This is a genomic window from Blastocatellia bacterium, from assembly GCA_016713405.1.
Classification (GTDB): Bacteria; Acidobacteriota; Blastocatellia; order Chloracidobacteriales; family JADJPF01; genus JADJPF01.
The window spans coordinates 57,672-115,342 of record JADJPF010000027.1; the positions used below are offsets into that span (position 1 = coordinate 57,672).

General features: G+C 34.6%; 58 protein-coding genes (2 of these 58 cut by a window edge). 18 read left to right on the forward strand and 40 right to left on the reverse strand.

Going from position 1 to position 57,671, the window contains the following annotated elements; translation table 11 throughout:
• The 6 genes from IPK14_25945 to IPK14_25970 all read right to left on the reverse strand — a co-directional run.
• Positions 1-205, reverse strand: the 5' portion of a protein-coding gene (locus IPK14_25945) for a tetratricopeptide repeat protein (GenBank protein ID MBK7996685.1). It extends 1,292 nt beyond the left edge of the window; the window shows 205 of its 1,497 coding nt (coding positions 1-205); the start codon lies at positions 203-205; the stop codon falls past the left edge of the window.
• A gap of 15 nt (positions 206-220) precedes the next feature.
• Positions 221-1,999, reverse strand: coding sequence for a hypothetical protein (locus IPK14_25950; protein MBK7996686.1), 1,779 nt, complete (start codon positions 1,997-1,999; stop codon positions 221-223).
• 60 nt (positions 2,000-2,059) lie between these two features.
• Entirely contained in the window at positions 2,060-3,214 is a 1,155-nt protein-coding gene (locus IPK14_25955) for a prepilin-type N-terminal cleavage/methylation domain-containing protein (protein MBK7996687.1), read from the reverse strand.
• 12 nt (positions 3,215-3,226) lie between these two features.
• Positions 3,227-3,805 carry a hypothetical protein gene (locus tag IPK14_25960; GenBank protein ID MBK7996688.1) on the reverse strand — a complete coding sequence of 193 codons (579 nt, stop codon included), beginning with the start codon at positions 3,803-3,805 and terminating at the stop codon, positions 3,227-3,229.
• Between the two features lie 20 nt (positions 3,806-3,825).
• Complete coding sequence (locus tag IPK14_25965) at positions 3,826-4,551, reverse strand: hypothetical protein (GenBank protein ID MBK7996689.1); 726 nt, start codon at positions 4,549-4,551, stop codon at positions 3,826-3,828.
• A gap of 380 nt (positions 4,552-4,931) precedes the next feature.
• On the reverse strand, positions 4,932-5,411 hold the full coding sequence (locus IPK14_25970; GenBank protein ID MBK7996690.1) for a TlpA family protein disulfide reductase: 480 nt from the start codon (positions 5,409-5,411) through the stop codon (positions 4,932-4,934).
• Between the two features lie 274 nt (positions 5,412-5,685).
• On the opposite strand from IPK14_25970, the gene rfbB reads away from it, so the two are divergent.
• Positions 5,686-6,723 carry a dTDP-glucose 4,6-dehydratase gene (rfbB, locus tag IPK14_25975; GenBank protein MBK7996691.1) on the forward strand — a complete coding sequence of 346 codons (1,038 nt, stop codon included), beginning with the start codon at positions 5,686-5,688 and terminating at the stop codon, positions 6,721-6,723.
• A 12-nt stretch (positions 6,724-6,735) separates the two neighbouring features.
• Here rfbB and IPK14_25980 read toward each other — a convergent pair whose 3' ends face one another.
• Positions 6,736-8,346, reverse strand: a complete 1,611-nt coding sequence (locus IPK14_25980; protein ID MBK7996692.1) for a response regulator — start codon at positions 8,344-8,346, stop codon at positions 6,736-6,738.
• A 222-nt stretch (positions 8,347-8,568) separates the two neighbouring features.
• Between IPK14_25980 and IPK14_25985 the strand changes: the two genes are divergently transcribed.
• The 6 genes from IPK14_25985 (at position 8,569) to IPK14_26010 (ending at position 13,636) form a co-directional block, all read left to right on the forward strand.
• Positions 8,569-9,123 carry a hypothetical protein gene (locus IPK14_25985; GenBank protein MBK7996693.1) on the forward strand — a complete coding sequence of 185 codons (555 nt, stop codon included), beginning with the start codon at positions 8,569-8,571 and terminating at the stop codon, positions 9,121-9,123.
• A gap of 86 nt (positions 9,124-9,209) precedes the next feature.
• A complete protein-coding gene (gene yaiO / locus IPK14_25990; GenBank protein MBK7996694.1) occupies positions 9,210-9,797 on the forward strand; it encodes a YaiO family outer membrane beta-barrel protein in 588 nt (195 codons plus the stop codon).
• A 140-nt stretch (positions 9,798-9,937) separates the two neighbouring features.
• Positions 9,938-10,255 (forward strand): hypothetical protein, encoded by a 318-nt coding sequence (locus IPK14_25995; protein ID MBK7996695.1) that lies wholly within the window; start codon positions 9,938-9,940, stop codon positions 10,253-10,255.
• Positions 10,256-10,308: 53 nt separating this feature from the next.
• Entirely contained in the window at positions 10,309-10,908 is a 600-nt protein-coding gene (locus IPK14_26000; protein MBK7996696.1) for a HEAT repeat domain-containing protein, read from the forward strand.
• 6 nt (positions 10,909-10,914) lie between these two features.
• A complete protein-coding gene (locus IPK14_26005) occupies positions 10,915-12,321 on the forward strand; it encodes a glycosyltransferase family 2 protein (GenBank protein ID MBK7996697.1) in 1,407 nt (468 codons plus the stop codon).
• A 40-nt stretch (positions 12,322-12,361) separates the two neighbouring features.
• On the forward strand, positions 12,362-13,636 hold the full coding sequence (locus IPK14_26010; GenBank protein MBK7996698.1) for a hypothetical protein: 1,275 nt from the start codon (positions 12,362-12,364) through the stop codon (positions 13,634-13,636).
• A 2-nt stretch (positions 13,637-13,638) separates the two neighbouring features.
• Here the strand turns inward: IPK14_26010 and IPK14_26015 are convergent, their stop codons facing one another.
• The 4 genes from IPK14_26015 to IPK14_26030 all read right to left on the reverse strand — a co-directional run bounded on the left by IPK14_26015 (position 13,639) and on the right by IPK14_26030 (position 19,954).
• Positions 13,639-16,725 (reverse strand): efflux RND transporter permease subunit, encoded by a 3,087-nt coding sequence (locus IPK14_26015; GenBank protein MBK7996699.1) that lies wholly within the window; start codon positions 16,723-16,725, stop codon positions 13,639-13,641.
• A complete protein-coding gene (locus IPK14_26020; protein MBK7996700.1) occupies positions 16,725-18,164 on the reverse strand; it encodes an efflux RND transporter periplasmic adaptor subunit in 1,440 nt (479 codons plus the stop codon). The genes IPK14_26015 and IPK14_26020 overlap by 1 nt, the downstream gene beginning before the upstream one ends.
• Complete coding sequence (locus IPK14_26025) at positions 18,161-19,465, reverse strand: TolC family protein (protein MBK7996701.1); 1,305 nt, start codon at positions 19,463-19,465, stop codon at positions 18,161-18,163. The genes IPK14_26020 and IPK14_26025 overlap by 4 nt, the downstream gene beginning before the upstream one ends.
• Positions 19,466-19,528: 63 nt before the next feature.
• On the reverse strand, positions 19,529-19,954 hold the full coding sequence (locus IPK14_26030; protein MBK7996702.1) for a hypothetical protein: 426 nt from the start codon (positions 19,952-19,954) through the stop codon (positions 19,529-19,531).
• A 190-nt stretch (positions 19,955-20,144) separates the two neighbouring features.
• Here IPK14_26030 and IPK14_26035 point away from each other — a divergent pair, with 190 nt between their 5' ends.
• Positions 20,145-22,007 carry a phosphoenolpyruvate carboxykinase (GTP) gene (locus IPK14_26035; protein ID MBK7996703.1) on the forward strand — a complete coding sequence of 621 codons (1,863 nt, stop codon included), beginning with the start codon at positions 20,145-20,147 and terminating at the stop codon, positions 22,005-22,007.
• A 65-nt stretch (positions 22,008-22,072) separates the two neighbouring features.
• Here the strand turns inward: IPK14_26035 and IPK14_26040 are convergent, their stop codons facing one another.
• Together IPK14_26040 and IPK14_26045 are read right to left on the reverse strand one after the other, a co-directional pair.
• Positions 22,073-23,029, reverse strand: coding sequence for a formylglycine-generating enzyme family protein (locus IPK14_26040; protein MBK7996704.1), 957 nt, complete (start codon positions 23,027-23,029; stop codon positions 22,073-22,075).
• A 46-nt stretch (positions 23,030-23,075) separates the two neighbouring features.
• Positions 23,076-23,414 (reverse strand): AhpC/TSA family protein, encoded by a 339-nt coding sequence (locus IPK14_26045; GenBank protein MBK7996705.1) that lies wholly within the window; start codon positions 23,412-23,414, stop codon positions 23,076-23,078.
• Between the two features lie 305 nt (positions 23,415-23,719).
• On the opposite strand from IPK14_26045, the gene IPK14_26050 reads away from it, so the two are divergent.
• The 3 genes from IPK14_26050 (at position 23,720) to IPK14_26060 (ending at position 25,983) form a co-directional block, all read left to right on the forward strand.
• Positions 23,720-24,337, forward strand: coding sequence for a DUF4870 domain-containing protein (locus tag IPK14_26050; GenBank protein MBK7996706.1), 618 nt, complete (start codon positions 23,720-23,722; stop codon positions 24,335-24,337).
• A gap of 86 nt (positions 24,338-24,423) precedes the next feature.
• Positions 24,424-25,242, forward strand: a complete 819-nt coding sequence (mazG, locus tag IPK14_26055; protein ID MBK7996707.1) for a nucleoside triphosphate pyrophosphohydrolase — start codon at positions 24,424-24,426, stop codon at positions 25,240-25,242.
• A gap of 12 nt (positions 25,243-25,254) precedes the next feature.
• The gene (locus IPK14_26060; GenBank protein ID MBK7996708.1) at positions 25,255-25,983 is read left to right on the forward strand and encodes a TIGR00266 family protein; all 729 of its coding nucleotides are present in this window, start codon (positions 25,255-25,257) and stop codon (positions 25,981-25,983) included.
• A gap of 49 nt (positions 25,984-26,032) precedes the next feature.
• Here IPK14_26060 and IPK14_26065 read toward each other — a convergent pair whose 3' ends face one another.
• Both IPK14_26065 and IPK14_26070 read right to left on the reverse strand, forming a co-directional pair.
• Entirely contained in the window at positions 26,033-28,762 is a 2,730-nt protein-coding gene (locus tag IPK14_26065) for a patatin-like phospholipase family protein (GenBank protein MBK7996709.1), read from the reverse strand.
• Positions 28,763-29,034: 272 nt separating this feature from the next.
• Positions 29,035-29,430, reverse strand: coding sequence for a hypothetical protein (locus IPK14_26070; protein ID MBK7996710.1), 396 nt, complete (start codon positions 29,428-29,430; stop codon positions 29,035-29,037).
• Between the two features lie 189 nt (positions 29,431-29,619).
• Between IPK14_26070 and IPK14_26075 the strand changes: the two genes are divergently transcribed.
• Positions 29,620-30,948, forward strand: coding sequence for a methyltransferase (locus tag IPK14_26075; protein ID MBK7996711.1), 1,329 nt, complete (start codon positions 29,620-29,622; stop codon positions 30,946-30,948).
• Between the two features lie 109 nt (positions 30,949-31,057).
• Here IPK14_26075 and IPK14_26080 read toward each other — a convergent pair whose 3' ends face one another.
• The 22 genes from IPK14_26080 to rpoD all read right to left on the reverse strand — a co-directional run bounded on the left by IPK14_26080 (position 31,058) and on the right by rpoD (position 50,357).
• The gene (locus IPK14_26080; GenBank protein ID MBK7996712.1) at positions 31,058-31,630 is read right to left on the reverse strand and encodes a hypothetical protein; all 573 of its coding nucleotides are present in this window, start codon (positions 31,628-31,630) and stop codon (positions 31,058-31,060) included.
• 173 nt (positions 31,631-31,803) lie between these two features.
• Positions 31,804-32,259: a hypothetical protein gene (locus IPK14_26085; GenBank protein ID MBK7996713.1), complete on the reverse strand. Its 456-nt coding sequence runs from the start codon at positions 32,257-32,259 to the stop codon at positions 31,804-31,806.
• Positions 32,260-32,275: 16 nt separating this feature from the next.
• Positions 32,276-32,785 carry a hypothetical protein gene (locus IPK14_26090; protein MBK7996714.1) on the reverse strand — a complete coding sequence of 170 codons (510 nt, stop codon included), beginning with the start codon at positions 32,783-32,785 and terminating at the stop codon, positions 32,276-32,278.
• Positions 32,786-32,815: 30 nt separating this feature from the next.
• Positions 32,816-33,901 carry a type III secretion system export apparatus subunit SctU gene (sctU, locus tag IPK14_26095; GenBank protein MBK7996715.1) on the reverse strand — a complete coding sequence of 362 codons (1,086 nt, stop codon included), beginning with the start codon at positions 33,899-33,901 and terminating at the stop codon, positions 32,816-32,818.
• A gap of 40 nt (positions 33,902-33,941) precedes the next feature.
• Entirely contained in the window at positions 33,942-34,811 is an 870-nt protein-coding gene (locus IPK14_26100; protein MBK7996716.1) for a flagellar biosynthetic protein FliR, read from the reverse strand.
• Positions 34,812-34,849: 38 nt separating this feature from the next.
• A complete protein-coding gene (fliQ, locus tag IPK14_26105; protein ID MBK7996717.1) occupies positions 34,850-35,113 on the reverse strand; it encodes a flagellar biosynthesis protein FliQ in 264 nt (87 codons plus the stop codon).
• Between the two features lie 35 nt (positions 35,114-35,148).
• Positions 35,149-35,850, reverse strand: a complete 702-nt coding sequence (gene fliP / locus IPK14_26110) for a flagellar type III secretion system pore protein FliP (protein ID MBK7996718.1) — start codon at positions 35,848-35,850, stop codon at positions 35,149-35,151.
• A gap of 79 nt (positions 35,851-35,929) precedes the next feature.
• Positions 35,930-36,367 carry a flagellar biosynthetic protein FliO gene (fliO, locus tag IPK14_26115; protein ID MBK7996719.1) on the reverse strand — a complete coding sequence of 146 codons (438 nt, stop codon included), beginning with the start codon at positions 36,365-36,367 and terminating at the stop codon, positions 35,930-35,932.
• 120 nt (positions 36,368-36,487) lie between these two features.
• A complete protein-coding gene (sctQ, locus tag IPK14_26120; GenBank protein MBK7996720.1) occupies positions 36,488-38,077 on the reverse strand; it encodes a type III secretion system cytoplasmic ring protein SctQ in 1,590 nt (529 codons plus the stop codon).
• 49 nt (positions 38,078-38,126) lie between these two features.
• Positions 38,127-39,041, reverse strand: a complete 915-nt coding sequence (locus tag IPK14_26125; GenBank protein MBK7996721.1) for a flagellar hook-length control protein FliK — start codon at positions 39,039-39,041, stop codon at positions 38,127-38,129.
• A gap of 51 nt (positions 39,042-39,092) precedes the next feature.
• Positions 39,093-39,353, reverse strand: coding sequence for a flagellar FliJ family protein (locus tag IPK14_26130; GenBank protein MBK7996722.1), 261 nt, complete (start codon positions 39,351-39,353; stop codon positions 39,093-39,095).
• A 42-nt stretch (positions 39,354-39,395) separates the two neighbouring features.
• Positions 39,396-39,605: a hypothetical protein gene (locus IPK14_26135; protein ID MBK7996723.1), complete on the reverse strand. Its 210-nt coding sequence runs from the start codon at positions 39,603-39,605 to the stop codon at positions 39,396-39,398.
• Between the two features lie 22 nt (positions 39,606-39,627).
• Positions 39,628-40,968, reverse strand: coding sequence for a flagellar protein export ATPase FliI (fliI, locus tag IPK14_26140; protein MBK7996724.1), 1,341 nt, complete (start codon positions 40,966-40,968; stop codon positions 39,628-39,630).
• A 25-nt stretch (positions 40,969-40,993) separates the two neighbouring features.
• Positions 40,994-41,737, reverse strand: coding sequence for a hypothetical protein (locus tag IPK14_26145; protein ID MBK7996725.1), 744 nt, complete (start codon positions 41,735-41,737; stop codon positions 40,994-40,996).
• An 18-nt stretch (positions 41,738-41,755) separates the two neighbouring features.
• Positions 41,756-42,730 carry a hypothetical protein gene (locus tag IPK14_26150; GenBank protein ID MBK7996726.1) on the reverse strand — a complete coding sequence of 325 codons (975 nt, stop codon included), beginning with the start codon at positions 42,728-42,730 and terminating at the stop codon, positions 41,756-41,758.
• 3 nt (positions 42,731-42,733) lie between these two features.
• Positions 42,734-43,558 (reverse strand): hypothetical protein, encoded by an 825-nt coding sequence (locus IPK14_26155; GenBank protein ID MBK7996727.1) that lies wholly within the window; start codon positions 43,556-43,558, stop codon positions 42,734-42,736.
• A 67-nt stretch (positions 43,559-43,625) separates the two neighbouring features.
• Entirely contained in the window at positions 43,626-44,171 is a 546-nt protein-coding gene (locus tag IPK14_26160) for a hypothetical protein (GenBank protein ID MBK7996728.1), read from the reverse strand.
• 135 nt (positions 44,172-44,306) lie between these two features.
• A complete protein-coding gene (locus IPK14_26165) occupies positions 44,307-45,014 on the reverse strand; it encodes a sigma-70 family RNA polymerase sigma factor (protein MBK7996729.1) in 708 nt (235 codons plus the stop codon).
• Between the two features lie 202 nt (positions 45,015-45,216).
• A complete protein-coding gene (locus IPK14_26170) occupies positions 45,217-46,683 on the reverse strand; it encodes a DUF948 domain-containing protein (protein MBK7996730.1) in 1,467 nt (488 codons plus the stop codon).
• Positions 46,684-46,941: 258 nt separating this feature from the next.
• A complete protein-coding gene (locus IPK14_26175; GenBank protein MBK7996731.1) occupies positions 46,942-47,658 on the reverse strand; it encodes an adenylate/guanylate cyclase domain-containing protein in 717 nt (238 codons plus the stop codon).
• A gap of 25 nt (positions 47,659-47,683) precedes the next feature.
• Positions 47,684-48,532 carry an FHA domain-containing protein gene (locus IPK14_26180; GenBank protein MBK7996732.1) on the reverse strand — a complete coding sequence of 283 codons (849 nt, stop codon included), beginning with the start codon at positions 48,530-48,532 and terminating at the stop codon, positions 47,684-47,686.
• 136 nt (positions 48,533-48,668) lie between these two features.
• Positions 48,669-50,357 carry an RNA polymerase sigma factor RpoD gene (gene rpoD / locus IPK14_26185; protein MBK7996733.1) on the reverse strand — a complete coding sequence of 563 codons (1,689 nt, stop codon included), beginning with the start codon at positions 50,355-50,357 and terminating at the stop codon, positions 48,669-48,671.
• A 300-nt stretch (positions 50,358-50,657) separates the two neighbouring features.
• Here rpoD and IPK14_26190 point away from each other — a divergent pair, with 300 nt between their 5' ends.
• Both IPK14_26190 and IPK14_26195 read left to right on the forward strand, forming a co-directional pair.
• The gene (locus IPK14_26190) at positions 50,658-51,254 is read left to right on the forward strand and encodes an XTP/dITP diphosphatase (protein ID MBK7996734.1); all 597 of its coding nucleotides are present in this window, start codon (positions 50,658-50,660) and stop codon (positions 51,252-51,254) included.
• 171 nt (positions 51,255-51,425) lie between these two features.
• On the forward strand, positions 51,426-51,707 hold the full coding sequence (locus IPK14_26195) for a DUF427 domain-containing protein (protein MBK7996735.1): 282 nt from the start codon (positions 51,426-51,428) through the stop codon (positions 51,705-51,707).
• Here IPK14_26195 and IPK14_26200 read toward each other — a convergent pair whose 3' ends face one another.
• The 3 genes from IPK14_26200 to IPK14_26210 form a co-directional block, all read right to left on the reverse strand.
• Complete coding sequence (locus IPK14_26200) at positions 51,708-52,895, reverse strand: energy transducer TonB (GenBank protein MBK7996736.1); 1,188 nt, start codon at positions 52,893-52,895, stop codon at positions 51,708-51,710.
• A 17-nt stretch (positions 52,896-52,912) separates the two neighbouring features.
• Positions 52,913-53,491: a sigma-70 family RNA polymerase sigma factor gene (locus IPK14_26205; GenBank protein MBK7996737.1), complete on the reverse strand. Its 579-nt coding sequence runs from the start codon at positions 53,489-53,491 to the stop codon at positions 52,913-52,915.
• A 64-nt stretch (positions 53,492-53,555) separates the two neighbouring features.
• On the reverse strand, positions 53,556-54,545 hold the full coding sequence (locus IPK14_26210; GenBank protein MBK7996738.1) for a TonB family protein: 990 nt from the start codon (positions 54,543-54,545) through the stop codon (positions 53,556-53,558).
• 213 nt (positions 54,546-54,758) lie between these two features.
• On the opposite strand from IPK14_26210, the gene murA reads away from it, so the two are divergent.
• The 4 genes from murA to IPK14_26230 all read left to right on the forward strand — a co-directional run.
• Entirely contained in the window at positions 54,759-56,021 is a 1,263-nt protein-coding gene (gene murA, locus IPK14_26215; GenBank protein ID MBK7996739.1) for a UDP-N-acetylglucosamine 1-carboxyvinyltransferase, read from the forward strand.
• Positions 56,022-56,049: 28 nt separating this feature from the next.
• A complete protein-coding gene (locus IPK14_26220; GenBank protein MBK7996740.1) occupies positions 56,050-56,400 on the forward strand; it encodes a histidine triad nucleotide-binding protein in 351 nt (116 codons plus the stop codon).
• A gap of 406 nt (positions 56,401-56,806) precedes the next feature.
• Positions 56,807-57,115: a hypothetical protein gene (locus IPK14_26225; protein MBK7996741.1), complete on the forward strand. Its 309-nt coding sequence runs from the start codon at positions 56,807-56,809 to the stop codon at positions 57,113-57,115.
• A gap of 272 nt (positions 57,116-57,387) precedes the next feature.
• Positions 57,388-57,671, forward strand: the beginning of a protein-coding gene (locus tag IPK14_26230; protein ID MBK7996742.1) for an FHA domain-containing protein. 946 nt of this gene lie beyond the right edge of the window; the window shows 284 of its 1,230 coding nt (coding positions 1-284); it begins with the start codon at positions 57,388-57,390; the stop codon falls past the right edge of the window.

Here is a 57,671-nt window from a genome sequence, read left to right on the forward strand (position 1 = left end):
CTAAAACTTCAACAAGTTGTAAGTAATAAGTAGAGTTTTCAGGGCAATGTTTTATAGCTTCATTAAGAGCCTTAATAGCACTAGAACGATCACTGCGCTCTAGTGCTTCTTTGGCTTCAATAAAGCTCATTTCTGCCAATGTTTCTTTTAATTTAGCAGTTTGACCTTTTGGTAAATTTTCTTCTTTAGAAAAAAGTTTGCTCACTTACTACCTACCTATTTAGTATATTCTTCTTACTTGGGTTTGAGGTACAAAACTAAAAACTTTTGCAAAGTTATTAGATAATTGGCGGTCAAAATGAACACCGCTATTTTGATTTGCTGAGCCATTACCTTTTCTATGGAATTTATCTACAAAGATTGCTCCATAAAATGCAGGGCTACCATTATTAATAAAAGTAGCATTAGGGGCAAAGAGTAGCCCGCTTATTTCTGGATTACCACTTCCAGCCAAATCTCTTTCACCTGTAGCAATATAAAAGACTTTTACTCCAGCAGCATTTTCTGATTGGTTAAATTTAGCGTTTCCACCAAAAGAGAAATTGGTAATAACATAAAAATGTACAGGATTTTGCACATTTGAATTAACAATTATGTCTTTTCCATTAGTGTTCAAGCTATCAACAAAAATATTTAATGTACCTATACCATTGCGATTAGTAAGATTGTCAATGGTAAGATTGGCCTTGCCACCATTTCCCGTTAAATTTTTTACCCAAAAAGAATAATCTCCAGTAGCACTAGCTGGGAGTTGTATTTTTTGATTGGTATTACCACCAAGATCAATATCACGAGCGCAAGCAGTACAAGTAGTTAAGGTTGTTGGAGCAGTGGGACAAGTAGGAGAGCAAGCAGCAGGTGTAGACATAGCTGTATAGGTTGGGGCTGTAGCTGCGCCTTTGTTAGCAGGAGCATTTCCAGCAGTAAATGGAGGTAGAGAAAATGCTGGAATAGGTGGGGGATCTGGGCAGAAATTAATACCACAAGCTACACCAGGTTGACCACATCCAAAGTTAAGAGATGGGGGGGCTGGAATATCAAACTGGCCTCCGGGAAGTGTTTGACCACCACGAATAAAATCTTGATCAGGATTGGTGTTTGGAGTACTACTAAATACACCTATTGCTGTTGTCCCATTTTGATTTGTACCACCAAAAGGGCCGTCTCCAGAGTCATAACTATCTACATCAGTTCCAGAATTAAATTGGAATTTATTAGCACAAATTGCATGGCTGAGTTCTGGTTTAGTGAGGGTTTCAATTATTGCTACATTTTCTGCGCTTGCCAAAATAGCATTTGGGTTAGTTGAATTTGTAGGGTAATTTGCCCAGGTGCCAACAGAGGTAATTTTCCATCTTTCTACTCTTTGAGATTGTCCTGTGAAACCAGAAATTAATTTAGTAGAAAGTAGTGTTGCAGTTACTGAATAACGACCTCTTAAAGCTCCTGAAGTAGTGGTAGTTGCAGTGCTAGTAAAATCATTAGTTTGACTTAGGTAATCCCGAAAATCTGTAAGCATATTTACTTGACTTCCATTAAGCGGGCCACCTGTTTTGGTAATAATAGGAAATGTTGCTACAGGGTTGCTAATATCAGAAGTAGTTAAAATTACTATATTGCCATTACCCATTCTATTAGGATAAAGAGCATCCCCTTGACCTGAAGTTCCTGTTGGAATTTTGTCAGTTGTAGCAATTGCTGACCAATCAGGAGGGCTAGAAGGACTAGGTTGTAGTCCTGCTTGGGTGTAACGATGAATAAACCAATCCAAAGTGCGTTGAATACCCGCTTCTGCTACATAAAAAGCTTGTGTATTGTCTCTATAACTTGCACTAGAAGTAGTTTGAACAATTGTCGTGTAATGAGCAGAAATAATTAAAATAGTTAATACAAGCAAAATTAAAGAGACAATTGCTAGTGCTGCACCAGTTTGTTTTTTGATTTTTTTAAGATGTTTTTTTAATTTCTTTCCTATGAGTTTTGCAGTCTTCATATTCATAATTATTTTGCTCCTAAATTACTGAAAAATAAGTAATTAAAATATATAGGATAGTAAAATTTATGGTAAAGCTTGTGACATACCATTAAAATTTGTTGCTGTAAAGTTTGTTATAACTCGATTCCACCAAGGCCAATTATTAGTATTCCAACCTGTACAAGGAGGATACCCTGTACCTGTTCCAGTACCATTACAAGGTGGTGTCATTGCTCTTAATGGTTGTTCTCCTCCATTAGCAAAAATTAATGCTGCTGCGGCTGTTGCGCGAGGAACTATTTCTAAAGTGCTAGTTATTTCATTAAATGTAATTGCTCCGGTACGTCTTTCTGGAACATTACTTCTTACTCTTATGGAAATTACAACTGATACTGGGATAGGAATAGTTGTACTATAGTAATTAATAGTAAATTGTGTACCAGGCAAAACACTATCAAGTAGGACTGTAGCAGGTGCTTTATTTGGTGCATTTGGGTTAAGTGCTGCATTATCTGGATCATTTGGATTAAGTGGAGTTAATGATCGGTAAATTCTGCTGGTAGCCGCATCATAAGTGTATTCAACATATTGAAGTCTACCATTACTTAAAATATCACCAATAAACCCAATTCTATTAACATTTTTACTTGTTGCTGTAAGTGGTAAATTACCACTAGTAAGAGGTGGAGGATTAAGAATCCCAAACATTATTGGTAATGCTGGGGAGGTTACAGGGGTAGCAGCAGGGTGATTTTTTGCTCCATTATTAGTGACGGAAATTGTACAAGGATTAGTACAATTATTAGGTAAAGATGCTACTTGAAGGGTTTGAGAATTATTTGAGCCTTCAGGTAGTCCTAAAATTAACCGACGACCAGGATAAAGACCTCTTACAGCAAATCCACTGGTTGTATTGCTTAGAGATAAATTATTAAAAGTAGATGGATAGGCAGTTGCAGTTACATTAGTAGCATTTTGTAGTGTTGTAGTTGTAGGGTTAGCCGAATTAGTGTTAAGAATATCTGGGCTTGTTCCAGCTTGTTCAAGTTCTAAAGACATTAGTTGTAATGCTCGTTTAACATCAGAATCTCTTTGAGCAATACTAGTTTCTCTACGTAAAGATTTTACTGTATTAGTAAATGCACTAATAATAACAGCAGAAACTATTAAAAGGATTGCTAAAGTTATTAGCAATTCAATTAAAGAGAAGCCTTTATTATTTTTCTTTTTCTTTAGCATAGTTGTTCCTACTTAACCAATTCTAGATCTATAAGCTGATATTGTTACTGAGGGTAAATTATTTCTTAAAGTTGGACTAAGAGCGGTGACTGTCACCGTAATTTTCTTTAATACAGGTGATGGTGTACAAGCTGTTGATGTTGGTGTGCAACGGTCTGTTGCACCTGCGCAACCATCGCAAATTTGCCATTGACGTATAAAATAAGTTGTGTTTGGCGGTGTTGTTATTGAAGTACCTGCTGTTGGAGGTGTATAGGGGCTTACGGCTGTTCCATCATAGCGGAAAAACTCTACATAGCCTGAAACCGGAGCCGTATTTGTTGCAGCAAAAGGATTAGAATTAGGGCTATTAGGTATTATTCCACCTCTATTAAGAGTCGTGCTTGTCCAAATAATTTCTGGTCTTAGTAATTGATCCAGTTTTTGTTGTGCTAAAGATGTAGCTAAAGCAATATCTCGGTTACGTTGGTTAGAATTAATAGTAATAACTATTAATTGTAGTAGTCCAAGGATGCCAATAAAGAAAACCAACAAGGCCACAGATAATTCTAGTAAAGTAAAAGCACGGGAATCTTTTAGTCTTAAACGCATAAAAACTCCTGAATAATAAACTATCTACCAGAACCTGAAATAGGTATCCATTGGTTTGAAAAACCACGATCATATGACCAAACTTGTATCCTACCCAAAATATTAAGTGTTACGGCGTATGAGCTTCTACCATCATTAATATAAATAGCATTTGCTGCTCTAGGTGCTGAAGGTGGGGCAACGCTATTAGTAGCAACCGGAAAACCTTGGCTATTAAAACGTATTTCGCCTTCTTGAATATTAGAATTGCAAGCTTGGCCTGCTTGTACTGGTTTTGAAGGACTACAAGGAGGTTGATCAACAGGAATGGCTGTAATTGTTGGGGTAAGCGAATCTACGCCAAAACGTACACGGTTACTTAATGGTATTGCAACACTGCTAACTTCTGGGGCCGCTACCCAAGCAGGAGTGGTAAGGCTAGTATCATAATATTCTGCAACTAAACAATTACAATTAACTCCATTAATTATAGGATTAAAACGAATTCTATATTGTGTTCCACGACTACTAGGATCTGTAGCACTTATAACAACACGTTTTTGTGTTATGGCAGCACTTCTTAATTGTTCTAGTCTAGTAGCAATATTTATTGCTTCACTTTGTACAATATTGCGTCGTGCTATAGAGCGATAACCATTAGCTACAATCAAGGTAAGAGCCAAAACAAGTAAAACTACAACTAAAAGCTCTACAAGACTAAGACCTTTATTTTGCTTTAATTTGTTAAAGATAATAGAGTTTTTCATATTGCTTAATAGCTTACTTAGAATAAATCTATAAATTAAGAATAAATCCAGGTAATTTTAATTATAATATAGTTAACCTACTTAAGATGATAGTTAGTGAATTATTGATTATGGATTATATTGCTGTACTTAAACCTAGTTACAAACCTAGTGAAAATGATAGCAAAGGGATGTATATTTTACATAGTTAAAAGATAGTTAAAATCGGCAAGAATTTGTTAGGATCTTAACAAAATTTTAACGCTTAGTGATCTTTTTTGAAGAAGTTATGGAAATTATAAGCCAACTAATCTAATTAAAATGTTAATTTTTTATTAAGATATTAACTATTAAAAGGATTTACAGTAAAATTGCCTATAAGTAATTTTTTCCAACTAGCATTAGCGACCAAGTAATTTATTAATAGTAGGGGTTAAATCGTTAACTAAATTGGCTTGAGGGTCAATTCCAACACGGCAACGACCAACCATACGGCCATTTTGATCTAGTACAAAGATAGTAGGAAGAGTATTTCCGCCGATTTTTTGAAAAATATTTCCTTCTAGATCTCGTAAAACGGTTAAATGTGGGTAGTTTTTGGCAAATTTTTCTAACTCTTCGCCTGAAGCAAAAGCAGACGATTTTTGACGACTGCTATTAGTACTAACCCAAATTACTGCAACTTGCTCATTAGTAAATTTAGTAGCAAGTTTTTCTAATTGTGGTAATTCAAATTGTGTAAGAGGTATGCCTTTGGCACTAAAAGAAATTATTACTACTTGGCCTTGATATTGGGTAAGACTAACATTACTCCCGTTTAAGGCTTGAAAAGTTAAAGTATTATTAATAGTTTGCCCATAGATAAATTGACAAATGGACAAGCATAATAATATAAATAGTAATATTTTCCATAATTTAATAAACATAGTGTTTTTGGGATGAATAGTAAAAAAGAAAAGATGTACAAATTATATGCTTAACTATATTTAACTTTAAGATTAAGCTATAGTGTTACTGTAAAATCCTTATATGTGTCAAAAATTTTTTAAGTAAATCAAAAACTTTTGTAATAATAGGTTTTTTCTTAGTCTAAATACCGCTATTATAGCCAAATTTGTAATAGATTAAATTAGTAGTGACGGACTTTAATTTGGTATGAAAATACTTGTTACTGGTGGAGCAGGCTTTCTTGGTAGTAACTTTATTCGTATGTTATTACTAAATTATCCTGAACATAAAGTTATTAACCTGGATAAACTTACTTATGCAGGTAATTCTGAGAATTTAGCTGATGTAGCAAATAAGCCTAATTATAAGTTTTATTTAGGAGATATTTGTCAACCTGATCATGTAGAACAAGTATTAAATGGAGTAGAAGCAATAGTTCATTTTGCTGCTGAAACGCATGTTGACCGAAGTATTTTAGATGCTGCCCCTTTTGTGGTGACAAATATTTTTGGGACACAACTGCTATTAGATTTTGCAAGAGAAGCAAAAGTTTCTCGCTTTATTTATATTTCAACTTATCAAGTAGGTGGAAATTTACTACCAGGTATCTTTTTACGGGAAAATTCTCCTGTATCACCTAGTAATGCTTATGCAGCTAGCAAAGCTTCTGCGGAGCATTTAGTATATGCTTCCTACAATATTCATCAATTTCCTGCACTAACAGTTAGGTTATCTAATTGTTATGGGCCCTATCAATTTCCAGAAAAATTAATTCCTTTAATTATTGCTAATGCTTTGGAGTTTAAGCCATTGCCGGTTTATGGTGATGGGCTTAATATTCGTGACTGGATTTATGTTGAAGATGCTTGTCAAGCTATTTATCAAATTTTACTTAAGGGTAAAGTTGGGCAGACTTATAATGTTGGTGCAAATTGTGAGAAAACCAATTTAGAAACCATTCGCCGAATCTTAAAAATGCTAGATCGCCCAGAAAAACTTATTACTTTTATTAATGATCGTCCAGGGCATGACCGACGCTATGCTTTAGATATAGGAAAATTACAACGTGAATTAACCTGGCATACCCAAGTAGACTTTGAAGAAGGACTACGTAAAACAATAGATTGGTATTTAAGAAATATTGAATGGTTGGCAGATACTCGTTCTACTTCAGCTTATCGAGAATATTACGATACTGTTTATAGTAGCCGTTTTGCTGTTAACCCAGCAAAAACAGATTTTTAAATAAAGTTACTTTTAACCTAAATCAGAATCTAGCCATTTATTTACTTTTAATAATAAATGCTGTAAAGAAAATGGCTTAGTTATATAGTCTTCTATACCTAAGCTATAACCTCTTGAAATATTGGCTTCCTGGCCCAAAGTTGTAAACATTATTATAGGGATATCTTTGGTTTTATCTATTTCCTTAAGCTTTCTTGCTACATCAAAGCCATTTATTACAGGTAACATCACATCTAATAAAATAAGATCTGGGGAATATGAGGAAGCTCTGTTTAACCCTTTTTTACCATCATGTTCTAGCATAACTTGATAAGCTCTGGTTTGGAACATTACTTTTAGTGTATTTGCTAGTGTAACATCATCATCAATGATCAAAATTTTCTTACTAGCTTTGTTTTCTTTAGTAACAAAGCTAGATTCTAAGCTAATTGCTTTTTGTAACGGCTCTTCGGTTTGCGAAATAGAGATAGATTTTCTATTTTTTTCCAATAATGCTTTAATTGTAGGAATTAACACATCAGGATTTACAGGCTTAGTTAAATAGCTATCTCCCCCAGAACTTATAGCTTCAAATTTTATTTCTACTTGACGTTGAGTAGTTAAAAATAATATAGGAATATTTCTATATTCTTTACTGCTACGTAGATAACGAGCCAAATCATAGCCTGTCGCATTAGGAAGAAAAATATCAAGAATTATTAAGTCAGGAAGAAATTCTTTTAGGTCTGTATCAAAATTATTTGGGTTATCACATATTCTTATTTGATAATTAGCTGACCTTAAAACTAAGCTAAGAAACAATGCTTGATTAACATCGTCTTCTACATAAAGAATCTTACTTGATGTGTTTTCTGGGTTTAAAAATTGTTTTGTTAAAGCAATAACTTCATCAAAATTTGTTGGCTTTTCAAAATAAGCTGTTGCCTTAGATTTTATTACTTCTAACTTATCTAAAAAGTCATTATTAACATTAATAATAATTGTTTTTGTATTACTGCCTAAAGGTAGTTTATAAACGAACTCTACTAGTTCGCTACTTTTGCTATTAGGTAGTTGAGCATCAATAATTAAAATTTTTGGTAATGTGTTTGTTAATGTTTCTTTAGCTTTAGCAAATGAGTCAAGTTGATAAATTGATGAATCCACTAGTAAATTACTTTCTCTAATTTTTTGATTATATTCTTTATCTTCACTAATAATTAATAAATTTATATTAGAGTTTACTAAATTATTATTGAACGCTATATTAATATTATTAATTTTACCATTAATTTCATCATATTTATTAGAGTCTATTAAATCTACTTTTAGCTTATTACATATAATTTTCATTCTTTCTAGTTGTTTTATATTTAGTTTGCAGTTATCTTTCAAGCTTTCTTGGCAAAAACTTTCTGCTTCTGCTGATAGTAAACTTATATCAGCAAAACCATAAGTACGCCCAGAACCAGTTAAAGCATGAAAATTGTAATGCAGTTGTGTAGTTAATTTGTTAGCTGTAAGACTATCTAAACTATTTGTTAATAAAGTGTTTAGGTAGTTATCTATATTTTCTAAACGCTCCAAAGCACTTATAACAAACTCTTTTTTTAGCTCATTAAAAAGATTATCCCAAGATTCCATAAATTTTACTGTTAATAATATTAAGCTATATTATTAAATAAATTAAAAATATATTGTAGAAGTTTTAATCATCAACTAAAAAAAATCTATCACTTTTTCCAAAAATTATTAATTAAATTTTGCTTACAGTTGCATTAAAGTTTTATTAAGAATATTGTTTGAAAGTTAGTCTAGTGTTAACTTCCTAGAGTTATAACTTGATTAAATAATTTTGTTGGACTTATGAACAAAAATTTTTTTGCCACTATACTTATTTTAATATTTACATTAAGCCTTAATGTTTTTGCTCAAGATCAAAAACTTAATCTTGATAACTTATTTTCTCAAGCTAGACAACTTGCTTTTGATGGTAAACGCAGCGAAACAATTAATTTATGCCAGCAAATCCTTAACTCTAACCCTAATTATCATGACGCAAGAATCTTGCTAGGACGTGTTTATTCTTGGGAAAGTAACTATTTTGATTCTCGTAAAGAACTAAAACTTGTCTTAGACCTAAAAGCAGATTATGAAGATGCTCGAAATGCTTTAATTGATGTAGAACTTTGGTCTGATAACCCAACAATAGCATTAAGCTATTGTGATGAAGGTTTAGCAATTAACCCTAATAGTGCTACTTTATATTCCAAAAAAGCCAGAGCCTTAAAAGCATTAAATAGAATAGATGAAGCTAAAACTGCTATTAATGAGTCACTAAAATTAGACAATACTAGTACAGACGCAATTTTACTATCTGAGGAGCTAAAAAATTTATCCTTAAAAACACTCTACAAGTAGAATTTTCTAGCGATGTATTTGATAAAACTTTTGACCCTTGGCAAAACGGCCTCTATTAGCTTAAATCACACTAGAAAAAATTTTCTATCATTAATAGAATTAATTATTCACATAGATTTAATAGATCTGCTGTGCAATATGAAATTGATGCTTATCCAAAAATTAAAGATGGTACATATGCTTATCTAAACGTCGGGCTGTCTACATCCAATATTTTTCCTAAAGTTCGTACAGGGGCAGAAATTTATCATAATTTTTCTAAAGGTGTAGAAGCCTCTATTGGCTTTCGCTATTTGCGTTTTAGCTCAGATGTATTTATTTATACTGGATCTATTAGCAAATACTATAAAAATTATTTAATTAGCTTTCGACCATTTTTTACGCCTGGCGATATAGGAACATCTAGTTCAGCTTCTATTTTACTAAGACGCTATTTTGATGACTCTAATAGTTTTGTTAGTTTTTCTTTTGGTACAGGATCAGCACCTAATGAGCAATTTACTTCTGAAGAATTATTTAGGCTTTCATCCCATAGAGTAGGTGTAGACTTTCAAAAAGCATTAAATAAAACAACTACAACTATTATGACATTTGGTTTTGATAGACAAGAAATTACACCAAATAATTTTCGTCAACGTTATACTTTTAGCATAGGAATACAAAAGAAATTTTAATTCTAAATTTTATGTTAATTTTACAAATAACAAATATTATTTCACAACAAGATACAATTAAAATTACATACTATTTAGTTAGTTTTTTTATTATTTCTACTTTACTTTTTTTAATAATATTAATTTTGCATAAAATCTATGTGGAAACACAAATTAGACGAAAAAGGAATTATAAAAAAATATTTATTGAATTAATTAATAATTATCTTGTTGATCAAAATCACAAAGTAGTTATTGATAATAATTCGCTTGCTTATACAACATTTATAGAAGTTTCTATTGACCTATGTTTAACAATTTCTGGTGATTCTCAAACATATATTAAAGACTTAAATAGAAAACTAGGCGTTATTGATTTTTATAAAAAACAAGTTAACTCAAACATTTGGCTAAAAAGATTTCAAGCAATTGAAAAATTAGGATTTCTAAAACTTACTGAAGAAAAAAATATTTTTTAGCTCTACTAGAAAAAGAAGAAAAACTAGCTGTTAAACAAAAACTTTTATGGGCTTTGAGCTTAATTGCAGACGAAGAAATTTTATTTGCTATAACAAAAGTTTTAAGCACATTAGAAACATCTTCAGCAAAATTTAACGAGTATCTATACTCAAATATAATTCAAGAGTTTTGTTCTAAAGAAATTGAAGATAGATTTGTTTCGTTTCTAAATAAAATTAAAACAGATGAAAATATTCCACAAATATTAAAACGAGATATTATTGAGGCTTGTGGCTCAACTACCCTTTATAAAAGTGCAAAACAAATAATAGAGTATTGTTTTATTTATCAGCAAAATCCAAATATAAAAATTTCCTGTATTAGAGCATTAGGTAAACTTGCAAATACTCAGGGAGAAAAATTAATAAAAGTAGCGTTGTCTGATATTGATTGGCGAGTACGTGCTGTTGCAGCACAATCAGCCCAATTTTGTTCCACAGCAATTATCCCTGATTTACAAAAATTACTTGCAGACAAAGAATATTACGTCAGACTTAATGCTTGCAGGACTCTAAGTAAATTAGGCTCAGAAGCTAAAGAAATACTTAGCCAAGAACTTAACTCAGAAAATAAACTTGTGCGCGATATGGCACGTTTTGCATTAAATCAATAAATCATTATGTTGGAATATTTAGGATTAGCGTTACTAGTTTTTCAAGTTATAGTTTTTCTATATTTTATTCTAGTAAATAGCATTTATACGCTTTTTAATTTTATTTCTTTAGTTGCACTATTTCGACAATCTTATGTGGTTAGTAGTCAAGGTCTTACTAATATTCTTTCCAATAATTTTTATAAACCGCTTTCAATTATTGCTCCAGCCTACAATGAGGAAGAAACCATTGTGGCAAGCCTAAAATCTTTATTATCTTTATATTATCCAGAATATGAAGTAATTGTAGTTAATGATGGTTCAAAGGATAAAACCCTGGAAAAATTAATTTCAGAGTTTAAGCTGATTGTTGCAAATAAACCTGTTGACTTAATAAATGAGCATAAACCAATAAAAAATATTTATCTTTCCTATGATTACCCTAATTTAATTGTGGTTGATAAAGAAAATGGTGGTAAAGCTGATGCTCTTAATGCGGGAATAAATGTTTCTAATTATCCTATTTTTTGTTGTATTGATGCAGATTCATTGCTGGAAAATGAAGCACTTCTTAGAGCCGCACGACTTTTTGTAGAGCAACGAGAGGTAATTGCTACAGGTGGAATAATTAGAGTAATGAACGGCTGTAAAATTGAAAATGGCGTTGTAACAGAACTAAAAACCCCTAAAGGTTTGATTGAAGCTCTTCAAGCCGTAGAATACACTAGAGGGTTTCTTTCTGGCCGAACTGGTTGGAATGCTTTTGGCAGTTTATTGATAATTTCTGGAGCTTTTGGACTGTTTAGAAAAGATATTGTGCAAGCTGTCAAAGGCTACCGTCATACAGTTGGCGAAGATATGGATTTAGTAGTAAGAATGCACAAATATTGCATAGATAATGATATTAAGTACAAAGTTGTTTTTGTTCCCGATCCAATATGTTTTACTCAAGCTCCTTCAGATCTTAAATCCTTACTCTTGCAACGTAACCGTTGGCAACGTGGTCTTATAGATACACTTTTATTTAATAAAAAAATGATTGCTAACCCCAAATATGGAGCAGTTGGATTATTAGGATTTACCTACTTTACATTTGTTGAAGCCCTGGGTCCAATTATTGAAATTCTTGGCTATGTTGGTTTTGCAATATTTTATATACTAGGTTATCTAGATAAAGAAATAGCTATCCTTTTTTTAACAATATCTATTTTATGGGGAATGTGGATAAATATTAGTTCTATTATCTTAGATAATATTTTGTTTAGACGTTATCACTCATTAAAAGATATTTTGTTATTATGTTTTTACTCTTTAGTAGAAATGTTTGGCTATAGACAAATCATTACTTTTGAAAGACTTATAGGCACTTTTCAATTTTGGAAAAAAGGCTGGGGTAAACCTAAACGCCAAACAATAAAAGCTTTAGAGAATTAAAATAATCTATAATCTTTTTCTAAATCTACTATAAAAATTTATGGAAAATACTGCTCAATGGTCGTTTATTAAACGCCTAAGTTTTCGCTTTATATTTTTGTACCTGGTTTTCAATTGTCTGCCTTTTCCTTTTGGCCCAATTCCTTTTACTGGACAAATTGCAGGTCAATATATTTATTTTTGGAGTCTGATAACTCCTTGGGTAGGACGCAATTTTTTAGGATATGAAAATGTTAATACCATTTTTACTTATAGTGGAGATACTATTCATGATTATATCCGCTTAGGTTGTATGTTGGTATTAAGCATCTTTCTTACATTAATATGGTCTGTTATTGATTACAAACGCAGTAATTACGAAAGATTAGACCAATGGTTAAGGGTTTATGTCCGCTTTTTTCTAGCAGAAAGAATGATAGCTTATGGTGCAATAAAGGTTATTAAGTGCCAATTTCCTGATCTTTCTCTTCATAGACTTGTACAGCCTTTTGGAGAAGCCTCTCCTATGGGGCTAGTTTGGGCATTTATGGGTTATTCCGAACCCTACAATATTTTTACTGGTGCCGCTGAAATGCTTGGAGGAATACTCCTAGTTACACCTGCACTAACAACATTAGGATCATTAGTTTGTATAGGTGTATTAAGCAATATTGTTATGCTTAATTTTGGCTATGATGTGCCTGTAAAAATTTCTTCTTCCCACTTTATGATGATGGCAATTTTCTTACTTTTTCCAGACTTAAAACGCCTAGCAAATATATTTATCCTAAATCGCAGTGTTCAAGCCATTGAGTTTAAGCCACTTTTTACCAAAGAATTGTTTAACAGTGTTGCAAGAATATCACGAGCAGTTTTTATGATTTTTCTACTTAGCCAAAATTTACTTTATGCTTATCAAAGACGGCTAACCGAAGAGCTTTCTCTTCCTCCTCCATTGTATGGAATTTGGGAAACAAACGAATTTATTGCTAATAAAGAAATTTTGCCCCCATTAACAACAGATAATGTTAGATGGAGGCGGATTATATTTGATAAATTTAATAAGTGTACAATTTTCTTAATGGATGATACAAAATTACCTTTGCTTCATATTGCTAACACAGATAATAGTACAGTTATTTTAGGAGACAGCTACACTCCAAAAGAAATTATCACACTTTCTTTTCAACAATTAGAAACAGGCCAACTAGTATTAGAAGGCCCGTTTAGGGGTAAACAAATTAAAGTAACTTTAACTAGAATTGATGAGAATAAATTTACAGTTAAAAGTCGCGGTTTTAATTGGATTAATCCATATCCTTTTAACCCATACTAAATTTATTTTTCATAACCAAACCAACTACATAGTGTTGGTAAAATAAATAGAGTAAGTAAAGTTGATGTGGTAAGTCCACCAATTACAACAGTTGCAAGTGGACGTTGAACTTCTGCACCAGCAGATGTAGCTAATGCCATAGGAATAAAACCTAGGCTAGCAACTAAAGCTGTCATTAAAACAGGTCGAAACCGACTTTCAGCACCTTGTTTTATAGCTTGCTCTATAGGTATACCTTCTTTTTTTAGAGCATTTATTGCGCTCATCATCACTAGCCCATTTAGTACAGCAACCCCAAAAAGAGCAATAAATCCAACCCCAGCCGAAATAGAAAAAGGCATATCTCTAAGGGCTAAGGCTAATATGCCACCTACAGCAGCAAATGGAATACCTGTATAAATCAGTAATGCTTGTCTAGTTGAACCAAATGTTGTAAAAAGCATTACAAAAATTAGTAACATTGCTATAGGCACAACTAAAAGTAATTTTTGTGTAGCCCGTTCTAAATTTTCAAACTGACCTCCCCAAGTTAAATAATAACCTGCTGGTAGTTGAAGTTCTTTATCCATCAAAGTTTGAGCCTCTTTTACAAAACTTCCAATATCCCGGCCTCGAACATTTAATTCAACTACAATTCTACGGTGTGCATCTTCTCTGGATATTTGTAGCGGGCTTTCTACTAAAACAACACTTGCTAATTGTGATAAAGGGATTTTTGCCCCGTTGGGCATAGGCACAAGCAAAGTTTTAATTGTTTCTAAGCTCTTGCTACTTTCTTGAGACATTTTTACAACCAAGTCAAACTTTTGTTCACCTTCAAAAACTTGACCTGCAAGTTTACCAGCTACTAGAGATTCTACTAATATGTTTATATCAGAAACATTAATTCCATAACGGGCAATAATTTCCCTATTTGCTTTTATTTGCAGTTGTGGAAGTCCTGTAACTTGCTCTACTTTTACATCAGTAGCACCAGCAACTTTACTTATTATTTGAGCAATTTCTGCTCCTTTTTTATTAAGTATTTCTAAATCTTCTCCAAAAAGCTTAATTGCAACATCAGACTTTACACCTGAAATAAGCTCAGAAACTCTTAATTCTATGGGCTGAGAAAAGCTAATTGCTGCTGTAGGAACTTTTGTTTCTAAAACTTCAGACATTTTTGCAATTAATTCTTCTCGGTTTTTGGTAGTCGTCCATTGACTAGCAGGTTTTAGCCCAACATAAATATCACTTGTTTCAATTCCCATTGGATCGTTGGCGATTTCTGGCCGACCTGTTTTAGAAACTACTGCGGTAACTTCTGGAAACTGCTGTAAAGCTTTTTCAATATCTGTTGTTGTGCTAACAGCTTGGCTTATTGAAACACTTGGAAGCTTTTGTGCTTGGACGGCCAAAGCTCCTTCATCAAGTCTTGGAATAAATTCTGAGCCAAGTAGCGGAAATATACTTAAACTAATTACTATTAAAGATATAGAAATAGCTAAAGCTTGATGTTGGGCATTCATTACAAATTCTAAGCTAGTTTTATAAAACTTTTTACCATAATGAATTATAAAGCTTTCTTTTTCAGACACTTTGCCACGTAGCACAATTGTCAATGCAGCAGGAATAAATGTAAATGAAAGCAACATTGCTCCAGCTAAAGCAAATATTACTGTCATTGCCATTGGCTTAAACATTTTTCCTTCTATCCCAGCTAAACTAAGTATTGGTAGGTAAACTATGGCTATGATTAATTCGCCAAAAAGCGTTGCTTTACGAACTTCTGAAGCTGAACTGCAAATTGTAGCTTGTAACTCTTCTTTAGTAAGACTTCGACCAAGTAAATGTTGACGTTCAGCCGTTCGACGAATGGTATTTTCTACCATAATTACTGCACCATCTACTATTAAACCAAAGTCTAAAGCTCCTAAACTCATTAAGTTACCAGAAACCTTAAATCTTTCCATAAAAATTGCTGCTATTAGCATTGACAGTGGAATTACGGTTGCGACAAGCAATGCACCTCGCCAATTTCCTAGCAGCAAAATTAAAATTATTATTACAATTGCTGCACCTTCTACTAAATTTATGGTTATTGTTGAAATAGTTCGGTTTACAAGTTCTGTGCGGTCATAAAAAGGCACAAGCTCTACACCTTTTGGAAGCGACTTTTTGACCTGTTCAACACGTTCTTTTACTCGGTCAACTACCGAACGAGAATTTTCACCTTGAAGCATCATCACAATTCCAGCAACAATTTCACCTTTTCCATCTGCTGTAACTGCACCTTGACGCACATTTGACCCAATGGACACATCTGCTAAATCACGAACATAAACCGGAACACCTTCTGAGGCAGTTTTAATTACAATATTTTCAATATCTTCTATTGACTCAATTAATCCTATTCCCCTAAGTAAATATTGTTCAGCAGCATGTTCAATATAGGCACCTCCAACATTTTCATTATTTTTAGTTAAAGCTTCTAAAACATCCCTTAAAGTTAAGTTGTAAGCTTGCAGTTTTACAGGGTTTAGCCTAACTTCATATTGTTTTTCTAACCCTCCAAAACTATTAACTTCAGCCACCCCAGGAACGCTAATTAATTGTCTACGGACAATCCAATCCTGAATAGTACGTAGTGCAATAGGGTCATAGCCTTCGCCTTTTAGCTCATATTGATAAATTTCTCCTAAACCTGTAGAAATTGGCCCTAGTTCAGGCAGCCCAATTGACTGTGGGATTTGCTCTTTAGCCTCTGCTAGCCGTTCAAGAATTAATTGACGAGCAAAATAAATGTCTACAGAGTCCTTAAAAACAACGGTTATTGCCGACAAACCAAATTTTGAAACTGAGCGAACTTCTTCAACATTTGGAAGACCTGAAACAGCTATTTCTATTGGAAAAGTTATTTGTCTCTCTACTTCAAGTGGTGCTAAAGACGGCGCAGAAGTAAGAATTTGCACTTGAACATTAGTCACATCTGGAACTGCATCTATAGGTAGTTTTTGAAGGCTATAAACACCCATTCCTATTAGCAGCAAAACTAGTAGAAAGACCAGTAATCTTTGAGAAACAGAGAATTGAATTATTTTGTCTATCATTAGTGATGATGATCCTCCCCAAGTTTGCTTTTTAAGAGTTGAGTTTTAAGAGCAAAACTTCCTTGGCTAACAAGTTTTTCCCCTTTTTCTAAACCGCTTGTTACTTGTCGATAGCCATTGCTAAGTTCGCTACCTAATTCAATTTCTCTTATCTCAAAATGTCCTGGATTATCATTTTTAGGGATAAAAACTATTGTTCGTTGCTCTATTTGCTGAATAGCTTCTGATGAAATAGCAATAGTTTTACTGGCATTTGCAGTTGCTATTAAGAAATTAGCTTCAACAAACATACCAGGATTAAGCTTATTTTTAGGGTTGGAAAGTTCAATTCTAACTTTTGCAGTCCGAGTTTCTTCATTTAACCTTGGGTCAATATAAGTAACTTTGCCAGTAAGTTTTTCTTCACCCAAAATTGCAGCTTTAATTTCAGCCTTTGAACCTATTTCTATTTGGCTAAGTTGTGATTCTGGAACATTTGCAATTACCCAAACATTACTTAAATCAGCAATAGTAAAAAGCGGCTTGCCCGTTTCTATTCCTGCACCAGCGTTGATTATTCGCTCAACAATTGTGCCTGAAATGGGTGCGCGTAAAGGTATTAAAGATGTGTCAGTTTTATGATCTACATGCTCTTCGTCTGATATTGGAACGCCATAAGCCCTCATTTCATCACGAATATGTGATAGTTCTACTTCAGCCGTTTCTATATCAGCTTTTGCTTCAGCTATTTCACGATTAAGAGCTATATTGCTTTGGAACTCATACTCAGCCTTGGCTGTTTGATGGGTAGTTTCAGCAGCAATTAAGTCTTTTTCTGAGCTTGCTTGTAGTTCTACTAATCTTTGAACTCGTTTTAATGATTTTTCAGCTTCATTTAATTTAGCTTTTGCTGTTAAAACGGCTACACGGTTTTCAGCTTTTTCAATTCTTTGCAAATTTCGTTGTGCTAAAGCAAGTTTAGTTTCTGCTTCGTGCATTTTGCCGTGTATTTGGGCAATTTGTGGGCTAGCTATTACAGCTAATACTGAGCCAGCTTTTACATAATCGCCTAACACTACATTTACCTTTTCAATACGTCCTGAAACTAAAGCACTAGCTTGTTGTAATTGCATTTCATTGGCTTCAACAGTTGCTGTTACTTTTAGAGATGTAGTCATTTCTTGTTCAGTAACTTCTGTTATTTCAATATTTGCAGCCGTCAAAGTTTCTGCATTTAGCTCTAATTCTGTTAGCTTTTCTTCATGCTCATCATGATGATCTCCATGTTCATCTGCATGGCCTTCAGTATGGTTTTCTGATGAGTTGCTAGCTGAAATAGAAGGCTTTTTATATGTCCAAATTGCTAGCACAATACCTAATGTAACTACTACAATTACTATTAATGTAATTAGTCCACGAATAGTTAATTTATTTGGTGTTGTTTCTTGTTTTTGGCTCATTTAGATCTACCTCCTATTGCAGTATTTAACTCAGCTAATGCCTTGTAACGTTCTGTAAGTAGTTCTGTATATTCACGCTCTGAATCAACTAGGCGGCGTTGTTCTGAAATTAAATCTGTAACTTTTAGCTCACCTAAATTATAAACTTCCTTAAAGATACGTAAGTTATTAGCTGACTGGGCAATAACACCTTGTTCAAAACTGTTAACAGCAAGTTGTGAAGATTGGTAACGAGCATAAGCAGCAGTAACTTCTGCTTTAATAAGATGTTCTAAAAATTCTCTTCGCTGTTTGGCTTGGGTAATGGAAATTTTAGCGTCTACTTGATTGCCTTGGTTACGGTTAAATATTGGTAGGGTTATTGATACACCAAAAGTTAATAAATCATCTTTATCTTTAAGTATTCCAACAGGAGTTTCATCAAATCCAGAATTTTCCCTTGAGTATCTTGTAGAAAGAACTAAATCTGGCACAACTTGGGATTTTGCTAATTGAAGCCCTGTTTGTGCTGCTTGTTCAAGCAGTTGAGCCGTTTTTAAGTCTGGTCGGGTTTGTAAAGCTAAGGCTAGAGCCTCATTTAAGGAATATTTAGGTTGAATATTTTGAGAACTAAAAAAATTTTCTTTTAACTCTAAGGGTTGGTCAAAAGCAATGCCTACAACACTTTTAAGACGTAGCATTGCTGCTTGAAGCCTACCTTCCGCCAAATGACGGCGCGACTTTAGCCTTTCTAGCTCAACTTTTAATAAATTAAGCTCAAGTGGTGCAGAATCGCCTTCCTTTATCCTGACTTCAACAACCTTTACAGTTTGAGAGTCTAAGTTATTAAGTTTATCTATGATTTCAAGTTCACGTTTTGCTGCAAGTGCTTCGCTATAAACAACATAAATTTCATTAGCTAGCCGTCTTTCTCTATCAACAACAGTGTTTTCAGCAATAGCAATTTCTATTTGTGCTAAATCTATTCTTTTCTGACGTTTAGCACCAAGTTCTAAGGGAAGTGAAAAGCCTACAAAAGCTTTTTCCTCATTGATTGAGTTAGTAAGTTTTCCAGTTGTATATTCAAAATCAAGTGATGGATTAGGTCTAAGACCTGCTTGTTTTAACCTAGCACGAGCTTTTTCTATTTCCAGCCTAAAAGCAACAAGCTCTAAATTGCTTTCTAACGCTTTTTCTATCAACTCATTAGCGGTAATTAGATTATCTTTAGATTGCGCAAAACTACTTGCTCCACTAAAGGCTAGCACTACTAGCCAACAGGCAGCAAAGTAGCTCAAAAAGCGGACAATACGAGCTACCATAATTCTCCTTAAGTTATAAAACAATAATTAAAGTTAATGTTGATTAAGTATTATTAATAGAGGTTAAATAGCTCGTGGGGGACGGTAAGTTTTGCGTGGAGGTGACTCAGGTAAATAAATTTTATTTGGTGCTTGCAAGGGTAAAACAGTTTCGGTTTTACCCAAATAAAGTCTGTTTGTTAAAACCCAATGCGCACAGCAGCAAAAACAACAATCTTTATCAGTGTTACAAGGCGTTTGTTTATCTTCTGTGTGTTTTTGTTCAAGAGCAGTTGATATAAATAGTTGATTTTTTACAATTTGTGAGATTTCTATAGAAGAATTTTCATTTACTTCTGATATACAATTATCTGCAAATGGAAGTTCTTCACAACAATATCCAAATAAAACAATATCTAAAAAAGTAAATATTACAAAAAAAAGAGCTAGTGCCTTATACAAGACATTTTCTTTAAGTAATTTTTTAAGTAAGTGTTTTTGTTTAGACATAAGCTGATTGATATTAGCAAAAGTTTATTTTCTAAGCAATTTGCTAGCCACTTATCAAAAGTCTTCGGCTACTCATTCAGATTGACCTATTAAGAATGCAGACCATAAAATAACAACATATTATTAATGTTATAAGTTATTAAATATCTTAATTTTGTTTGTTTTTGCAGTGAAAGGAGATAATTTTACTATGAGTACCGCCCATTCCGTTTCGCTTAAAGTTCCAGATTACGTTAAAAATCCCAAGCTACTTTCTTGGGTACGTGAAACAGTTGATTTATGCAAGCCAGATGACATTTATTGGTGTGATGGATCAGAAGAAGAATATAACAAGCTTTGTGAACTGATGGTGCAAAACGGAACTTTGCAGCGGCTCAATCCTGAAAAACGTCCCAACAGCTTTTTAGCTCTTTCAGATCCAAGCGATGTTGCCCGTGTAGAGGATAGGACATTTATTTGTAGCATTCGTAGACAAGATGCAGGGCCAACAAATAATTGGATAGATCCTAAAGAAATGAAAGCTACTTTAGTAGGTTTATTTGATGGTTCTATGAGAGGCCGTACAATGTATATTGTCCCATTTAGCATGGGGCCGCTAGGATCGCCAATTTCACATATTGGTGTAGAAATTACAGATTCACCCTATGTTGCTGTCAATATGCGAATAATGACCCGTATGGGACGAAAAGCTTTAGAAATTTTAGGGGATGGGGAATTTGTTCCATGTCTACATTCTGTGGGTATGCCGTTAATTAATGGTCAAAAAGATGTAGCTTGGCCCTGCAATAAAGACCAAAAATATATCGTTCATTTTCCAGAGGAACGCTCTATTTGGTCTTATGGTAGTGGGTATGGTGGTAACGCGCTACTTGGTAAAAAGTGTTTTGCTCTACGAATTGCTTCAGCAATGGGACGTGATCAAGGATGGTTAGCTGAACATATGCTGATTTTAGGTGTTGAATCACCTAAAGGTGAAAAAACCTATGTAGGAGCAGCTTTCCCTAGTGCTTGTGGTAAAACAAACTTTGCTATGTTAATCCCACCTAAAGCATTTGACGGGTGGAAAGTTACTACAATTGGAGATGATATTGCTTGGATTAAACCTGGTGCAGATGGCAAATTATACGCAATTAATCCAGAAGCAGGTTACTTTGGAGTTGCTCCAGGAACTTCTTATAGTTCAAATCCTAATGCAATGGATTCAATTAAAGAAAATACAATTTTTACCAACGTTGCTTTAACTCCAGATGGGGATGTTTGGTGGGAAGGAATGACCGACACTGCACCAGCACAATTAACTGATTGGCAAGGTAAGGCATGGACTCCTGATTGTGGTCGTAAGGCTGCCCATCCAAATGCCCGGTTTACTGCACCTGCTTATCAATGTCCTTCTATTGATCCAAATTGGGAAAACCCCAAAGGTGTTCCAATCAGTGCTTTTATATTTGGAGGTCGTCGCGCTAGTGTTGTTCCTTTAGTTTATCAAGCAGTAAATTGGAATTTTGGAGTTTATTTAGCTGCAACAATTGGTTCTGAAACAACTGCTGCTGCTGCTGGTGAAATTGGTCAAGTAAGACGTGACCCTATGGCAATGTTGCCTTTCTGCGGCTATCATATGGGCGATTATTTTAACCATTGGCTAAAGATGGGCCGTGAAATTGTTAACCCGCCTCGCATTTTCTGTGTTAACTGGTTTAGAAAAGATAAAAATGGAAAATTTATTTGGCCAGGTTTTGGTGACAATATGCGTGTACTAAAATGGATTGTTGACCGTGTACATGGTAGAGCCTATGCAACTGAAAGCCCATTGGGATGGATGCCTCGCTATGAAGATTTAGATTGGAATGGGTTAAACTTTACAACTGATGATTTTAATCATGAGTTAATGTCTGTTGAACGTGAAGCTTGGAAAAAAGAAGTCTTATCGCATGAAGAATTGTTTGAAAAGCTTTATGATAGGCTACCTAAAGAATTTCTGCTTATGAGAGAAATGCTGCTTTCTTCTCTTTGGCGTTCTCCAGAAGTTTGGGAACTTGCTCCAGAAAGAGCATAAATAAAAGTGTAAACTTAAGTAAATAAGGTTAGATTATCTAGCCTTATTTACTTGCAAAAATTCCGCTAATTGTTTTTGTTGGGGATACAAACGACACGAAAGCCAAAACAATCTAAGTTTTCATCAGCCTTATAACCTACACGATAAGCTGACCTACTATTATAAGCACTTAAGAAAAAGTTTCCGCCTCTGACAACTTTGCGTTCTGTATCACTACCATTTTCCCAAGCTAACCCATTATTAGGAGCATTATGATAATTATCATGATAAACATCCTGACACCATTCCCAGACATTTCCATGCATATCGTAGAGTCCAAAACTGTTAGCTACTGCAAAATTGCCTACAGGCAATGTTTTTCCTCGATAAGGGCCTAAAATATTTAATTTTATAGGGTAAGGAGTACCATCATAATTAACAATACTTGATAAAATAGTTTCTCCAAAAGCAAATGGTGTAGTTGTTCCAGCACGACAGGAATATTCCCATTCGGCTTCTGTTGGTAAGCGGTATTCTCTACCAGTAATTTTTGATAAACGGCGGCAAAAAGTTACTGCATCATTCCATGTGACGCTATCTACAGGCAAATCATCCCCTTTGTAGCGAGAAGGATTTGCTGCCATTAAAGTATTCCATTGAGCTTGAGTTATTTCATATTTCCCAATATAAAAATCTGGTACTTTTACTTTATGTTGTGGCCCTTCGTTTTTGTTTCTGCCATGTTCCTTGCCATCAGAACCCATTAAAAACATTCCACCTGTAATTTCTACCATTTCTAACTTAATATCATCACCTAGGTCTTCTACATAATAGATTGCTTGTTTTTTAGCTCTGCGTACCTCTTTAGCTGCTGAATTAAGTGTAACAGTTTCAAATTCAAATGCTTTTGTTTCTAAACTACCTCCCGGCGGGGTGCTAGCAGCAGTAAGAAAAATATTAGTTATTTTACTAGTTTTAGGAATAGGCAAACAAACAGCAAGGCTAATAACAACAATAATGGCTAGAGTCCAATAAGCTTTCATAGCTAACTTCCTTTTTGTTACTTAGACTTTTTAACTTGCTGTGGAATCAGAGCAAAATCTGGATGATCACCAACATGCTGGAAATCATGTTGCCAAATAACATTTTTATTTTTACTAAAAAAATTCCTGGCATCATCCAAACATCGCCTACAAACTTGCCAACGAAATTTCCTTTTAGTGTGGTTTGTATATTACGTAACCACACAGCAGGTTTTATCATTTGATTTAATGAGGCTTGTTTTAAGCCAAAAGCTTGATAAAAGAAATGTTCTTTATCTGAGACTACCCTAGCCTCCGGCCAAAAACTATTAAAGAACTCTTTTGCTTCTAGTTCAGTTGCCTGACAAAAAAAGAGTACAGCAGGATAATCAGCTTGATTTGCCACAAGCTTACGTAGATCTTTAACAGTTTCTCGGCAAAAAGGTCAACCAAAGTGCCTCAGAAAAACTAACAAATTTGCGTTACTACGCAACTCTTCCTTTAAGTTTTTTCCAGAAAGATTTATTCCAGAAATACTTTTCTGTAAAACATTAACACTAAGTTGTAACATGGATTTTCCTAAATCGGGGCTAATGGTTTTGCACTAAGTGTGACACATAAATAAAGATAAAACAACTACAGATAAACATTCCCATAAAAATCTTTTTCAAGCTATAATGCAAGAGCAATCTATCCTTAAGGGAGAAAAAAATGTCAGATAATCCATACCAACCCTATCAACAACCACAACAACCAAACCAACAACCAAACCAACAACAACCCTATCAAGGAAATTACCAACCTGGACAATATCAATCTCCTTATCAACAAGATTATCAACAGCAACAGCAATATCAAGGGGGTTATCAACCTGGACAATATCAACCAGGTTATGCCTTTCAACAACAGTTAAGCAATAAAACACAACTTTTAGGGCTAGATGCCAATGTTGCTGGCCTTTTATGTTATCTACCTTTTATGGCTATAAATCTAATTTCTTCTATTGCCTTTGTTGTGACAGAACCTAAATCTAATTATTTTGTTCGTTTCCATGCTACACAATCTTTACTTCTTACTGTTGGAGGAACAATACTTGGCATTGTAGTAGGAATAGGGTCAGTTTTGCTTATACCAATTATGGCAATGATGGGTAGAGCAGGAGGAGCAATTGCAGGGCTTGGATTTTTCTTAATATTTGGGTTTATTGGTATTTTTAGTTTAACAGTATTAATTTTGCACATTATGGGAATGTATAAAGCTTACAATAATGAAACTTGGGAAATGCCAATAGTAGGCAAATATGCTCGTCAGTTTTGCCAAAAAGGTTAGTTAAAACTTGGTTTTATCTTAAAATAACCTGCTAAGAAAACATCTTTTTCTTACTTGCAGGTTATTTTATTTTAAGGAGTTTACATTTGAGCCGTCCAACTTTTGAAGATTTAGTAGCAGTAATTCATAAATTACGCAGTCCTGGCGGATGTCCCTGGGATCGTGAGCAAACACATAACAGCTTAAAACCAATGTTAATAGAAGAAGCCTATGAAGTAATTGAAGCTATTGAGGAAGAAAATGATCAGCAGTTAAGCTCTGAACTTGGCGATTTACTGCTGCAAATAGTATTTCATGCTGATATTGCTAATGAGACTAATAGATTTAACCTAAGTGATATAATTGAACAAGTTCATAATAAAATGATTCGTCGGCATCCTCATGTTTTTGGAGATGAAAAGGCAAGCGATTCAGCAGAGGTTTTACGTAATTGGGAAGCTATAAAAGCAGCAGAAAAACAAGCCGCAGGTGAACAAAAAACTTCTATGCTAGATAGTGTGTCAAATGCTATGCCAGGGCTACTAGAAGCTTTTCAGCTAACAACACGTGCTGCACGTGTTCGCTTTGATTGGCCTAATGTAAAGAGTTGTTTTGATAAGCTTTCTGAAGAAGTTATGGAACTACAAGTAGAAATAGATAAGCAAAATAGCAATGCAAATAATGAGAAAGCAATTGCTGAAGAAATAGGAGATTTGCTTTTTATGGTGGTCAATATAGCACGTTTACTTAATGTTGATCCGGAAAGTGCCTTAAAAGGAGCTAATAGAAAGTTTCGCCGCCGTTTTGGATATATTGAGAAATCACTAGAAAGTAAAGGTAAAACACCTAGTGATAGTAATTTAGAGGAAATGGAAGAGTTTTGGCAAGAAGCTAAAAAGTTAGAAAAAGAAGTAGTTAAAAAATAAGGAGGTAAACTTATGAGATATGAAATGTTATATCCAGGTTCTTCATCATTACTAAAAGTTTATTTAGATTATGGAGAATCTATAAAAGCTGAATCAGGCGCGATGGTTGCAATGAGTCCTACAATAGATGTTAGTGGACAAGCTGAAGGAGGAATACTAAAAGGTTTAGGGAGAATGCTTGCAGGTGAAAAGTTTTTCTTTCAAACCTTAACAGCTAATCGCGGGCCAGGGGAAGTTTTACTTGCTCCTGCAACACCTGGAGAAATTTGTCCAATAGAGCTAAATGGCACATATTCTTATACTTTACAAAAGGATGGCTTTTTTGTTGGAACAAGTGGAATAGAAATTTCTACTCAAATGCAAAACTTAACTAAAGGGCTATTTTCTGGAGAAGGGTTTTTTGTAGTAAGAGCTAGTGGTAGAGGACTACTTTTTGTTAGTTCTTTTGGTGCTATTCACCCAATAGATATCCCAGCAGGTCAGGAGTTTATCATTGATAACTCTCATCTTGTCGCCTGGCCAGAGACTACTCAATATAGAATTGAAAAAGCCTCGTCAGGTTGGTTTTCCTCCTTTAAGTCTGGCGAAATGTTGGTCTGTCGTTTTCAAGGGCCCGGGAGGGTTTTAATTCAAACTCGTAACCCACAAGCTTTTGGTACTTGGATCAGGGGATTTGTCTCTCCTGGAGGTTCTAGTGGTGGGGGGGGTGGGCTGTCTACATTAACTTCTTTAGTTGATTAATAAATAAAGGCTTAGAGATTAAAATTTTTTAATCTCTAAGCTTTTCCTACTAAGCTAAATTACCTTGAAGGGTTAATCTAAGTCTACCACTTAAGTCACCAAAGGCAGCATCATCAATTACCCAATTTTCTAACTTACGTTTACCTACAAAAACAGAACGCTCACGTCCATCTTCATTAGTGAATTTTACGCTACTGCTCTTACCATCATAATTAGCTGTCCAAGTCTGACCATTTAGCTCAACTTGACGAGAAAAACTAGTATTTTCTGGTAAAGGCTTAATATTAGTGCCTTTTGCGCCAGGTGTTGACAGATCACTTAAGAATTGCTTAAAGAAATTTTGAGTAACTGAACGAGTTTGTAAGTCTATTTGTCCATCTACGGTTGGATCATACTTAAAGTCTAAAGCATCATCAGCAAATTTAGGATTTTGTAAATCCCAAATAGGCACACTTAAAATAAAATTATTTGCAGGTGGGTTAGTGCGTTCTTGATAATCTTTACCTAAACCACCGCTTTGAGCTACAAACAGACCACCATAAAGAGTATTAAGTAAAGTATTGGAAGCAAATAAATTACCTTTTGGTGCTGGAATGGTTGGTAAATTATTTCCAATATATTTTGGATGGTTAACATTTGGCTCTTGCAAGTTAAGTGCTACGGTTGGAAGTCCATCTTTGTTATAGCCTAAAGGCAAGTTATTTAATGTTCCGCCATCGGTTAATTGAATGGTTCTGCCTGTTGTTGGGTCAACCATTTCTACAGGGTCAAAAACTCCAGGAATTGCCATAGATGCCCGCATTGCTAGCGCAACTGGAGTGTTTGGAGTTGTTTCTGGGCCAAAAACAAAGGTGCGATTTTCCCATTTAGACATATCTTGTCCTGCTGGAGGATTACTATCAGAGTATTTTGCTGCAACAATATGTAGAGGGATTTTTAAGTCAGCAAACGTTACTGGACGATCTGTTATACCGGTTAACTTACGTAAGGTTTCATCAAAAAACTTATAAGCTTCTTCGCCTTTGAATATTCCACCACGTCCACCAATTCCAAGGTCTAAAAATTGGGAAATTCTTTCATCTCTAACAATTTCTTCTACTTGTTTAGGATCAGCACCTGCGGCTAAAACACCTGCTGCAATTGCTCCAACGGATGTTCCACTAACGCTAGAAGGGATAACACCATTGTTGTACATTTCTGCAATTGCTGGGATAAAACGTTTACCTTGACCACCGCCACCTTCAAGCGCGACGTGTACTTGTTGCGGTTTACCATCATCACCAACACGGCCTAAATTAGTAGCGCGATTTTCTGCCACAATTTTTTGATAGTCTTCCATATTGCTAACTTCAACCCTGCTACCATCAGCTTTAGTTAATGTAATGGTTTTTCCATTCCCAAAAAGCTGTTCATTAAGATTTGGTGCAGTGCTACTAGCTTGACCTGTAGGGAATTTGCTTGCTGTAACCTGTCCATTAACCAAATCACCTTTTAAGAAATTAGGATCAATAAATTGTGTTCCTGCTTTCGGTAATGTATCTAGGGTATATCCCCAGCGATTTTGTAGCATTGTTATGGCTCGGTTGTCGCCTGATTTAGCTGCTGCAACTACATCACGAAAAGTTTTAGTGTCACGTGTAAATTGTTGAGTAGTTGCATTGACTCCAGTAATACTACTAGAAAGTGATTGTGCCGCTTCAGCAATTTTGCCCCAAGTTCCATCAATATAACCAGTTAAAGCAGAACTTAGCTCGTTTGTTCCTGATACCATATTTCTAGTTGAATATTCGGCTGTGTCTGCTAAACGATTAACACGGCCATTAATTGTACTATTAATGCTACGTGAAATAGAATTAGCTGCTAGTAAATCTGCGCCTGATAATTGATTATGGTTATTTTCTAAGACAGAATTAAAATTATTGCTTGCAGATTCAATTGTTTGCAGACTTTCGGCAACTAGTTTAGATAGACTTTCATTAGCTCCGCCAATATCAGCTAAAGCTTGCATAATTTGGCGTTGTCCGCCTTGTAATTTAGCTAAACCTTCGCTTGAGTTTGTCACCATACCAATTAAGCCAGATGTTAAGGTTTCTATTCCTTTGCTAATACGCCCTTTAGCTGAATCTGCTGTAGTTGTATATTCATTTAAGACATTTTTTAGAGTACTAATTGCTTGGTTGGTTTGAGTAGTAAAAGTTTTAGTCGCTTCTCCAACTTGGCGGGCGGCTGGATTGCTAGAAGCCATTAGACTAGAGGCTTTATCATTAATTTGTGTAAGGGTGCGGCTATTATCATAGGAAAAATTATTAATACCAGATTTTAAGTTGCCTAAGCCAGCTTGGACTAAATCAGTCATTCCTTGGCTAGCATCAAAAAGGGCTTTTGCCCCATTTCCTAAAGCTTCAGCTACACAAACACTAAATTTAATACCACTAAGACCAAAGTTTTTTACTCCTTCAAGTAATGCTTTTCCAAGCACCATAATAGTTTTAGGGAAATCTATCATTCCTGCTGGGCTAGGAATACGGGGAAGAGGCAATGGAAAGAGTGAAAAACTGTCTTGTATTTGGTCTTGAACCATTGCACTATCAAAACTAGTTCGGGATTGGGTAAATTGTGTTTGCAAGCGTTCATTATGTGCTTCAGAAGAAATATTATTAGTTAAATTGCTAACAGGGGTTTCTGTGCTTTTTGGTACATCAGCAGTTAATTTAGTTTGGTTTTGAACTTCGGTATTAAGATTTGTATTAAGATTATTGTCAATATTGCGAATAGCCATAAAAGCTTGCTCCTTAGAAACTTACACTGTAGAAATTAAAATTGAAAAATTAAAAGAAAAATTAAAGAAATGTGTTGCATCAATTATCGGAATTGGTTAGACCAATGTTGTTATAAGTTGACTGAGCAGTCAGTCATTTTTCCAGCTTATTATATAACTTATTGAATAATCAGTAAGTTGACAGCTATATAAATAAAGAAATTTAAAAATCGTAAGGGTAAGAATTATTTTCTTACCCTTATTAAATACTCTATTAAATTAGCTTAAATGAATTAGCGAATACCGACTTCTAAAGTAAAGCCTTGTGCTTTATATTGGTCGGTAAAAACTAAAATTTGAGTATCTCCGCTTTCTGGTAAAGGGCCTTCCCAATCTTTAGTAAAACCACTATCGTTGTGTGTGACATCTTCGCCGCTAGCAGAATAAACTTGAAATGCTACAGAATCACTACCACTAATATGAACAGTCATATATTGACCTCTTTTAGCACCAAGTAAATACCTAATATCATTGCTGCGAACAACAGAACTTTTAATAACAGCAGTTGTGCGACCCCTTTCAAATTTCACTCTTTGGACTGTTTCATCTGCATTAACTAATGGGGCAACTACTAAGCAAAGTAAGAATAGCAAAGAATATTTTGCTATAAATTTTAGTCCTATTAACATAAAGAAATGTTCCTCTCTTTGATTTTTGATGGAGATCTAAATTTTAGCTAACAAATTAAACTACTTTATTTATTAGGTTGCAACAGCAAATAATTGTGTTGCAAGAATAAATAATTTTTATTTTAATAAACCATTCCATCAAATCTTTATTTAACTAAAATCTTTATTATAAGCCGGTTAGGAAAAACCATGATTATTTATGATGATAAATTTAAGAATATAATTTTAGCCTTACGCAACATATTATTGGAGTGTAATTATGATCTTTTAGTTCAGGAAATGAAATTACCACTTTGGTATTTTCGAGATCCTGGTTTTATCCATTATGGACATAGCATTGATAATCGGCTAAATCGACTAAAAAAGCCTTATGAACTGGTTTTGCGACTATTTTCATTAAATCAAACTATTAGTTATCAAGAAATTGTTAATAACTTGTTTTCTAAAGAGCTAATAAAAGATTTAGTGAATCTAGGCTTATTGTTGGAAGAAGACGATAAATTACGCACAGACGCTTATGCAATAGTACCATTTTTAGGAAGTTATTTAATTGCTACTAGTGGAACTGCTAGATCTATTGGTGCTTATATTGGGCGGCAATCTTACTTTTTAGCAACAAAGCTCTTTGAGCAAGACTTTAATAGCTTTTTAGATATGGGATCAGGTTGTGGACTGTTGGCTATTTTGGCTGCTCGTCGTGCTAAAAAAGTTGTTGGAGTTGATATTTTAAGTGAAGCAGTTGAAGTAGCAAAAACAAATGCTGTTCTTAACCAAGTTGATGATCGGGTAGAGTTTTTTTGTGGTGATATGTATCAGCCTGTAAAAGGACGCAATTTTGATGCGATCTTTTCTAATGTTCCTTTTCTTGCTCTACCAGAAAAATACGATCTGGTTTCTATTTCTTCTGGTGAAGATGGACTTAGATTTCTCCAACCATTAATTGATGGGTTATTTAGATATCAACCTAAAATTGCTACTATTATTGCTAATGGACTTGGTAATGAGCAACAGCCCTTACTAGTTAATTTGCTAAAAAATAAGCTACTAAATAAACGAGGCTACCAAGCAAAATTGTTTGTTTATTCTAAAGGTCTAATTGATGATGCTTTTATTAATAGTGGTGTAAAAATGGTAGTAAGTGCTTGGCGTGATCGAGGTGAAAATATTTCTAATGAAGAAGTTATCAAGGAACTAAAGGAAAATTACCAAAAATTTAAAGTAGATCATTACTATGGAATTATTTTAGAGATCGAAAACAAAACTAATGGTGCAGAGATAGAAACCATAGATATTTCAAATAAATATAACTTAAATATGTCGCCTTCTTTGCGACAAAAAATTAGTATTGATCTAGCAAAACAGGTCTTATTAAAACGTAGTAGTAGTTCTTTGCCAATAAATGATCAAGAAAAAGAAATATTTTTAGCAATGAAAAATAATGAGATTTCCTTAAAAGAAAAGACTACTAATTCATTGGCTAATAGGTTAGAACTAGTTTTAGGTGCCAAATCAATATAAGGTTATTAAGTTTATAAATAGTATTTTTTGCTAAATTGTTGTTTATAAAAAGGAAAAAGCCCAACCAATTGGTTTGGGCTTTTTGAAAACCTTTTGTAGATGCTTAAGACTATACTGATAAGTTTTGAGCAGTGGTCTTTTGAGCGTCTGATTGTGAACGGGAAAGGTTGGTCACTGTTTCGTTCACGCGGTTTAAGGTTTGTTGAATTTGTTGTAAATTGAAAGTTAATTCTTGAATCTTTTGGTTTAATGCTGCGGTTGGGCCACCACTTTGGCTAGCACCATCAAGTTGCTTTGCTGCATCTTGTAATTGCTTCATTGTGGATTCGATAGATTTTACTAAGATACCGCCAACCATTGCTAATAAAGCACCCAAAAACATTGGGCCGCCACTAGCACCACCAGCAGCTTTAGCAGCAGCTTTCTTTTCATTTTCTTGTTGGGAATTGAAATCTGTACCAAATAATTTGGACATATCAGGCATTGGGTTGGATTTGGAGACATTACCAGGTTGGCTACCAACTAGGTTGCCTACTTCTTTGAACATAGTGCCGATATCTTTAATCGCACCAGCGACATTGCCGCCTTTTAAGTCAGCAGCTAATTTAACTGCATTGTTTACTAATGATGAAGCTGAATTTAGAGTTGAAGCAAAATTATTGTTAATTCCACTGATTGCCATTTTTTTAATCTCCCTTAGAATTTTAGATTTTATAAAATTTAATGATTTAATAATTGCGTGATTTGTAAGGATATTACATTTGACTTACACCTTAATTATCGAGATGAGCTTAAAAAAGTTGCTTAGAAATTTTAAGTTTTTGGAGAAAATTTTTACCTTTTTTCCTGGGCTAACTAAAAGCCCTGCAACCTTTTAGCGGTATTTAATAGCCCTTGTGCGCGTCTAATGGCCTGGTTTCTCATGCCTAGGGTCGTACCAATTTTTATAGCCATTTCTAGGTCAGCTTGGGCCTGTTGAAAGCCTTTTTGTTTCATAAAAAGTTCTGCTCGGTTAATATAGGCCGAAATGTCCTTAGCATCTAATTGTAGGGCCATATTTAAGTGAGTTAGGGCCTTTTCGTCCTGCTCTAGGCGCATATAGGCCGCACCCAATGCACTATGACAATAAGCATTGCGTGGGTCAATAGTGACAAGACCCTCAAAAATGATAGCTGCTTCTTCTGAACGGCCTTGCTCATGCAAAGTAAACCCTAGCATAAGCAAGAGTTGATATTCATCAGGCTGCCATTCTTTAACACGTGCTAGTGTTAAACGGCCATCCATCCAGGCTTGTAGGATAACATCATTCATTGGAGTGAATAGTCCCTTATCCTTTGGTTTGTGAACCCATACGAGCTAGGATTCTATCTTGAATTTGTAGCAAGTGTTCAACTAAATTAAGCATTCTAGCTTCTTTTTCAAGCTGGCTAATTAATTTTTGTTGTAGTGTGCCTGTGCCAGGAGCTTTTTGATTAATTTTTTGTATAAGCTGGTTGGTTTTTCCTTTTTGGCCTTTAGCAATTTTTTCAAAGGACATTTTGCGTTGAGTTGGGTCGCCAAAAGCATAAAGGACAAATTGAATAGAAGGAGGTTCAAGCTCAGCATGTGTTGGAGGTGCTTGATCTAGCCTCATAGCCTCCTTAAAGCTTAAAGCTTCAGGACTATAATCTACAGATATACCTTCAACCGTAGTACGTCCGCGCAGTTCTGCTTGTTGGACATCATTATAGAGGACTACTTGAGTATCAAGGTCTTTTTCTATACGTTGATCGAGTACTCGGTCTAAATTTCCACCTAAACCAGTATTATTTAATCTACTTTTAATATCATTAGCCATAACTAGCACCTTTCTTAAACAGTTATAAAATTATCGATTATTATTAGAATTATTTTGTTTTGACATGCGATAGACCCAATTTAGCACTTCTGCAACAGCTTCATATAGTTCTTCAGGTATTTCTTCACCTTCTTCTAATTTATTAAGTGCATGGGCTAAAGGTATATTACGCATTATAGGAATATTATTTTCACGAGCAATTTCTAAGATTTTTTCTGCCATCAACATTTCGCCCTTAGCAATAATTTGCGGGGCAGGGCTTTCTTCTTTATTGTATCTGACTGCAACGGCAATGTGTGTTGGATTCACGATGACTACGTCCGCCTTTTTTACATCTTGAACCGCGTTGTGTTGTAACAATTCGCGGTGCAGGCGTTTACGAGCCGCTTTATTATGCGGGTCGCCTTCATCCTGCTTATATTCTTGTTTTACCTCATATTTAGACATCATTAGATCTTTCATCCACAAATGTTTTTGCAGACCAAAATCTACAACACCAATGACTAAAAAGAGGCCACCAATTTTTACTGCAATATCAAAAAGAATGCTACCTGTTAGGCTAGCAGAATACCAAAGTGAGCGACGACCAGAAACAATTAATTCTGGTAAGTTATTTTTGAAAATAACATAGAACATCGCGGTTAAAATCACAAGCTTAAAGATGGTTTTTAGTAACTCAATATAAGTTTTTTTCTGAAAAAACATTCCCTTAAAACCATTGACAGGGTTTAATTTATCAAATTTAGGTTTTAAGGTTTCAGTAGTAAACAGTGCGCCTACTTGCATAAATTCTACTGACATAGCCATAACAAAATTGACGGCTAATATAGGTGCAAGTACCTTAAACATTGCTATACCACCGGCTGCTAAAGCATCAGTAGCTTGAGATAAATCTATTTGTTTTATGGAAAAGGCTAGTTTAAGAGAATCTTGCATATAATGTACAAGCACATCAGCATTAAAACTATTAAGTGCTGCTAGTAACATTACTGTAATAAGAAAGAGAATCGCGCTAGATAAGTCTTTACTTTTAGATACATTGCCTTTTCTGCGAGCATCTTTTATACGCTTAGGCGTGGGTTTCTCTGTCTTTTCTCCGCCTTGTCCTTCTGCCATTAGACTATTACCTCAAAAAGTTATCGGCAAAATAAAATAATTAGTTCCCAAAAGTAGCCTTAGCAATAATTGTATAAAGCACTTTTAGATAAGCAATAAATCTTTCTTCCATTTGAGCAATAATTGATGTCCAAATTATAAAGAGCATTCCACAACCTACTATCATTTTGATTGGTAGGGAAAGGAAAAACACATTCATTTGTGGGGCGACACGGTTAAAAATACCAAAAACAACATCTGTTAAAAATAAACAAACTAGGACAGGTGCAGCTAATTGCATACTAACTACTAAAACATCAGCTGACATATGAATTATGTCACTAAGAATTGGGCTAAGTTCTGTGCCTACTACTAAACCAGTAGCTATTTTAGGAAAAGCATTAACAGGCAAGCGTTCAAAACTATAAAAAAGTGCGCGAATATAAAGCAAGTGTCCATCTAAGCAGAAAAAAAGCACTATTGCTACTTGTAATTTCATTTGACCCAACAAAGAAGCTTGAGTATTAAGTTGTAAATTAAGTAATTGAGCAATAGTAGCACCACGAGCATTATCAACCATTTGTCCTGCTGATTGTATACCATAGAAAATTAATGATGTTATATAGCCAAGGGTTACGCCAATAAGAGCTTCTTTAATCATCATTAAAACAAAAGGAATAAAAGCTGTAGGAATTGCTTCTAAAGGAATAGCGGCGGCCATTGCTGGGTAAATTAAAAAAGTAAGAGTAAAAGCTAAGGCGATTTTAACAGGTGCGCTAATTGCACCACCGCCTAAAAATGGAGTGTAATTTATTGCAGGGACTAGACGTGCCATTATTAACCCATAAAGTGAAAGAAATACAATAGGGGATTGAGTAATCCCCAATGCACTTAAAACTAGCTCTATAATGTTATAAATGGTGTTGTCCATAAATTAACTTTAGTGAACTTATTTTACTTAATTTTTACTTAGCGAATTCCAGGTATTTCGCTAAAAACAGCTTGGGTAAAGCGAATTAAGGTTGCTAACATCCAAGCACCTGTTACGGCTAATACTACAAATGTAGCAATAATTTTAGGCACAAATGTTAAAGTTTGCTCTTGTACTTGAGTGACAGCTTGAAATAAGCTAATAATAAAGCCTATTGTCATAGCTGTAATCATTGCAGGTGCAGAAAGAACTAAAATTAATAATAAAGCTTGCTTAGTAAGTCCAATTACTAGTTGTTCCATAACTTACTCCAAAATCTATTAGTTATACTGTTATATCAGAGATAACTTAAAACTAACCCTTTAACTAGTAGATACCAACCATCAACTAAAACAAAAATTAGTATCTTAAATGGTAAAGAGATAGTTACAGGTGAAAGCATTGTCATACCCATAGAGGTAAGAATATTGGCAACAATCATGTCAATAATTAGAAATGGGATAAAAATTAAAAAACCTATTTGGAAAGCTTCTTTTAATTCGCTAGTAACAAAAGCAGGAATAATTACCCGAAAACTACCAGCATAAATAAAGCTTGTATCGCCTTTGGTCATTCGTTTAGATAGTTCTAAAAACAATAATCTATCCCGGTCATGACAATTACGTACTAGAAATTCCCGTAAAGGTTCTTGACCTCTTTTAGCTGCTTCATATAGAACACGCACATTGGCTTCAGAAAGTAGTGTGTTAGTTTCTGGAACTTGACCAACTGCGCTATAAATTTCTTGTCCTACTGGAGTCATAATAAAAATGGATAAGATAAAAGCTAGTCCAGTAATTACTTGATTAGGAGGGGCTTGCTGTGTACCAAGCGCACTACGTAGAAGTGATAGCACTACAGATATTTTTACAAATGAGGTCATTGTAATAGCAATAAAAGGTGCTAGTGATAAAGTACCTAGCACTATTACCATTACTAATGGACTAGGGATGCCACGATTGCCATCTTGGGCTAGTGTGATAGTAGGTAGAACTAGCATCACAAAAAGTATTGATAATAAGCTTATGGCGCGGCGACTGGGCCTATAGCTAGTAATGGTTTTGAGTAAGTGCTGCATTTTACCTCCTCAAATATTTACTAAATTCTTTAATTGCACTTGATCCAAGGCTAGGTTTAGTAGTATTTGCTAAACTAATTATTTCCATAGCTTTTTCTATAGAAGCAGATTCTAATTCAGAAATTAGCTCGATTTTTTCTTGTGTAACACCTAAAAGTAAGTGTTTTCCTGCTACTTCTACAACATAGAGAGATTTTTGCGGTTCTAGAGTGTAGCGAGCAACTACTTTCATTAGCTGGCTTTCTGCTGGCATTCCCATTAGTTTAGGTAAGTAACGTAAGCTAAAAAAGGCCAACAGACAAACAAAGCCTAGCATTAAAAATGTTTTTAGTAGCATTACAAAAAGCGACCAGCCATCTCCAAGAAGAGGGGCATTTATGGGCCCAGGCTGTGTTGGGTCGATTTGTTGCCAAAGAAATAAATACACTATGGCTAACACAACAATCTATCCTCTCATTATGAAAAGTTTTTGGCTGGATAATTTAACTTGATTTTGGAATGTTAATGCGCTTTGCTTGATAGGGCAAGAGGAGTTTTTAACTTATTGATTATTAAAGTGTTACTTAAATAACCTTAAAATTCTAACTCCTAATTCACCATCAACATCAACTAATTCACCTTTACCAATAATTTTTCCATCTACACTCAGTTCTACTGGTTCCGATGGGGTACGGTGTAAATCTATGATTTGACCAATACGTAGTCGTGTTACATCCGAAATCGTTAAATTACGTCTTCCTAGTTCAACTACTACTGTAACCGGTACAGATTGAATAAACTCTGCACTTTGTGACAGATCCTCTTCTTCCATTTCTTCGCTTTCACCCTCCAAATTTCTTTCCTTTGCTTTAATTTCGCTTTCTTGGCTATGTGGTCTGGGATTATAGGAAACCACATTAAGCATTACTTTTATAGCTGATTCTTCTGTAATTATTTCACCCTTAAAACCTAGCTCACCCCATAAGCCTAGCCTAACATAAACCTCACCTGCAAGTTCTGACCCATATAGTTTTAGTGCTACATCCGGCAAAAGTATAATATCAGAAGGCTCTAAAGAATAGAGATCTAAGGATGTTAGGTTTATTTCTCCTATTTCCACGATCAGCTTGGTTTTAAGCATTTCTAAATTAGGAAGCCAATCTCTTAACAACTCTAATTTGTTTTGCTCATTTATTTCTGATTTAGTTACATCATTAAGTAGACCATATGGTAAATAAAGATTTAAGTATCCTAAGGCTTCCCCTACAACTACTCTAGTACATAACTGTAATACAGGCTCATGAGGCTCAGCTAAGCTATCCATAGCCTTAAAAGCTTGTCCACCTTGAGTAAATAATTGCTCAAGTCTAATTGTGATACCAGCAAACTCGGCCATAGTATCACTCATAGCTTTAATAATACGTAAGATAAGAAACTCTATTACTCCAGTTTCAATATTAGATAAAGCTCGTAGCAATTTATTAGTGCTAGCACTTTCACTACCAAAAATTTGATCCACCATATCAATAATAAAATTAGGATCTATTTCTAGTAATGATTTACGCCCTGAAGGTTCAATCCCTACAACTGCTAGAGGCACAGGAGTTGCGAGCTTTTTTGCTACCTGTTCAAACGGCACTTCCACAACATTTTCAATCTTAAAATCAATATGAGTATCTTCATTAGAAAGTGTTTGAGAAAGACTAAAAATTATTTGAAATGGATAAATACCTATTAAATCACCTTGAGAAAGGGGAGTTAATGTTTTAGGTGCTATTTGTCTACCATTAAGGTATGTTCCATTAGCACTTTGATCAACTAGAAAAAAGCTACCTTTACTAGCAACTACGCGAGCATGTTGGCTTGAAACTACACGGTTATTTAAGTGAAGGTCACAAGCAGAGTTGCGACCCATTAAAAGAGACTCTTTTTCACCAGCAACAAAGCTTTTTTCCCAAAGGTCACTTGTTTCATCACTGCTAATTTGAAAATTAATATTAAGTTGACGTTTTCCACGAATATATTTACGTAAGGTATTACCTAATAAATCGCGGAACGTTTCCTCCCATCGTGGCCCAGGTAAACAACATGACATAGTTGCTGATAGTTTGACACGTTCAGGAGAAACTTTTGGTAAATTAGTAAAACTAAACGGTGTAATCCGTTTCATAAAATAAAGTAAAACACCTTGTTAATTTTTCGTAAGACACAGAGAATTTTTAGACTGTATAATCAGTGTTAGTAGTACTTAAAGAAATTTGGCTTTCATCAACACTATTACTAGTTTCATTGTAAGATTGACGACGTTGGTTTTGTTGTTGGTTAGATTCTCCTTGGTTAGAGCCACCAAAACCACCACTTCCGCCACTATCAGCACCAACAGAAACTTGGAAGTTAGCTACTTCTAAACCTTTGTCTTGTAATGCTTTAATTAATTCTTGCGCGCCTTGGTCGATATTATCTTTTACATGAACATTTTCTGCAATGAAAGTAGCATAAACTTGACCATCTTTAGTGCTAATTTTTAGTTTTAAGCCATCAAGAGCATCTGATTTTAAGTCAAATTGGAACTCTGCAACGCCTAATTCATTAATGCCTAATCTTACATCTTGAACGATTTGTTCCATCATTTGAGGAGGAATTACTGTATTAGTAGGTTGGATAGGGGCAGGGCTAAAGCTACGTTCAACAGGTGTTGGAACAGAAAATGCAGCTAAAGGATTTACTTTAATTTCTTCATCCTTAAGCTTTTGCGGTTGTTCTTCACCAAAGGTGGAAAATTTATCAAACTCAGCTTTTGGTTTTTGTTTTATTTTATTGGCAGGTTTACGAGCATCAGTTTCTGGTTCTGAAACATTGCGATCATCAGGACGTGGACGAGAAGAATTGCTTGGGCTAGAGCCACTATCATTATTTCTGCCAGAAGAAGATGAACCAAAACCAAAAATAGTTCCTAAATCATCAGCGAGTCCTCCTAGATCTTCTTCTGAAGACTCGGCTTGTGGGTTGATATCGTCGTCTTGATCTTCAACTATAAATTCTCCAAATTGTTTAGTGGTTGCAGTTTTTTCTTTTTTAGCTTCTGATGAATAAGGGTTGCTTGCACCAAAAGGGCCATTAATTCTATTAGTCATAAATTCCTCCAATAAAATGTTGAAAATAAAGTGTTAAATAATAAATGATTGTTAAAAATCATCATTTTGCCGATTCATTTTTGCTGAGGTATACATTATTTGAGCAATTTCCTCTAATTGTTTAGCTTCTTTCTTTCTTTCTTCTTCTTTTAAGGCTTGATGCCAGTTTTCTTTATGTTTTTCCATTACTTGAACTTCTTTAGATGCAGCAATTAAAGCATCTTCTGCCTTTCGTACTTCCCCTTCTGCACGTGCTACGGCTTTACGTTGATTTTCTACAGCTTGCTTAATTTCTTCTATTTTTGAGATCATATCTTCAATATGAATTTTACGAATTTTAATTTCATCAACCGTCTATTTTCCGCTAAACATTTTATCGTTATACTCTTGAGTCATTTGGTTTTTGCGCTCAATAGCAGCAGTTAGCTCTTCTTTAATTTGCTCTAATTTTTTTTCTTCAGCTTTAAGTTCATCTTTCTTTTTATTAAGAAATTGTATAGCGTCTTCTCTAAGACGTTCTTTTTCATCTAGTATTGGTTGTAATCTATATTTAACCTTGGACATGAATGCTCCTTAAAGAAGTCTGCTACTTGCCTGCTGGAAATAGTTTTATCAGTTGATTTACAGCATCATCAAAGCGAATTTTGTCATGAGTACCTTGTTTTAAGTAATTATTTACTGCATCAATACGATCAATAGCAAAATCAACTTTAGGATCGCTACCACGTTTATAAGCTCCAATTAGGATTAAGTCTTTTTCTTTTTCATAAGTTGCAAGAACTTCTCTAAGTTTAGCAGCAGCAGCAATATGTGGTTTACCTGCAACAAAATTTTGTACACGGCTAACACTATCAGAAATATTAATTGCTGGGTAATGGTTACGTGCAGCCATAGCGCGGGAAAGAATAATATGACCATCCAAAATTGAGCGAACTTCATCGGCTACTGGTTCATTCATATCATCGCCTTCTACAAGTACAGTATAAAAAGCAGTTATAGAACCTTTGTCAGAATTACCAGTGCGCTCTAATAGTTTAGGAAGTTCAGAAAATACTGAAGGAGGGAAACCACCTCTAGCAGGGGGTTCGCCAGTTGCTAAACCTACCTCACGTTTAGCACGAGCAAAACGAGTGGCAGAGTCCATCATTAACATTACTTTTTTGCCTTTATCGCGGAAATACTCAGCAATTGCTGTTGCAACATAAGCTGCTTTTAGACGAATTAATGACGATTCATTAGAAGTTGCAACAATCACAACAGAACGTTTTAAGCCTTCTGGCCCAAGGTCATTATCTAAAAAGTCTCTGACTTCACGACCACGCTCACCGATTAGTGCAATAACATTAATTTCAGCTTCTGTATTACGGGCTATCATTCCAAGTGTAGTAGACTTACCAACACCAGCAGCAGCAAAGATTCCAATACGTTGGCCTTGTCCAACTGTAAGCAATCCATCTATTGCTCGGATGCCTATTTCCATTGGCTTTAATACACGCTCACGTTTCATTGGGTCAGGTGGGTCATTATGAACAGGATATTCCATTGAACAATTTAATGGGCCTTTAGTTGCTACATCTATAGGCTCGCCTAAACCATTTAATACACGTCCTAATAATTCATCACCAACCTTAACTGTTAAAGAATAGCCTGTTGGGATAACTTCGCAATTCATACCAATATTGGTAAGATCTCCTAAAGGCATTAATAAAACTTCGCTATCACGAAATCCAACTACTTCAGCTTTAACAGGTTGTGAACTATGAGGAGTGTTTATTAAACAAAGTTCCCCTACCCATACTTCTGGAACTGCGGCTTTAACAATTAAGCCGACTAAACCAGTTACTCTACCACGCACTTCTACTGGGGAAATGGTATCTATATCATCTAGATAGCGCGAAATGTCAATACCTGTATCTGTCACTGGCATAAATAACCTCGCTATTTACAGAATATTACTTAATATGACCGGCACGCTTAAGAAGCACTCTTTCCATAACTTCTAATTGTGTTTTAAGTTGTGCGTTTACTACTCCAGCATCCGATTCAATAATACAACCGCCTGGTTGCACTTTAAGATCACTTTGAAAATCAATAATTTTTGACTGTCCTACTCGATTAAGTAATTGATCCCGTGCTTTAACTAAATGTTCTAAATCATCAGGATTAACACGAATAGTAATTTTTGTTTGACTTCGTACTGTTTGAATTGCTTGTGTAACAATATCTGCAATAGTATCAGGATGTTGACGAAGTTCACGTCCGATAATACGTGCTGCTACACGAATAGAGAGCCGAATCATATCGGATTCTGCTTGAACTAAGACATCGCGTTTTTTTTCTGTCAAATCATAAATTATTTCATTAACTTTGGTAAAACCTTCTTTATAGCCTTCTTCGCGGGCAGCTTCTAGGATGGATTGGCGTTCTTCTTCAATGGCAAGGCGTTCTTGGTCTAATCTTTGCCATTCTTCTTCTATTTGAAGGCGTTGGGCTTCGATTTCTGGTTGCGCACTTTCAATAATTTGTTGGGCTTTTTCCTGAGCGTCTCTAATAATGCGTTGAGCTTCTCCTGTAGCATCATAAACAACGCCTTTAATTACAGAAGATTCCACAGCTTTGCTAAAGGGTTCCTCTGGTATAGAAGGACGTTCAGCACTTTTAATTATTTTACCTTTAACAATTCTATTTTCACTCAAAGTTTTAAAATCTCCTTATTAAGCTGATGCGCTGGTAGTTTCACTTTTAGCAGTAGCAGGGATTAAAGGTTGGCGTGTTTGTAAAATATTTGCTAATGTTTGGTCAACTTGTTCTTTAGAAAAATCTATTAATTCTGGGTCTGCTTGACGAAGCCTAGAGAGCAAATCATAAAAGCGTCCAGATTCTTCAATAGAAAACTTTTGGGTTATAAATTTCTGTAAAGTTTCACTTTCTTTTAATAATCCGCCTGCTAGCATTGTTAATCCAGCATCTTCAGTAATAGAGAAATTACGTAATTGTTGCGTAGTTAACCAAACTAAAGATTTTTCTGCTAATAAAACGTTTTTTGTTTCTACTTCACGAAGTAACTTTAATCGTCTAACAATTTCCTTGGAAAAAACTCTAGGAAAGCGTTGGAGTGATGCAACTAATTCATCTCGGTTTATTCTTCGCATTGCTATAGAAATAACTTGCAAGCTCATTTCTCTTAACAAAGTACGTAGTCGAGGTGTGTTAAGGCGGGTAAGGGGGTTTTCTCCAGGCAAGATAAAAGTAAACTGACGTACAAAAGCATCTTTTACTACATCTAGCAAATCAGGAGCAATTTGTGGGGGTTCTGTATAGGTTGAGAGCTTACGAATAGTTCTTTCTGGCAAATGCTGCATTACTTCATTAACTAATTCTGCTGGTAAGTGGTGAAAAATTACTCGAATAATCGTTGCTGGTTCATTAGCTAGGACAAGAGCAATATGTGAAGGATGAACATCTGTAATTTGACGTAGTAGAAACTCACTGCGTAGTGCTTTAAGTCCTGAACTTGAAGCATTGCGACGAGCTTCTTCGGGAAGATCTAAAAATTTTTCTATACGAGGTTTAATTAATTCTTGCTCTTGACTAGGTAAAAACTTAAAAAGTGATACTGCCTCATCTTTATCTAAGATAAGGGAAATAGTCATTAATGCTTGTAAGTGGGCTGGAAATTGTGTTTCCATAGTTTATTTTGCTGCTGCTTGGGCTGGTTGACCCTTAGCTCTAAGTGCTACGCTACGTTCACGTTCTAGTTGTGAAACTGTTTCTGCTAATTTACGCATACGAATATAGCTATAAATAAAAAGTCCAGCAAATACAGCAATTGCAGCCATTGCACCTAAGCCAATATATTTAATCATATTATTTTTTAGATTATCAAATTGAGCCGCATTTGGTGCAGCTACGGCTTTCATTACTACTTGAACTCTTGTTGGATCTAATCCTTCAATAGACGGAGCAATTATATTACGCACTTCTGCGACATCTAAAGGAGGTGTTGCAGTATTATACTTTAATAAAACTGATGCGCTAGGTTGTGTTTGTTTACTTTCTTCAACCAAAGGGTTTGGATTTGGTAAAACTACGTGTATTTGCGCACTAACAATACCTGTAATTCTTTCTAAACTTAGCTCTAAAGATTCTTGAATTGCAGCTAGTTTTCTTAATTGCTCTTCAGTAGGAGTAGGAATTAATGCACCTTCCTTAAAAGCTTCTTTAAGAGGATCTCTTTTAGAACGGGGTAAATCATTTTCATTAAGAATATTTAATGCTTCTACTACTGCTTTATCACCGATTATATAAGGAGTTTCCAATACAACTGACCAAGTTACTTGATCTTCTGCTCCTACCTTAACTTTATGGGCATTTAGTCCATTACGTTGTAATAAGACACAAATACGTTGGGCTTCATTTTCTGTTATTTCGGTACAAAGATCTTGATTACGGTTACAAGCACTATTAATAAAGGTAGCAAGCAATATAAATAAAATAAGACTAAGCTTTCTGAGCATGTTATCTTCCTCTTATGAGAGATTACTAGGAATAATTTTAAGGTTATTCCTAGTAAAAATTTCAGGATTAAACATTCGTTTGCAAGATAGTTTTAATACCAGAAGAAATTTGATCAACTACTTTGCTAATGATAGTGACATGTTCTGTGATATGGTGCATTTTGGTTTGGAGTTTAAGCATTTCCATACTATTTACAGGAGTATTAGCATCAATATTATTTAGGATACCTTCTAGAGAAGCCATTTCCTTGTCAATACCTTCTAAATAATTACCTACTTTGCCGGTTTCACCTGATGCGCCAACACGGTCTAATTCGGCTCTAAGGTTTTCTAATTTAGAGCGATTATCATAAAAAATGCTTTGGTAGCCATTAACTTCATTACCTTGATTTACAACGCGGTCAAACATTTCTTGGGCCTCACGTGAAGACATTTGTAAGAGGTCGCCATTTACATGACCGGTTTCTTTTAGGTTTTCAACATGTGTTTCTAGCTCTACGCCTTTGGTTCGAGTGGTTTCAAAATCTTCATTAGTAACAACTTTTTTAGTTTCGGTTGCCTGAGAAGTTTCTGCTACTCTAGTAGCATTACTAACACTAATAGGGTCTACCATACTTTTTCCTCCAGTTAATATTTCTGATTAAATTTAAGTAAATTAAAGAATTTTTCAATAATTAGGAAATAATTCTTAATACAACTGCAAATTCAGCAGGTGCTAAATCTAGCACTTACTGAATTTATATTTGCATTAAGTAGCACTAACAATACCCCGATTTTTTAACATTTGGCATAAATGTTGGAGGCATTTAGTATGCAAACGAGAAGTCCAAGATTTAGATAATCCAAGTTTATTTCCTATTTCCTCCAAAGTTAATCCTTGATAGTAATAAAACTCTATTAATTTTCTTTCTGTATCTGGTAACTGTTCAATAGCTTCACGAATAATTTGACTATATTCTTTAGTTTCATAATCTTGATCTGGAGTAGCGCGATTTTCAGGAGTATTAAGAGATTCAGATGATTCTAAAGAAAGCATATAGGCTGAAACAATACCAGAAAACATAGCTTCAATTTCTTTTATTTCGTCTTCTGCTCCTTGGCTACGTAATTCACTATTGGAATCTGAATAATGGTGCATTAGCTCATTAGCACTTTGTTCAAAGCGAATCCGAGCAAATTCAGAGCGAGAAAACCAACCTATCTGACGTAGTCCATCGTAGATTGCTCCTTTGATTCGGTAATAAGCAAAGGTCTTAAAACTTACTCCACGACTACGATCAAAACGTTCAACAGCTTCAATCAAACCAATACGACCATACCCAATTAGATCATTAATATCTATTTGGGAAGGAAGTTTAGATACAACTGATTGAGCAATTGAGCGTACATAGGGTAAATAACGCTCAATTAATTCGTCTCGCTCATCTTCATTGTTGAACATTAAGGCTTGACCCATATAGCGCGCTCACCGCGTCAAAAAAAAATTATGGGATAAAAATTTTTTTCCCCAACATTTTGTTGAATGTTTTAATAAATTTTAGGGAATTAAACACTACTTGGATTTTAGTTGTTTACTAACCGCAGTATAACCGCAAGGTTAGGTAAACGCAATAACTTTGACAGCAAAGACAGGGATTAAAAAGATGATACCTTTTAATTTAATTTCTTAATTTTGCTCCACAATACCAACAAAATTCTGGTTCTGAACCACTACTAGCATAATCATTAGCTGCTGCTTGTGGGCTACCACAAAGTGAACAAAAACCATCAACTAAGTTTCCTTGCTGTCCTCTATTAATAGCTGCTTGCATAGCTGATGGAGCAGGTGCCTTAAAAGATGCTGCTGAAGGTACAGATGTAGAAAGTGGAGCAGTAGCATCCATAAAAGCAGGCTCTTCAAAACGCTTCATAGGTTGGGGAGTTTTAGATAAAGAAAGGCCCATAAATGTTTGGTAACGCTTACGTACACCTTTTGTTGGAGATGGTTTAGGGACAGGCATATTAATATTTGCTTGTTCATTAATTAAGTCTTCTTGTGAAACACCTGTTGCTTCAGTATTTTTAGAAAAACCTAAATTAGTAACTGTAGATGGAGTTGCAGCTTTAGAAGCGGCTGGGTAAGGAGCAATAGAATTTTTAGCTAAATTTTCTGCTACTTTAGGAGGCTCGGTTAAGGATAAACCAGCAAAAGTGCTATAACGCTTCTTTTTTAACTGACTAGGTGGAGGTGGTGCAGGAGGTGGAGTTAAAAGATCTTCTTTATATTGATTTAGATCTTGACCACTTTCATTTAAGGATAGACCAGCAAAAGTGCTATATCTTTTCTTAATTTTGCCATGAGTTTTTGAAGGTGTTTTTGGCTGTTCTAGATACTCATTAACTCGGTTAAGATCAACAGGTGGTATTGGACTTGAGGCAAACCCTAATGTTGCATCAGGGGAAAGATTTTCTGAAGTCTCAACAGGGGGATTGTTATTAGGTGCTGTCCAAGGTGCTTGGCTAATTGATGATGAGGAAGGCAGAAAAGATTGTGTGCTTTCCATATCATGGCTAGATGTATGGCTAACAGCTTGATTAGGAGATGTAATTGTACTTTTTGGAGCAACAGAAGCATTGGTGCGATTTGGGTCATCTAAATTTAAGTTAGTGGTATTTTGAACTGGTTGAAAACTAGGATTGTTTAACATTGGACTAGATATTTCTTTGGCTGGAGTTTGAGTAAAACTTTCTTTACGAGTTGCTACAGGGGTGAAAGTAGGTTCAGGATTAGTTGATAGAGGTAGACTAATCACACCACTATTTGTTGGTTGCGTTGAAATATTCGCCACTGCACTAGATATAATTTCAGAAGCTTTACTACTAAAATCTAATTTAAGATCTTTAGTAGAATTTGCTAAGCTAGAAAAGTTACGAGTAGCTTCTTTTTGTAACATGGCTATATCTTGGCGAAGTTCCTCTATTTGATTAAGAACATTTTGCACTGCAAAAAGGGCTGAAGCAAGCCCTACAGTAATAGTGACTACTAGCAAAGCATAAGCTATACCATTGCTAAAAATTAAACCAGTGGTGACTAAACCCAAAAGGACAACTGCTATAGCCAAAAAACTAGCGGATGAGCTTTTCATAAAAATTTCTCCAAATAGCCATAATAAATAGATAGTTTATAGTAAACAATGAATTTATAAAACTATTGCCAACAGACTTAAATTATCAATAGGTAAACTTAGACAAAGATTTTTCTTAGATTTTATTTATGAAACGTTGGAAATATATTAGAAAATTGAAAATGTAATCAAGATAGTCAAGAATTATAATTAAATTTAAAGTTTGATACTAATATATTTTCAATAGTTCTTTAACTTACAGAAAATCATAGAGTTAGATTATTTATAAATAACTTGATAGAGCCTGCTGTAATTTTCTTGCATTTCAGATTCTATTATCGGTTTAGCACGAAAAACATTTCCTATTAACTGATAAGTGCTATTACTAATTAATATTTGTTGTCCTTTTGCTTGAGACATTAAACGATTAGCTAAATTTACAGTATTACCTATAGCAGTATAATCTAATCTCTGTTCTGAGCCAATACAACCTACGGTTACTTCTCCTGTATTTATACCAATACCTATTTCAATAGGTGCAAAGCCTAGACGTTTAATTTCTAGATTTAGTTTGCTTAAGCGTTTTTGCATGCCAATTGCAGCATTAACAGCATTTATAGCATCGTCATCATTATGATAAGGTGCGCCAAAAATTGCCATTAATCCATCTCCTAGGTATTTATCTAATGTGCCTAGATTAGCAAAAATAATCTCTGTCATAGCACTAAAAAATAGGTTTAATGCCTTAACTACTAGTTGAGGGCGACTTTTTTCCGCCATACTAGTAAAATTACGAATATCGGCAAATAAAATTGTAGCAGGTTGTATGGTTCCACCAATTTTTAATCCTTCAGGGGATTTAAGGATTAGATCAATAACATGATTAGGCATAAACCTTTGATAAGAAGCGCGGGCAATAGCTTCTTGGGCTAATTGTTCATAAGCGCGGGCATTATCTAATGCAATAGCAGCTTGTGCTGCAACAGCATTAAGCAAATCTAGATCATCAGAGCTAAAGCTATCATAGGTCTATTTTATCAACATAAATAACTCCAAGAACGTCATTTTTCCCTAAGAGAGGGGCGCACATTACAGAATGTATATGTTGAATGGCAATACTTTCTGAAGTTAGACGACGATCGGTTTGAGCGTCTACAGAAAGAAGTGATAGCCGATCAGAAATTACTTTACTAGCAATAGTACGACTAATGGCAAAATCCGTTTTTTGGGATTCAGTCATTTTTTTGTTTGGATTTATTTTAATTAATCTTGGCTCTAGTTTATTAGTATTTGTTTGGCAAATTAAAATAGCACATCGATCTGCTGGAGTAAGCTTAAAGAGTAATTGAGCAATTTGGACAAAAATTTCATCAATATTAAATACAGAACTAAAAGTTCTGCCTAGTTCATAAAGAGTTTCTAATATTTTAATTTTTTCAGCCAAGCGATTTTCTAAATCACCTTGTTCAAACTCCTTGTCAAGCATTCTAGTTTGATAAGGATCTCCTGATACTGAGCGAGTTAAAACATTTTGTCCAATAGGCGATTCTTGGTAGTTAATGTCATTATTGCGGGCTGAACGATCAATTAATTGTATTGTAAAAGTACCTATAGAAAATAAATCGCCATCTTTTAGGGAAGCTTCTGTTATACGAGAATTTTTAATTATTGTGCCATTAGTACTATTGAGATCTATTAGTAAATATTCTGTTCCAATTCTTTTTAGCAAGGCATGAGAGGCAGAAACTTGTTTAGTTGGCAAGACTAAATCATTTTGGCTTGGATGACGACCAATTTTGATTTCTGATTTAGAAATAATATACTCAGAAGTTTGATTATTTGACTCATTTGTAATTATTAGTTTGGCCATAGCCAATAGAAAAGCCTTATTTTTTTGGATGAAGCAAAATTCTACGCCACTTAGCTAAGAAATGCACGAAAAATATTTAGCCGCCATTAGGAAATTATTCTTAATGGCGGCTAGTTCCTTAATAAATTAAAGCTAATTAAACATGAGTATCATCAAAAAAAGTTTTTAGTTTACGGCTTCTGCTAGGATGTCTCAGCTTACGAAGTGCCTTAGCTTCAATTTGTCTAATACGTTCTCTAGTAACAGAGAAATGACGGCCAACCTCTTCTAATGTACGTTCATGACCTTCAGCATCTAAACCAAAGCGCATCTTTAGGATTTGTGCTTCACGTGGTGTAAGTGTATTTAGCACTTCCATTGTTGCTTCACGAAGACTTTTACCTACTACCATTTCAGCCGGATTTAAGCTAGATTGATCTTCTATAAAGCTACCTAAAGAAGATTCTCCATCATCTCCAATAGGAGTTTCTAAAGAAATAGGTTCTTGGGCAATTTTTAGAGCTTGACGCACCTTTGACACAGGTAAATCAGTCCGTATTGCTAATTCTTCGTGAGTTGGTTCACGTCCTAATTCTTGCACCATAAGTCTAGCAGTACGAACAATTTTATTAATTGTTTCTACCATATGAACTGGTACGCGAATAGTGCGACCTTGATCAGCTATGGCACGAGTAACAGCTTGACGGATCCACCAAGTTGCATAAGTAGAAAATTTATAACCACGACGATAATCAAATTTTTCTACTGCTCTCATTAATCCAATGTTGCCTTCTTGGATTAAATCAGCAAATTGCAAACCACGACTACGGTTAATATAATTTTTAGCAATAGAAACAACTAAACGTAAGTTTGCTTCTATCATTTCCTTGCGAGCATCTGTAGCTTGCTCATGAGCTTGTTTAATTTGTTGTAAACTACGTTTAAGTTCTGTGTAATTGCTTAGGTAGTGTCTTTCTATGTCATTTAGACGACGACGAGCAATTCTAGCTTGCTTACGTAGTTCTTCTTCAGATGAAGGAGTTTTTTTCTTACGAGCAGAAGTTTTTTCTGGAGAAAGAGAGCTTTCTAAATTTGTACTTTCTGGTGCTTGTCTAACAATATTTTCTTCTCTCTCTATTTCATTAACTACTTGTTGAATTGAATCAATAAAACTTCGTTTGATTTCAGAAGAAAAAGAAATAGTGCGAATTTGCTGGCTTAATTTAATACGTAAACGACGAAGTTTTGACATATTACGTGAAGATTTAGCCCTTTTATCTTCAAAGATTTTTTCACTACTTTTTCTTATTAATACAAGCAGCTTCATAGCTTCTTGAAGCTTAGTGATAGTTTCTTCTAGGTAATTATTTTCATTTTCTGCTGTAATATCATCAAGTTCTGAATCCGAAGTATCAATAACTTGACGTATAGAAATTTGACCTTTTTTTAATTGAATAAGTAAGTTTTCTAGGTCTTCAGCTACTACCATAGAGCGAAACAATGCTTTATCCATACGGCGCGTGCCGCGCTCAATACGTTTTGCAATATTTACTTCATCTTCACGAGTTAGTAAGCTTACGTTGCTCATCTCACGTAAATAAAGTGTCATTGCATCTAAAGATTTATCTGCTTCGGCTGCTAAATCTGTTCGACCAGCAACAACTTCTAAATCTTCTTCTGCTATTTCTGGAGGTTCAGTTTCTTCAACCCAAAAATCACCCTGTTCTTCAGCAACAGAGTCCATTTCGGCAAGAAATTTCTCCAAGTCGATGCCAGAAACCATTGATTCACCCCCCGATGAATCTAAGTCTGTTTCTAACAGCTTGTCATCCAAATTTGTTCTCATAGAGTTTCGATCCTTCCCAGTATTCCCATTATAGTTTGGGATTTTGGCTTGTTTTTTGTTATTTCTTTATAGTATCCTAACAATTTAGGAAATAATACCAAGACTAGCAAATGAATTATATCACAAATTTTTGTAAATATCAAGTTATTTATTACAGTTAATTTTATTAGTAAAAGTTATATTGAAATGGTAGTAGGTCAAGTGACACATATTAGGTAAGTTACTTTTATTTATTTAACCTCTTTACCAAAATTTAGTTTCTAAAAACATATAATAAATTTGCTTTTTCGAGGAAATTAGATGAGGCATTCTAAACTTCTAGTTGCAACAAAAAATGCTGGTAAAATCAAAGAATTAACAGAGTTACTAACTAATTCTGGGTTAGAAATCATAAGCCTAAGTAGTTTTCCAAGTCTAGTTGATGTAGAGGAAACAGGGCTGACATTTACCGAAAATGCTTTAATTAAAGCTCATTACTACTATAAGGAAACACAAATACTTTCTTTAAGTGATGACTCTGGCCTTTCGGTTGATGCTTTAGATGGTGCGCCAGGGGTTTATTCGGCTCGTTATGGCGGGCCAAATGCTTCTGATAGAACACGTTATGAAAAACTATTAACTGAGTTAAAAGACACACCATTAGAAAAAAGAACTGCTCGTTTTACTTGTAGTTTAGCTTTAGTGGGCAAAGATTTAGAGGAAGTTTTTAGTGCTAACACCGAGGGCCGAATAATATTTTCTCCACGTGGGGAAAATGGTTTTGGCTATGATCCAATTTTTGAATATTTACCTTTATCAAAGACCTTTGCTGAATTAAACAGCCAAGAAAAAGCTAGTGTTAGTCATCGTGGTAAGGCTTTAGCCAAACTACGCGAATATATTACAAATAAATTATAAAGTTAGTTAATTTTGTTCTTAGTCGTTCTTAACATGACGCAATAAACAAGCAGTCAGTTCCCAAATTTTTCTGCTTTTTTTAGACTATTTTGCAGTTGATAAAGTTTGGTAAAGATTTGCAATTTATAGAAAATAAAAAACAAATTGCGAACTTTTTAAGGAGTATTTTTTATGAAAGCTATCTGGAATGGTGCTGTTTTGGCAGAAAGTGATCAAACTATTGTTATTGAAGGAAATCACTACTTTCCACCTGCTACAATCAATAAAACTTATTTTCGTGATAGTAGTAATCATACTTATTGTGGTTGGAAAGGACAAGCTAGTTATTATGATGTGGTTGTAAATGGAGAAGCTAACAAAGATGCTGCTTGGTATTATCCTGACCCAAAAGATGCAGCTAAAGAAATTAAAGGTTATATTGCTTTTTGGAAAGGTGTTAAGGTTGAAGCTTAATTAAAATAGATTAAGTGTATATTCTAGTCTAGCCCTAACATTTACTAATTTTCCATCTTTAGTTGCAGGAATAAATTTAATTTGTGAAGCAGCTTTTATAGCTTCTTCATCTAATCCATAACCTAAACCTTGAATTATTTTAATTTCTTTGACTGAGCTATCTGTAGCAAAAATTACTGACAAAATTATTACGCCCTCTATTTTTTCTTCTATAGCTTCTTTAGTGTATGAAGGAGTCTTTTTAGATAAAATTCTTGGAGGTATTACTCCAGTATCTTTGATGTTATAAACTTCCTCAGCAGGAACAATTTCAATTTGTAAACTACTAGTATTTCCAGTTCCTGAAGCACTTCCAGAACTAATTCCACCACCATTGCCACTACCATTAGCTGGAATTTCTTCTAAATTTTTATTTGCCAAAGTTAAAAAATCATTGCCGCTACCACTAATGGAAGGTAATTCACCTGGTAATAATACATTTGGTAGCACCACCGGCTTGCTTTTAGCAATGGAGTTTTTAGAAGTCACATTGTTTTTACTAGTTATATTACTAGATGAATTATCTGTATTGTTATTTCCTGTAGAAGGTTTTTTAGTTAAATTTTGAGGAAAAGGAAGAGGAGATAAATCAATAATTTTTGTTAATTTTTTGGACTCGGAAAAACCTTTAGGTATTTCCTGTAAAATACTAACATAAGAAAAAGCACTAAATAACCAAAGTACCACTGCAACAGTTTTTCCAACACGCCAATACTTTTCATCACGTCTAAGAGAATCTTCTATTTGGAAAAGTTGCTCAAAAAATCTTACTGGGTTACTAACAAAATCTCTATAACTACTTAATAAACTAGATGTTAACCGACTTAAAAAACTTGGAGTTGTTAATAAAGACAAATTATTAAAAAGCGTTGGTCTGATAACACTAGAACTTGTTGTTGTGATAGGTCTTGGTAAATTAGGTTGAGAAATATTTTGTTTAACATTTTCCCAAAGTTTAGGACTAACATCAATATCTACAACATTTGTTTGATAATCAAAAAACATTGCATTTTCTTTTAGGATTAATTTATATTCTTTTTGGCAACTTAGGCATTTATCTAGGTGTGCTTCAATAGAAACATTTTCTTGTATAGATGTTTCTTGATAGGAATAATCAGCTAATTTTAGTAGCACTTCTGCACACTTCATAAATTTATCCTAGAAAATTAATAAAATCGGTTTTCTAATTTGCTTCTCACCACAAGTCTAGCTCGATGTAAATCAGTTTTAATTTTACCTATTGACCAACCAGTTATTTCAGCAATTTCTTCATAGCTTTTTTGCTGGAGCATTTTTAGTGTAAAAACTACTCTCCAATCTTCTGATAGCTCTAAAATAGCTAGTTTTATAGCCTGGTTAAGCTGTTGGTTAAACACGTCTTTATCAGGAGTTTGTTGATTAGTTAAATTAACTTGGTCTAACTCAAGATATTGATTACCAGTATTTTCTTTTAAGTTTTCTCTAACAGTATTTTTTGCAATACCAAATAACCAACTAGAAAATTTATTAGCGTCTTGAAGCTTACTTAAATTTTGATAAGCCCTAACAAAAGTTTCTTGTGTAAGTTCTTCTGCTAGAGCTTTATTACCAGTTAAGTTATAAATAAAACTAAGAATAGGTTTGCTATAACGCCTAAACAAAACATGAAAGGCTTCTGGATCACCTTGTTGACTTAAAGTAACAAGGTCTGATGCTTCATCAGTATAAGAGGCTTCAGCTTTAGCTAGTAATGTTACTTTAAGCAAAATTTATCACCTAGTAGATTTATAACTTATCAAACAAAATTTATCAAAAACTCTCTTTATTAAATTAGAGCAATTGGAAAACAAACTCTAAACGTACTCTTACATTGATGGGTTGGTCATTTTTTTTGCCAGGTATAAATTTAATTAAATAAGCAGCTTTGATTGCTTCTTCATCTAGTCCATATCCAAGACCACGTACAACTTTAAGTTCGCTAATAGTTCCATCTTTACTTAATATTGCTGATAAGATAACGCTACCTTGAATTTTATCTCTTTGTCCCTCTGTAGTGTATTTAGGCTTTTGTTTATAAGTAATTACAGGATTAATAATGCTTTTACTAGGGTTATAAACTTTATTATCACCTATTCTACTTGGGCCACCTCCAGTATTATCACCGATGCCAGGGCCATAACCATAGCCATAACCATCACCTACAGCACCGCCACGATTTGTTCCTATTCCACCACCACTTCCAGGGCCATTAGAGGATAAATCACTAGTAGCATTAGGAATACCAAATGAGAGGTTTTTATTTTGTGCTTCAATCAATTCAGGTTGTACTTTAATAGTTGGCAAAACAGGCAAAACAGGGTTTTTTATTTCTGGAGGCTTAATGCTAGGAGAAACAATTGGATTCTCAAAAACTGCTTTTGGCAATTTTCCCTTGCTTGGTGCGGTCATAGAACGATCTCCACCGCCGCCACCGCCGCCAGATTTGTTGCTAGCTTTAACAGGCTTGGGTTTTGCTGCTGGAGGCAAGGCTACAAACATAATGAGTTTTTGACTTTGAGTTGTCTCTACAACTTCTTGAACAGGCGAATAAAAATAAATTCCAATATAAATAACAATCATTAATAACCAGCAAAACATTGCTCCTGCCAAACCTACTTTAATATATTGTCTTTGTTTACTTAAGTTTGGATCTTTAGCTAAAAAATTACTAAAAAATTGTTTAGGGTTTGTCTTAAAATCTTGATAGCTCTCGCTAGCTACTTTAATAAATCTTTGACCCATAGTTTCTTGTTCAATAAAAGTAAAAATTTTTTCTTGCATAAACTCTCCCCCTAAATAATTTTGTAACTAAATTGCTGTTAAGTAGGTGGAGGTTTTTAAGAAAAGGTTTCAAACTTTTTCCAAAAAAATGGATTTTTTCTCCTGCTTTAATTTAGGTCAATCAGTTTTTCAAACTTTCCTAGCTTATGCTAACATCCGATTACTTTTTCTTGCTTCTTATTAAGCTTAAGTATTTACTATAGGATTAATTTTATGGATAAGTTTAGAATTGTTGGAGGTAAGCCTTTAGAAGGTCGTATTAGCATTAGCGGTGCAAAAAATTCTGCTCTACCTTGTATGGCTGCTGGACTTCTCACATCAGAAACCGTTGTATTACATAATTTACCTTATGTTAGAGATATTATTACAATGCGACGCTTGCTTGAAGATATGGGTTGTATGGTACTAATGCCAGAGCGAAATACCTTAAAAATAAAAGCAGACGACATAGAATTTTTTGAAGCACCTTATGAGCTAGTAAAAACAATGCGTGCTTCTGTGCTTGCTCTAGGCCCGCTAGTAGCTAGATTTGGACAAGCAAAAGTTTCTTTGCCAGGAGGTTGTGCTATAGGTCAACGTCCAATTGATATGCACCTTTCAGGACTAGAAAAACTTGGGGCTAAAATTGAGTTAGTAGGCGGAGATGTACTTGCTTCTGCTGATAAACTACAAGGTGCTGAAGTTACTTTTGATAAAGTTACTGTAACAGGAACAGAAAATTTAATGATGGCTGCTGTACTAGCTAAAGGTACTACTATCTTAAATAATGCTGCGCGTGAACCAGAAGTTGTTGATTTAGCAAAGCTTTTAAGCCGAATGGGAGCAAGAATCATTGGAGCAGGTACAGAACAAATACGAATTGAAGGAGTTGAAAAACTTCGAGGTGCAGAACATACAATTATTCCAGATAGAATTGAAACAGGTACTTTTATAGTTGCTGCTGCCATTACAAATGGAGCTTTGGAAATAACAGATTGTAATCCAGAACATATTAGCTGTGTAATTGACCATCTTAATTTAAATGGTGTAAATATTGAGCGTTTAAGCGATGTAACTTTACGAGTTGAAGCTGGAAAGCAACTTAAAGCTAAAGATATGATAACAGAGCCTTTCCCACTTTTTCCCACAGACCTTCAAGCTCAATATATGGCTCTGATGACACAAGCTGAAGGCACATCAGTAGTTACAGAAACAATTTTTGAAAATCGTTTTATGCACGCTAGCGAAATGATGCGAATGGGAGCTAATGTTGCTATTCGTGGCAGTCAAGCTGCTGTTACTGGTAAATCTAAACTAACAGGGGCTAAGGTTTTGGCTTCTGACCTTCGGGCTAGTGCTTCGCTGGTGTTAGTCGCACTAGCTGCTGATGGAGAAACCACTATTGACCGTGTTTATCATATTGACCGAGGCTATGACAAAATAGAAGAAAAACTTCAAAGCCTTGGCGGACAAATTGAGCGTTTTAGAGAAGCATAAAAATCTACAAGAATAATGTGAGGTAATAATGTCTAATACAGATTGCATTTTTTGTAAAATAATTGCAGGTCAAATCCCAGCTAAAATTGCTTTTGAAGATGATAAATGTCTAGCTTTTCATGATATCAATCCTCAAGCACCTACACATATATTAATAATTCCTCGCCATCATATTGCTTCATTAAAAGATGCAACTACTCAAGAAAATGAACTTCTAGGACATCTTTTAATTTCTGCTGCAAAAATAGCAGGTCAAAAAGGAATTGATGAAGGAGGGTTTCGCACAGTAATCAATACTGGAGCAGGAGCAGGACAAACTGTTTTTCATATTCATGTACATCTTCTAGGAGGACGTGATTTAACCTGGCCCCCGGGTTAGCTATTTTAAGTTAACTATTTGATGAATATGAGGTTATTAAATAGTTAATAAATTTAGAAAATTTTTATAGCAATTACGCAACTTAAATTCTAGTCTAGCGATAATATGAATGGTTATTCATTCAACACTTCCTAATTTTTGAAAGTCCTTAAAATTTAATGAAAAAAATCTTACTAATCCTGTTAATTTTGTTAGTTCCAACATTAATATTTGCTGAAACCAACAGAAATAAATCCTTAAATCAACAAAAAGACATTTCTGCTAGTAAGAAAAAAAGCTAAAGAAGCTAAGGAAACTAAAGAAGCCAAAGAGAATAAATCAGATAGTAAATCTGCAAATCAAGAAGAAATAATAATAGATATAGTAAATTACCCAATCAATTAATTACACCTCATAGGAGATAGCCATGTCTGCCCTTGCAACAGCAGTAAAGAAAGTTTATGAGTCTCGCGCAGCAACAAGAGTAAAAATAGCTACGCCTTTTCTATTACGTTATGAAAAATCTGCTCCTTTTGAATATGAAACAGTAATGACTGAAAATGTTAGTAAGACAGGACTTTGCATTACTACTAAAAACCCTATTCCTGTACAAACAAAAGTTTATTTAGAAACTCCTAATCATAGATTTCGTGCTTTAGCTGTGGTAGTTTATACTAATAAAACTAGAATGGGATTACATCTTTTAGCTAGTAAAGGTGCTTGGCTTGTAAAATAAATTCTTCTACCAAAATATGAGGACAAGAAATTAATTTAGATTATATGTTTTGTTAGGGTTTCTTATTTAGATTAAAAATATTTTTATTAGAAACATTTCTTTAGGTATAAAGATAAACTAAATCTTTATACCTATTTTTAGTTTAGGGTTAATTTAATTTTCATTACACGAAACGACTTGACACTACAATCAAGTTTGCTCACAATGACAAGGCTATCTTTTTTATTTTTCAACCAAACTATTCAACTAAAATTTTTGTTACAGGTGGGTGGATGAGGGCAAAACTTCAAGTTACCAATTTGACCTCCAATGAAAATGTATTGGAAAAAGTTGTTCCGCCAGAGTTAGATATTGTTACAATTGGTCGTCATCCATCTAGTTATGTTTATCTAACCTCAGCACATGTCTCTAAAGAACATGCACTTATAATCCAAGATAATGATAGCTTTTATTTAATTGATAAAAGCTCTAATGGCACACTGCTTAACCAAGCTAGAGTGGAGCGAGATAAACGTATCAAACTAAAAAGTAATGATGTTGTTACAGCAGGAGAGTA

Excerpts from the sequence above, each read along its gene's own strand:
- IPK14_25950 (MBK7996686.1), bottom strand. The coding sequence starts at position 1,999 with ATGAATATGAAGACTGCAAAACTCATAGGAAAGAAATTAAAAAAACAT.
- IPK14_25955 (MBK7996687.1), bottom strand. The coding sequence starts at position 3,214 with ATGCTAAAGAAAAAGAAAAATAATAAAGGCTTCTCTTTAATTGAATTG.
- IPK14_25960 (MBK7996688.1), bottom strand. The coding sequence starts at position 3,805 with ATGCGTTTAAGACTAAAAGATTCCCGTGCTTTTACTTTACTAGAATTA.
- IPK14_25965 (MBK7996689.1), bottom strand. The coding sequence starts at position 4,551 with ATGAAAAACTCTATTATCTTTAACAAATTAAAGCAAAATAAAGGTCTT.
- rfbB (MBK7996691.1), top strand. The coding sequence starts at position 5,686 with ATGAAAATACTTGTTACTGGTGGAGCAGGCTTTCTTGGTAGTAACTTT.
- IPK14_25980 (MBK7996692.1), bottom strand. The coding sequence starts at position 8,346 with ATGGAATCTTGGGATAATCTTTTTAATGAGCTAAAAAAAGAGTTTGTT.
- IPK14_25985 (MBK7996693.1), top strand. The coding sequence starts at position 8,569 with ATGAACAAAAATTTTTTTGCCACTATACTTATTTTAATATTTACATTA.
- IPK14_26005 (MBK7996697.1), top strand. The coding sequence starts at position 10,915 with ATGTTGGAATATTTAGGATTAGCGTTACTAGTTTTTCAAGTTATAGTT.
- IPK14_26010 (MBK7996698.1), top strand. The coding sequence starts at position 12,362 with ATGGAAAATACTGCTCAATGGTCGTTTATTAAACGCCTAAGTTTTCGC.
- IPK14_26015 (MBK7996699.1), bottom strand. The coding sequence starts at position 16,725 with ATGATAGACAAAATAATTCAATTCTCTGTTTCTCAAAGATTACTGGTC.
- IPK14_26020 (MBK7996700.1), bottom strand. The coding sequence starts at position 18,164 with ATGAGCCAAAAACAAGAAACAACACCAAATAAATTAACTATTCGTGGA.
- IPK14_26025 (MBK7996701.1), bottom strand. The coding sequence starts at position 19,465 with ATGGTAGCTCGTATTGTCCGCTTTTTGAGCTACTTTGCTGCCTGTTGG.
- IPK14_26030 (MBK7996702.1), bottom strand. The coding sequence starts at position 19,954 with ATGTCTAAACAAAAACACTTACTTAAAAAATTACTTAAAGAAAATGTC.
- IPK14_26035 (MBK7996703.1), top strand. The coding sequence starts at position 20,145 with ATGAGTACCGCCCATTCCGTTTCGCTTAAAGTTCCAGATTACGTTAAA.
- IPK14_26040 (MBK7996704.1), bottom strand. The coding sequence starts at position 23,029 with ATGAAAGCTTATTGGACTCTAGCCATTATTGTTGTTATTAGCCTTGCT.
- IPK14_26050 (MBK7996706.1), top strand. The coding sequence starts at position 23,720 with ATGTCAGATAATCCATACCAACCCTATCAACAACCACAACAACCAAAC.
- IPK14_26060 (MBK7996708.1), top strand. The coding sequence starts at position 25,255 with ATGAGATATGAAATGTTATATCCAGGTTCTTCATCATTACTAAAAGTT.
- IPK14_26065 (MBK7996709.1), bottom strand. The coding sequence starts at position 28,762 with ATGGCTATTCGCAATATTGACAATAATCTTAATACAAATCTTAATACC.
- IPK14_26070 (MBK7996710.1), bottom strand. The coding sequence starts at position 29,430 with ATGTTAATAGGACTAAAATTTATAGCAAAATATTCTTTGCTATTCTTA.
- IPK14_26075 (MBK7996711.1), top strand. The coding sequence starts at position 29,620 with ATGATTATTTATGATGATAAATTTAAGAATATAATTTTAGCCTTACGC.
- IPK14_26080 (MBK7996712.1), bottom strand. The coding sequence starts at position 31,630 with ATGGCAATCAGTGGAATTAACAATAATTTTGCTTCAACTCTAAATTCA.
- IPK14_26085 (MBK7996713.1), bottom strand. The coding sequence starts at position 32,259 with ATGAATGATGTTATCCTACAAGCCTGGATGGATGGCCGTTTAACACTA.
- IPK14_26090 (MBK7996714.1), bottom strand. The coding sequence starts at position 32,785 with ATGGCTAATGATATTAAAAGTAGATTAAATAATACTGGTTTAGGTGGA.
- sctU (MBK7996715.1), bottom strand. The coding sequence starts at position 33,901 with ATGGCAGAAGGACAAGGCGGAGAAAAGACAGAGAAACCCACGCCTAAG.
- IPK14_26100 (MBK7996716.1), bottom strand. The coding sequence starts at position 34,811 with ATGGACAACACCATTTATAACATTATAGAGCTAGTTTTAAGTGCATTG.
- fliQ (MBK7996717.1), bottom strand. The coding sequence starts at position 35,113 with ATGGAACAACTAGTAATTGGACTTACTAAGCAAGCTTTATTATTAATT.
- fliP (MBK7996718.1), bottom strand. The coding sequence starts at position 35,850 with ATGCTAGTTCTACCTACTATCACACTAGCCCAAGATGGCAATCGTGGC.
- sctQ (MBK7996720.1), bottom strand. The coding sequence starts at position 38,077 with ATGAAACGGATTACACCGTTTAGTTTTACTAATTTACCAAAAGTTTCT.
- IPK14_26125 (MBK7996721.1), bottom strand. The coding sequence starts at position 39,041 with ATGACTAATAGAATTAATGGCCCTTTTGGTGCAAGCAACCCTTATTCA.
- IPK14_26130 (MBK7996722.1), bottom strand. The coding sequence starts at position 39,353 with ATGATCTCAAAAATAGAAGAAATTAAGCAAGCTGTAGAAAATCAACGT.
- IPK14_26135 (MBK7996723.1), bottom strand. The coding sequence starts at position 39,605 with ATGTCCAAGGTTAAATATAGATTACAACCAATACTAGATGAAAAAGAA.
- fliI (MBK7996724.1), bottom strand. The coding sequence starts at position 40,968 with ATGCCAGTGACAGATACAGGTATTGACATTTCGCGCTATCTAGATGAT.
- IPK14_26150 (MBK7996726.1), bottom strand. The coding sequence starts at position 42,730 with ATGGAAACACAATTTCCAGCCCACTTACAAGCATTAATGACTATTTCC.
- IPK14_26155 (MBK7996727.1), bottom strand. The coding sequence starts at position 43,558 with ATGCTCAGAAAGCTTAGTCTTATTTTATTTATATTGCTTGCTACCTTT.
- IPK14_26160 (MBK7996728.1), bottom strand. The coding sequence starts at position 44,171 with ATGGTAGACCCTATTAGTGTTAGTAATGCTACTAGAGTAGCAGAAACT.
- IPK14_26165 (MBK7996729.1), bottom strand. The coding sequence starts at position 45,014 with ATGGGTCAAGCCTTAATGTTCAACAATGAAGATGAGCGAGACGAATTA.
- IPK14_26170 (MBK7996730.1), bottom strand. The coding sequence starts at position 46,683 with ATGAAAAGCTCATCCGCTAGTTTTTTGGCTATAGCAGTTGTCCTTTTG.
- IPK14_26180 (MBK7996732.1), bottom strand. The coding sequence starts at position 48,532 with ATGGCCAAACTAATAATTACAAATGAGTCAAATAATCAAACTTCTGAG.
- rpoD (MBK7996733.1), bottom strand. The coding sequence starts at position 50,357 with ATGAGAACAAATTTGGATGACAAGCTGTTAGAAACAGACTTAGATTCA.
- IPK14_26190 (MBK7996734.1), top strand. The coding sequence starts at position 50,658 with ATGAGGCATTCTAAACTTCTAGTTGCAACAAAAAATGCTGGTAAAATC.
- IPK14_26195 (MBK7996735.1), top strand. The coding sequence starts at position 51,426 with ATGAAAGCTATCTGGAATGGTGCTGTTTTGGCAGAAAGTGATCAAACT.
- IPK14_26200 (MBK7996736.1), bottom strand. The coding sequence starts at position 52,895 with ATGAAGTGTGCAGAAGTGCTACTAAAATTAGCTGATTATTCCTATCAA.
- IPK14_26210 (MBK7996738.1), bottom strand. The coding sequence starts at position 54,545 with ATGCAAGAAAAAATTTTTACTTTTATTGAACAAGAAACTATGGGTCAA.
- murA (MBK7996739.1), top strand. The coding sequence starts at position 54,759 with ATGGATAAGTTTAGAATTGTTGGAGGTAAGCCTTTAGAAGGTCGTATT.
- IPK14_26220 (MBK7996740.1), top strand. The coding sequence starts at position 56,050 with ATGTCTAATACAGATTGCATTTTTTGTAAAATAATTGCAGGTCAAATC.
- IPK14_26225 (MBK7996741.1), top strand. The coding sequence starts at position 56,807 with ATGTCTGCCCTTGCAACAGCAGTAAAGAAAGTTTATGAGTCTCGCGCA.